At 37.9% G+C, this 55047-nt stretch carries 67 protein-coding genes and 2 tRNA genes (1 of these 69 only partly in view); 51 read left to right on the top strand and 18 right to left on the bottom strand.

All coding sequences use genetic code 11. From position 1 onward, the window contains the following. Nucleotides 1–539, top strand: partial view of a tyrosine-type recombinase/integrase gene (locus ACVRWY_RS03490; protein WP_024381007.1) — the end only. Its footprint begins 661 nt before the window's first position; 539 of the gene's 1200 nt are visible here — the last part of the coding sequence; the start codon falls outside the window, past its left edge; the stop codon is at nt 537–539. A gap of 200 nt (nt 540–739) precedes the next feature. Here the strand turns inward: ACVRWY_RS03490 and ACVRWY_RS03485 are convergent, their stop codons facing one another. Beyond that, complete coding sequence (locus ACVRWY_RS03485; RefSeq protein ID WP_354368880.1) at nt 740–1435, bottom strand: hypothetical protein; 696 nt, start codon at nt 1433–1435, stop codon at nt 740–742. 303 nt (nt 1436–1738) lie between these two features. Between ACVRWY_RS03485 and ACVRWY_RS03480 the strand changes: the two genes are divergently transcribed. The 6 genes from ACVRWY_RS03480 (at nt 1739) to ACVRWY_RS03455 (ending at nt 6664) form a co-directional block, all read left to right on the top strand. After that, complete coding sequence (locus tag ACVRWY_RS03480; protein WP_354368878.1) at nt 1739–2104, top strand: hypothetical protein; 366 nt, start codon at nt 1739–1741, stop codon at nt 2102–2104. A gap of 18 nt (nt 2105–2122) precedes the next feature. Then, nucleotides 2123–2674, top strand: a complete 552-nt coding sequence (locus tag ACVRWY_RS03475; protein WP_354368876.1) for a hypothetical protein — start codon at nt 2123–2125, stop codon at nt 2672–2674. A 2-nt stretch (nt 2675–2676) separates the two neighbouring features. Then, nucleotides 2677–3399, top strand: coding sequence for a hypothetical protein (locus ACVRWY_RS03470; RefSeq protein ID WP_354368874.1), 723 nt, complete (start codon nt 2677–2679; stop codon nt 3397–3399). Between the two features lie 393 nt (nt 3400–3792). After that, the gene (locus tag ACVRWY_RS03465) at nt 3793–5184 is read left to right on the top strand and encodes a Rep family protein (RefSeq protein WP_354368872.1); all 1392 of its coding nucleotides are present in this window, start codon (nt 3793–3795) and stop codon (nt 5182–5184) included. A 37-nt stretch (nt 5185–5221) separates the two neighbouring features. Further along, the gene (locus ACVRWY_RS03460) at nt 5222–5449 is read left to right on the top strand and encodes a DUF3173 family protein (RefSeq protein WP_435533037.1); all 228 of its coding nucleotides are present in this window, start codon (nt 5222–5224) and stop codon (nt 5447–5449) included. A 15-nt stretch (nt 5450–5464) separates the two neighbouring features. Beyond that, nucleotides 5465–6664, top strand: a complete 1200-nt coding sequence (locus tag ACVRWY_RS03455) for a tyrosine-type recombinase/integrase (protein WP_354368868.1) — start codon at nt 5465–5467, stop codon at nt 6662–6664. 142 nt (nt 6665–6806) lie between these two features. On the opposite strand, the gene ACVRWY_RS03450 is transcribed toward ACVRWY_RS03455, so the two are convergent. The 4 genes from ACVRWY_RS03450 to ACVRWY_RS03435 all read right to left on the bottom strand — a co-directional run bounded on the left by ACVRWY_RS03450 (nt 6807) and on the right by ACVRWY_RS03435 (nt 10092). Further along, nucleotides 6807–7958: a tyrosine-type recombinase/integrase gene (locus tag ACVRWY_RS03450; protein ID WP_354368866.1), complete on the bottom strand. Its 1152-nt coding sequence runs from the start codon at nt 7956–7958 to the stop codon at nt 6807–6809. A gap of 121 nt (nt 7959–8079) precedes the next feature. Continuing rightward, nucleotides 8080–8856: a DUF1828 domain-containing protein gene (locus ACVRWY_RS03445; RefSeq protein WP_354368864.1), complete on the bottom strand. Its 777-nt coding sequence runs from the start codon at nt 8854–8856 to the stop codon at nt 8080–8082. 455 nt (nt 8857–9311) lie between these two features. Continuing rightward, nucleotides 9312–9701 carry an ImmA/IrrE family metallo-endopeptidase gene (locus ACVRWY_RS03440; RefSeq protein WP_354368862.1) on the bottom strand — a complete coding sequence of 130 codons (390 nt, stop codon included), beginning with the start codon at nt 9699–9701 and terminating at the stop codon, nt 9312–9314. Between the two features lie 10 nt (nt 9702–9711). Further along, nucleotides 9712–10092 (bottom strand): helix-turn-helix domain-containing protein, encoded by a 381-nt coding sequence (locus ACVRWY_RS03435; protein WP_354368860.1) that lies wholly within the window; start codon nt 10090–10092, stop codon nt 9712–9714. A 160-nt stretch (nt 10093–10252) separates the two neighbouring features. Between ACVRWY_RS03435 and ACVRWY_RS03430 the strand changes: the two genes are divergently transcribed. Together ACVRWY_RS03430 and ACVRWY_RS03425 are read left to right on the top strand one after the other, a co-directional pair. Beyond that, complete coding sequence (locus ACVRWY_RS03430; RefSeq protein WP_354368858.1) at nt 10253–10480, top strand: helix-turn-helix transcriptional regulator; 228 nt, start codon at nt 10253–10255, stop codon at nt 10478–10480. Nucleotides 10481–10496: 16 nt separating this feature from the next. Next, nucleotides 10497–10649, top strand: a complete 153-nt coding sequence (locus ACVRWY_RS03425) for a hypothetical protein (protein WP_354368856.1) — start codon at nt 10497–10499, stop codon at nt 10647–10649. 11 nt (nt 10650–10660) lie between these two features. Here the strand turns inward: ACVRWY_RS03425 and ACVRWY_RS03420 are convergent, their stop codons facing one another. After that, a complete protein-coding gene (locus ACVRWY_RS03420) occupies nt 10661–11347 on the bottom strand; it encodes a hypothetical protein (protein WP_354368854.1) in 687 nt (228 codons plus the stop codon). A 53-nt stretch (nt 11348–11400) separates the two neighbouring features. Here ACVRWY_RS03420 and ACVRWY_RS03415 point away from each other — a divergent pair, with 53 nt between their 5' ends. Further along, on the top strand, nt 11401–12111 hold the full coding sequence (locus ACVRWY_RS03415) for an antA/AntB antirepressor family protein (RefSeq protein WP_354368852.1): 711 nt from the start codon (nt 11401–11403) through the stop codon (nt 12109–12111). A gap of 121 nt (nt 12112–12232) precedes the next feature. On the opposite strand, the gene ACVRWY_RS03410 is transcribed toward ACVRWY_RS03415, so the two are convergent. Further along, nucleotides 12233–12451 (bottom strand): hypothetical protein, encoded by a 219-nt coding sequence (locus ACVRWY_RS03410; protein ID WP_354368850.1) that lies wholly within the window; start codon nt 12449–12451, stop codon nt 12233–12235. A gap of 164 nt (nt 12452–12615) precedes the next feature. Here ACVRWY_RS03410 and ACVRWY_RS03405 point away from each other — a divergent pair, with 164 nt between their 5' ends. The 4 genes from ACVRWY_RS03405 to ACVRWY_RS03390 all read left to right on the top strand — a co-directional run bounded on the left by ACVRWY_RS03405 (nt 12616) and on the right by ACVRWY_RS03390 (nt 14162). After that, on the top strand, nt 12616–12792 hold the full coding sequence (locus tag ACVRWY_RS03405) for a helix-turn-helix domain-containing protein (protein WP_354368848.1): 177 nt from the start codon (nt 12616–12618) through the stop codon (nt 12790–12792). After that, the gene (locus tag ACVRWY_RS03400) at nt 12789–13085 is read left to right on the top strand and encodes a DUF1642 domain-containing protein (RefSeq protein ID WP_354368893.1); all 297 of its coding nucleotides are present in this window, start codon (nt 12789–12791) and stop codon (nt 13083–13085) included. The genes ACVRWY_RS03405 and ACVRWY_RS03400 overlap by 4 nt, the downstream gene beginning before the upstream one ends. A gap of 198 nt (nt 13086–13283) precedes the next feature. Further along, on the top strand, nt 13284–13619 hold the full coding sequence (locus ACVRWY_RS03395) for a hypothetical protein (RefSeq protein ID WP_354368846.1): 336 nt from the start codon (nt 13284–13286) through the stop codon (nt 13617–13619). A gap of 138 nt (nt 13620–13757) precedes the next feature. After that, nucleotides 13758–14162 (top strand): YopX family phage-derived protein, encoded by a 405-nt coding sequence (locus tag ACVRWY_RS03390; protein WP_354368844.1) that lies wholly within the window; start codon nt 13758–13760, stop codon nt 14160–14162. A 21-nt stretch (nt 14163–14183) separates the two neighbouring features. On the opposite strand, the gene ACVRWY_RS03385 is transcribed toward ACVRWY_RS03390, so the two are convergent. Both ACVRWY_RS03385 and mazE read right to left on the bottom strand, forming a co-directional pair. Beyond that, complete coding sequence (locus ACVRWY_RS03385; RefSeq protein WP_222367733.1) at nt 14184–14528, bottom strand: type II toxin-antitoxin system PemK/MazF family toxin; 345 nt, start codon at nt 14526–14528, stop codon at nt 14184–14186. Then, nucleotides 14518–14733 (bottom strand): type II toxin-antitoxin system PemI/MazE family antitoxin, encoded by a 216-nt coding sequence (gene mazE / locus ACVRWY_RS03380; RefSeq protein WP_354368841.1) that lies wholly within the window; start codon nt 14731–14733, stop codon nt 14518–14520. Before mazE ends, ACVRWY_RS03385 begins: the two co-directional genes overlap by 11 nt. A gap of 457 nt (nt 14734–15190) precedes the next feature. Between mazE and ACVRWY_RS03375 the strand changes: the two genes are divergently transcribed. The 11 genes from ACVRWY_RS03375 to ACVRWY_RS03325 all read left to right on the top strand — a co-directional run bounded on the left by ACVRWY_RS03375 (nt 15191) and on the right by ACVRWY_RS03325 (nt 22441). Next, entirely contained in the window at nt 15191–15337 is a 147-nt protein-coding gene (locus tag ACVRWY_RS03375; RefSeq protein WP_354368839.1) for a hypothetical protein, read from the top strand. Next, nucleotides 15318–15848 carry a hypothetical protein gene (locus ACVRWY_RS03370; protein WP_354368837.1) on the top strand — a complete coding sequence of 177 codons (531 nt, stop codon included), beginning with the start codon at nt 15318–15320 and terminating at the stop codon, nt 15846–15848. The genes ACVRWY_RS03375 and ACVRWY_RS03370 overlap by 20 nt, the downstream gene beginning before the upstream one ends. Nucleotides 15849–16172: 324 nt before the next feature. Beyond that, entirely contained in the window at nt 16173–16586 is a 414-nt protein-coding gene (locus tag ACVRWY_RS03365) for a DUF1492 domain-containing protein (protein ID WP_354368835.1), read from the top strand. Between the two features lie 97 nt (nt 16587–16683). After that, nucleotides 16684–16771: transfer RNA gene (locus tag ACVRWY_RS03360), tRNA-Ser, on the top strand. Nucleotides 16772–17494: 723 nt separating this feature from the next. Continuing rightward, nucleotides 17495–17605, top strand: a tRNA-Ile gene (locus ACVRWY_RS03355). Nucleotides 17606–17701: 96 nt separating this feature from the next. Continuing rightward, nucleotides 17702–18184 carry a terminase small subunit gene (locus ACVRWY_RS03350; protein WP_354368833.1) on the top strand — a complete coding sequence of 161 codons (483 nt, stop codon included), beginning with the start codon at nt 17702–17704 and terminating at the stop codon, nt 18182–18184. Further along, nucleotides 18171–19394 (top strand): PBSX family phage terminase large subunit, encoded by a 1224-nt coding sequence (locus ACVRWY_RS03345; protein ID WP_354368831.1) that lies wholly within the window; start codon nt 18171–18173, stop codon nt 19392–19394. Before ACVRWY_RS03350 ends, ACVRWY_RS03345 begins: the two co-directional genes overlap by 14 nt. Next, nucleotides 19394–20797, top strand: coding sequence for a phage portal protein (locus ACVRWY_RS03340; RefSeq protein ID WP_354368829.1), 1404 nt, complete (start codon nt 19394–19396; stop codon nt 20795–20797). The genes ACVRWY_RS03345 and ACVRWY_RS03340 overlap by 1 nt, the downstream gene beginning before the upstream one ends. Further along, entirely contained in the window at nt 20787–22100 is a 1314-nt protein-coding gene (locus tag ACVRWY_RS03335) for a minor capsid protein (protein ID WP_354368827.1), read from the top strand. Before ACVRWY_RS03340 ends, ACVRWY_RS03335 begins: the two co-directional genes overlap by 11 nt. Continuing rightward, nucleotides 22100–22258 (top strand): hypothetical protein, encoded by a 159-nt coding sequence (locus tag ACVRWY_RS03330; RefSeq protein WP_354368825.1) that lies wholly within the window; start codon nt 22100–22102, stop codon nt 22256–22258. The genes ACVRWY_RS03335 and ACVRWY_RS03330 overlap by 1 nt, the downstream gene beginning before the upstream one ends. Nucleotides 22259–22309: 51 nt before the next feature. Next, nucleotides 22310–22441 (top strand): hypothetical protein, encoded by a 132-nt coding sequence (locus ACVRWY_RS03325; RefSeq protein ID WP_354368823.1) that lies wholly within the window; start codon nt 22310–22312, stop codon nt 22439–22441. A gap of 120 nt (nt 22442–22561) precedes the next feature. Here ACVRWY_RS03325 and ACVRWY_RS03320 read toward each other — a convergent pair whose 3' ends face one another. Further along, complete coding sequence (locus ACVRWY_RS03320) at nt 22562–23515, bottom strand: DDE-type integrase/transposase/recombinase (protein WP_447455781.1); 954 nt, start codon at nt 23513–23515, stop codon at nt 22562–22564. Between the two features lie 199 nt (nt 23516–23714). On the opposite strand from ACVRWY_RS03320, the gene ACVRWY_RS03315 reads away from it, so the two are divergent. Beyond that, on the top strand, nt 23715–25259 hold the full coding sequence (locus tag ACVRWY_RS03315; protein ID WP_354369916.1) for an ABC-F family ATP-binding cassette domain-containing protein: 1545 nt from the start codon (nt 23715–23717) through the stop codon (nt 25257–25259). A 37-nt stretch (nt 25260–25296) separates the two neighbouring features. Here ACVRWY_RS03315 and trhA read toward each other — a convergent pair whose 3' ends face one another. Together trhA and ACVRWY_RS03305 are read right to left on the bottom strand one after the other, a co-directional pair. Beyond that, nucleotides 25297–25947 carry a PAQR family membrane homeostasis protein TrhA gene (gene trhA, locus ACVRWY_RS03310; protein WP_354369256.1) on the bottom strand — a complete coding sequence of 217 codons (651 nt, stop codon included), beginning with the start codon at nt 25945–25947 and terminating at the stop codon, nt 25297–25299. Continuing rightward, complete coding sequence (locus ACVRWY_RS03305) at nt 25944–26384, bottom strand: DUF1836 domain-containing protein (RefSeq protein ID WP_435533039.1); 441 nt, start codon at nt 26382–26384, stop codon at nt 25944–25946. The genes trhA and ACVRWY_RS03305 overlap by 4 nt, the downstream gene beginning before the upstream one ends. A 164-nt stretch (nt 26385–26548) precedes the next feature. Between ACVRWY_RS03305 and ACVRWY_RS03300 the strand changes: the two genes are divergently transcribed. The 6 genes from ACVRWY_RS03300 (at nt 26549) to ACVRWY_RS03275 (ending at nt 31671) form a co-directional block, all read left to right on the top strand. Then, nucleotides 26549–27667: an AI-2E family transporter gene (locus tag ACVRWY_RS03300; protein WP_354369254.1), complete on the top strand. Its 1119-nt coding sequence runs from the start codon at nt 26549–26551 to the stop codon at nt 27665–27667. A 70-nt stretch (nt 27668–27737) separates the two neighbouring features. Beyond that, a complete protein-coding gene (locus ACVRWY_RS03295) occupies nt 27738–28211 on the top strand; it encodes a GNAT family N-acetyltransferase (protein ID WP_354369252.1) in 474 nt (157 codons plus the stop codon). After that, on the top strand, nt 28208–28939 hold the full coding sequence (locus tag ACVRWY_RS03290; protein ID WP_354369250.1) for a pseudouridine synthase: 732 nt from the start codon (nt 28208–28210) through the stop codon (nt 28937–28939). Before ACVRWY_RS03295 ends, ACVRWY_RS03290 begins: the two co-directional genes overlap by 4 nt. Before the next feature lie 29 nt (nt 28940–28968). Then, nucleotides 28969–30174, top strand: coding sequence for a chloride channel protein (locus ACVRWY_RS03285; RefSeq protein WP_354369248.1), 1206 nt, complete (start codon nt 28969–28971; stop codon nt 30172–30174). A gap of 66 nt (nt 30175–30240) precedes the next feature. Further along, on the top strand, nt 30241–30609 hold the full coding sequence (nmlR, locus tag ACVRWY_RS03280) for a stress response transcriptional regulator NmlR (RefSeq protein ID WP_354369246.1): 369 nt from the start codon (nt 30241–30243) through the stop codon (nt 30607–30609). Between the two features lie 15 nt (nt 30610–30624). Further along, entirely contained in the window at nt 30625–31671 is a 1047-nt protein-coding gene (locus tag ACVRWY_RS03275; protein ID WP_354369244.1) for a zinc-binding dehydrogenase, read from the top strand. 20 nt (nt 31672–31691) lie between these two features. On the opposite strand, the gene ACVRWY_RS03270 is transcribed toward ACVRWY_RS03275, so the two are convergent. From ACVRWY_RS03270 to ACVRWY_RS03250, 5 genes are all read right to left on the bottom strand, one after another. Further along, the gene (locus tag ACVRWY_RS03270) at nt 31692–33206 is read right to left on the bottom strand and encodes a hypothetical protein (RefSeq protein WP_354369242.1); all 1515 of its coding nucleotides are present in this window, start codon (nt 33204–33206) and stop codon (nt 31692–31694) included. 75 nt (nt 33207–33281) lie between these two features. Further along, complete coding sequence (locus ACVRWY_RS03265; protein ID WP_354369240.1) at nt 33282–34766, bottom strand: DUF1846 domain-containing protein; 1485 nt, start codon at nt 34764–34766, stop codon at nt 33282–33284. Nucleotides 34767–34873: 107 nt separating this feature from the next. Beyond that, nucleotides 34874–35602 (bottom strand): hypothetical protein, encoded by a 729-nt coding sequence (locus tag ACVRWY_RS03260; RefSeq protein ID WP_354369239.1) that lies wholly within the window; start codon nt 35600–35602, stop codon nt 34874–34876. A 346-nt stretch (nt 35603–35948) separates the two neighbouring features. Beyond that, entirely contained in the window at nt 35949–36644 is a 696-nt protein-coding gene (locus ACVRWY_RS03255) for an LrgB family protein (protein WP_354369237.1), read from the bottom strand. Continuing rightward, nucleotides 36637–37005: a CidA/LrgA family protein gene (locus tag ACVRWY_RS03250; RefSeq protein ID WP_354369235.1), complete on the bottom strand. Its 369-nt coding sequence runs from the start codon at nt 37003–37005 to the stop codon at nt 36637–36639. Before ACVRWY_RS03250 ends, ACVRWY_RS03255 begins: the two co-directional genes overlap by 8 nt. A gap of 145 nt (nt 37006–37150) precedes the next feature. Here ACVRWY_RS03250 and ACVRWY_RS03245 point away from each other — a divergent pair, with 145 nt between their 5' ends. The 11 genes from ACVRWY_RS03245 to ACVRWY_RS03195 all read left to right on the top strand — a co-directional run bounded on the left by ACVRWY_RS03245 (nt 37151) and on the right by ACVRWY_RS03195 (nt 45321). After that, nucleotides 37151–37594 (top strand): MerR family transcriptional regulator, encoded by a 444-nt coding sequence (locus ACVRWY_RS03245; protein WP_354369233.1) that lies wholly within the window; start codon nt 37151–37153, stop codon nt 37592–37594. Further along, the gene (locus ACVRWY_RS03240) at nt 37591–38505 is read left to right on the top strand and encodes an amidohydrolase family protein (RefSeq protein WP_354369231.1); all 915 of its coding nucleotides are present in this window, start codon (nt 37591–37593) and stop codon (nt 38503–38505) included. The genes ACVRWY_RS03245 and ACVRWY_RS03240 overlap by 4 nt, the downstream gene beginning before the upstream one ends. Next, nucleotides 38506–39165: a putative quinol monooxygenase gene (locus ACVRWY_RS03235; protein ID WP_354369229.1), complete on the top strand. Its 660-nt coding sequence runs from the start codon at nt 38506–38508 to the stop codon at nt 39163–39165. It begins immediately after the preceding gene. A 65-nt stretch (nt 39166–39230) separates the two neighbouring features. Continuing rightward, nucleotides 39231–40358, top strand: a complete 1128-nt coding sequence (locus ACVRWY_RS03230) for a low temperature requirement protein A (protein ID WP_354369227.1) — start codon at nt 39231–39233, stop codon at nt 40356–40358. Between the two features lie 57 nt (nt 40359–40415). Continuing rightward, on the top strand, nt 40416–40616 hold the full coding sequence (locus tag ACVRWY_RS03225) for an alpha/beta fold hydrolase (RefSeq protein WP_354369260.1): 201 nt from the start codon (nt 40416–40418) through the stop codon (nt 40614–40616). Between the two features lie 209 nt (nt 40617–40825). Continuing rightward, nucleotides 40826–41650, top strand: a complete 825-nt coding sequence (locus ACVRWY_RS03220) for an alpha/beta hydrolase (protein ID WP_354369225.1) — start codon at nt 40826–40828, stop codon at nt 41648–41650. A 27-nt stretch (nt 41651–41677) separates the two neighbouring features. Then, the gene (locus tag ACVRWY_RS03215) at nt 41678–42424 is read left to right on the top strand and encodes an esterase family protein (RefSeq protein ID WP_354369223.1); all 747 of its coding nucleotides are present in this window, start codon (nt 41678–41680) and stop codon (nt 42422–42424) included. Nucleotides 42425–42441: 17 nt separating this feature from the next. After that, complete coding sequence (locus tag ACVRWY_RS03210; protein ID WP_354369221.1) at nt 42442–43608, top strand: ATP-grasp domain-containing protein; 1167 nt, start codon at nt 42442–42444, stop codon at nt 43606–43608. A 411-nt stretch (nt 43609–44019) separates the two neighbouring features. Beyond that, nucleotides 44020–44883 (top strand): aldo/keto reductase, encoded by an 864-nt coding sequence (locus ACVRWY_RS03205; RefSeq protein WP_354369258.1) that lies wholly within the window; start codon nt 44020–44022, stop codon nt 44881–44883. A 74-nt stretch (nt 44884–44957) separates the two neighbouring features. Beyond that, complete coding sequence (locus tag ACVRWY_RS03200; RefSeq protein ID WP_354369219.1) at nt 44958–45185, top strand: NAD(P)H-dependent oxidoreductase; 228 nt, start codon at nt 44958–44960, stop codon at nt 45183–45185. Beyond that, nucleotides 45175–45321, top strand: a complete 147-nt coding sequence (locus tag ACVRWY_RS03195) for a hypothetical protein (protein WP_354369217.1) — start codon at nt 45175–45177, stop codon at nt 45319–45321. Before ACVRWY_RS03200 ends, ACVRWY_RS03195 begins: the two co-directional genes overlap by 11 nt. A gap of 21 nt (nt 45322–45342) precedes the next feature. Here ACVRWY_RS03195 and ACVRWY_RS03190 read toward each other — a convergent pair whose 3' ends face one another. Beyond that, nucleotides 45343–46176 carry a LysR family transcriptional regulator gene (locus ACVRWY_RS03190; RefSeq protein ID WP_354369215.1) on the bottom strand — a complete coding sequence of 278 codons (834 nt, stop codon included), beginning with the start codon at nt 46174–46176 and terminating at the stop codon, nt 45343–45345. A gap of 129 nt (nt 46177–46305) precedes the next feature. Between ACVRWY_RS03190 and ACVRWY_RS03185 the strand changes: the two genes are divergently transcribed. From ACVRWY_RS03185 to topA, 8 genes are all read left to right on the top strand, one after another. Further along, nucleotides 46306–46443, top strand: a complete 138-nt coding sequence (locus ACVRWY_RS03185; protein WP_354369213.1) for a hypothetical protein — start codon at nt 46306–46308, stop codon at nt 46441–46443. A 564-nt stretch (nt 46444–47007) separates the two neighbouring features. Beyond that, the gene (gene ylqF / locus ACVRWY_RS03180; RefSeq protein WP_354369211.1) at nt 47008–47859 is read left to right on the top strand and encodes a ribosome biogenesis GTPase YlqF; all 852 of its coding nucleotides are present in this window, start codon (nt 47008–47010) and stop codon (nt 47857–47859) included. Beyond that, nucleotides 47846–48616: a ribonuclease HII gene (gene rnhB, locus ACVRWY_RS03175; RefSeq protein WP_354369209.1), complete on the top strand. Its 771-nt coding sequence runs from the start codon at nt 47846–47848 to the stop codon at nt 48614–48616. The genes ylqF and rnhB overlap by 14 nt, the downstream gene beginning before the upstream one ends. 170 nt (nt 48617–48786) lie before the next feature. Further along, nucleotides 48787–50097, top strand: a complete 1311-nt coding sequence (locus ACVRWY_RS03170; RefSeq protein WP_354369207.1) for a nucleobase:cation symporter-2 family protein — start codon at nt 48787–48789, stop codon at nt 50095–50097. Between the two features lie 208 nt (nt 50098–50305). After that, a complete protein-coding gene (locus ACVRWY_RS03165) occupies nt 50306–50902 on the top strand; it encodes a sugar O-acetyltransferase (protein ID WP_354369205.1) in 597 nt (198 codons plus the stop codon). Then, complete coding sequence (locus ACVRWY_RS03160; RefSeq protein WP_354369203.1) at nt 50880–51815, top strand: ROK family protein; 936 nt, start codon at nt 50880–50882, stop codon at nt 51813–51815. The genes ACVRWY_RS03165 and ACVRWY_RS03160 overlap by 23 nt, the downstream gene beginning before the upstream one ends. A gap of 41 nt (nt 51816–51856) precedes the next feature. Beyond that, nucleotides 51857–52699: a DNA-processing protein DprA gene (gene dprA / locus ACVRWY_RS03155; protein ID WP_354369201.1), complete on the top strand. Its 843-nt coding sequence runs from the start codon at nt 51857–51859 to the stop codon at nt 52697–52699. A gap of 95 nt (nt 52700–52794) precedes the next feature. After that, the gene (gene topA, locus ACVRWY_RS03150; protein ID WP_354369199.1) at nt 52795–54939 is read left to right on the top strand and encodes a type I DNA topoisomerase; all 2145 of its coding nucleotides are present in this window, start codon (nt 52795–52797) and stop codon (nt 54937–54939) included. Nucleotides 54940–55047: the final 108 nt, after the last annotated feature.

Genomic DNA, 55047 nt, shown 5'->3' with positions numbered 1-55047 from the left:
GCGAAGGTTTATCTTTATGTTGGGAGGATATTGATTTTGATAAAAAATTTCTAAAGGTACATACAACCTTAGAGAAAGATGAAAATGGTAATTGGTATCGTAAAGACCAAACAAAGACTCCAGCAGGTGAACGACTTATTGAATTGGATGATATTACTATTGAAGTACTTCAAGTTTGGCGAAAAAATCAGTTTGCAAATCAAGATACAGATTTTATCATTTCAAGATTTGGAGATCCTTTTTGCAAATCAACCATTTGTCGCATCATCAAACGGAAAGCTCAACAGGTAGGAGTTCCAGTAATTACAGGAAAAGGTCTCAGACATAGCCATGCATCCTATCTAATCAATGTCTTGAAAAAAGATATTTTATATGTAGCCAGACGTATGGGACATGCCGATAAATCAACAACTTTGAATACTTACAGTCACTGGTTTAATGCTTTAGATAAAACAGTTTCTGAAGAAATCACACAAAATATCAAAAGTGCAGGATTGGATTCAATTTTATGCCAAAATTCCTGCCAAACTTCAAATTAAGAACTCAAACCCCTTGATATTGCACATTTAACATGTTGTGCAATTGTTACTCTTAAATAATCGTTTACTGATTGTTTGAAACTGAAAGCCTAGTATTATAGCCTTTTCGCTCTTGAAAAAGGTGATATAAAAGGGTGTATTTCGTTTGAAACACCCCCACAGACACCCCCACAAATTTTTGTGGGGGTGTCTTTTTTATTTTATGAAAAGTAATAAAATTTTATCAAGTCATAGTAATCTGATAATTCAGCTTGTAGTTGTGTATGTTCATTTTCAATACTAGCTATATCAACTTTTTTCTTTTTTAGTGCTTTCTGTAAAAAAACAAATGAAAGATGTTCAACTGTGACATCTAGTTTAGATATATTTAGAAATTTCATTAGAGACTCAAAGTTATTTATGTTTGTTATATAAAATAGAGAATTGTTCTTGCTACTTTTATCATCTAGAAATAGTTTATGGATAGAATTTTTAGAAGGAATGTGCCATAAAATTTTTTCGGCTCTTTTTTTTAGTTTATCTGTTCTTAGACTTTCTTTAATATCATATGTACCTTTATTTTTCTCTTGTAATAAGATAATCTTTTCATGACTTTTGACTAGTCTATCTCGTAAGCCTTTTGAGGAGAAATAATTTTCAAATAGTCCTATTGCCGTTTTGATGTGATTCTTATTAGATTTAGTTATACCCAAAAATTTTTCGAGGGAGATGCTTTTTCCTTCGGTTACTTTATTGTAGTTTTTATAAAATTCATGGAGTTTTAAAAGAATAATTTTTTCTTCAAATGAAAATGTATCACTTGATTTTTTCGCAATATAGCTTTTAATTTTACGGAGTTCCTTGTTTTCTAAATACAATAAATAGTAATGGTTAGCAATTTTCAAGTTTTTTTTCATAAAAATATTTAACTCCTTATAGAAAAAGTGTCAAGGTTTTTCCCTTGCACCTAATATTATATCATGGTGTTCTGATAAATACTCCCTTAGAGGTGACAGTTAAACTGTGACAATGTAAAGTAAGGTTAGATGTAGTACTATATTATTAAGCAAGTTGCAATCTTGCTAGACGCAAATCGTACGATTAAACTTGTCAGTATTCTAGAAAGTCTGACTATGCTGAAAAATCCTACATAGCCCGTTTCTATCACTATTGTCGGTTAATGACTAGACGGGGATTCATTGGCCTAGAAAGGAGGCTTTATGCCTTTTACCAATAATAATACTCCACAAGAGTTTTTAGAGAAACTAAATAAAAAAATAGATTCAGACCGTCCTCAAGAAGGTCTAGTACAATCCTACTCAACAGGCGTTATCGAAGCGACAGATGATAAGCCAGCAATCTCTTATGCTAGCTTCAACTGTTGTGACCCTGATGAGTTTGAGCTGTTTTCCAGAATCAATAGAGAAGAACTGACACCTTCTTTTCGAGTAAAAATTAAAGGATATAGTGGTCAGTCATTAGATAACTTTGTCGGGCAAACGATTGATCTTTCATCAGCGGAACTCGTTTTCAAACTAAATCGTTTCAAACAGCCTGTGGGCTTAGATTTAGTTATCTCTCTTTAACCTTAGGGGGTATTTATTATGAAAATAATAAAAAATTTTTTTAATCAGTTTCTTTCTCTCAAATGGTATCATCAGGTTTTATCTGTTCTACTAGTTTTAATTTTACTTGTTTTATTCATCAGATTCTTAATTTGGATTGTCCCAATTTTCGGAGCAATCTTAGCATTACTAATTATTTTTACTGAGGGAGAAATCTTCTCTACTACGTGGGAAAGCTACAAGCAAAGAAAACAAGCTCCTACAAATCCTTTATTTATAACTGTTTACCATAGATTAACTGAACAAGGAGTGACAGAATTGCCTGTTTCCACTTTGCAGTTTACTCAAGGGGTGGAGTTTCCAGATTTCAATCAGGGAGTATATTTCATTCATCTTGAAAAAGATATCTCTGATGAATCACTTGCCGATTTTGAAACTAAGGTTAGACAAGAAATTAAATTCCTGTCTAATAGTTTAACGGATTGTGTGGTCAGTCGCTCTAAGCGTGAACCTTTCCTGGCAATCAAAGTTCGTTTGGTGTCAAGCGATGAAATGCTACTTCAAAATCATACTGAAGAGGAAGATTTTTAAGTATGATAAAAAATGTATTTGAAACCAATAACAGGGGGCACCCTGCCCCTATTAATATTGATATTAACCGATATTTTGCTTGGATAATTTCAGGACCGTCAGGCTCAGGAAAATCAACCTTTTTACGCAGATTATTGGGTTTAGTATCATTTTATGATGTTACTGCTGAAGCCTATTTTATGGATTTTAAAGCTGATGATGAGATGTTTTCAATGACTGGTAATCATATCGCTAGAGGTTTTGAATGTCTTGGACTTTTTGAAACAGTTTATAAAAGATTTGAAGCAAGGCTAAACAAGTCAGAAACGAATAGTCATAATGTCTACTTAATCTTTGATGAGTGGCAAGCCTTTCTAGCTTACCTTGAGCAGATAGACAAGAAAAAACACAAAGATGTCTTATCAAAAATGTTGATGATAAACAGCATGGGAAGAAGCTTAGGTTTGAGAATTATACTATCCAGTCAACGTTTCCTGATGTCTGATTTGCCTGGTCGCTACAATTTCAACTGTATTATCTCATTATCAACAAGTTTTCTGCTAGCGACTAATAACCGACAACTTTTATTTCCTGACATGGAGAAAGATGAAGTTATTGTCAAACCTAGAGGTTATGGTTATTTTCAGCTTGAGGGCGAGCCAGTAAAATTGTTTCGCACAATTCCTGTAAAAGATGAAGAACGATTGAGTCAGCGCATTCAAGAGTTATTTTCTCGCTATGAGTGAGTGGGAGCGGTTTTTCTGCTACACTAGTTTTGACGACAGTAACCTATCTAGGTGTTTTTTCATCGGTGTAGTGTCGGCATGATTCGATTAGCAGGAAAATGGAGACTTGCAAGGGCTTGAGGGGTGGAGATTTTTCGTAGTGAAGCGGAGCCGTTAAGGCGGGAGAGAAACGAAGAAAAATACTACCCCGTCCCTTGTCCAGTGGACAAGCGTATTTTGGATATTTTAGGTTTCATCGGGCAGGAGAGGCTGGGGTTTGGGGCGAAGCCCCAAGAAAACATTTATTAAATCTAATTCTAACTATTCCTAACGCGTGGTTAAACTGGGCTTGTCAACGGTTTAACCACAGAATAGTTAAAAGAATAATTAAAACAAAGGAGTTTAACTATTCCAATGAGCAAGAAAAAAGAAACTGTCTTAGGTTCTATTCTAGTAACTCAACAGTTCGATATTGACTACTGGAAAAATGGTTGGGATAAAGAAACCATAGAATCAGAAGATATTAAAAAAATACTAGCTGAAATCATTGAACGAGCTAATCAAGTTGCGACAGTATCAGAAGCCTATGCGATAAAGCATGATAAGGACTTTACAGAGCTTTTCGATATTGAAACTCAATCAACACTGACTAAACCAGTTGAGCCACATATTCACACCTTGTTAAAATTCTCTAAAGGGGCAACTCTACCAGAATTAGGAGCTCATATCGGTATTGAACCTCAATACCTTGAGAAAGCTAAATCAGGTCGTTACGGTTATGATAATTTACTGGCTTATCTCATTCATGCTAAAGATAGTGATAAACATCAGTACAATCCTGATGAAGTTATCACACTTCTTGGGAAAGATTATCAAGAGGTTTATCAGGAACGGCAAAAATCTTGGTTACAAGGACGAGCTAAAAAGGAAGTTCAAAAAACACAAGAGGATATTGATTTACTGCTTGACGATATTCTGAATGAGCGTATCACAAAGCAAGAACTCTTATTAAATCCCTCTTATCACTTGCTTTATGTCGTTCATAAGACAAGGATAAATGAAGCCTTTAGAGCCAGTGGCGAAATCAAGGGAACACGGACTAAACAAGATTTAGAAAATGGCTTATTCAAAAAAACTATTCTCTTTGTTTATGGTAAATCAGGGCTTGGCAAAACTAGACTAGCCAAGGAATTAGTCTCTCTGCTTGAACAACTAGCGAGCGTTAACGGTCAAAAATGGCAATCAGTTTTAACGGCTGGAACGAATATTTTTGATGAAGTCAATGGAGAAGAAATCTTACTCCTTGATGATGTCAGGGGAGATAGTCTGACAGCTTCTGACTGGCTGAAAATTCTTGACCCATATAGTATTAGTCCAATTTCTGCACGCTATCAGAACAGAATAGGGTCAGCTAAGGTTATCATCATCACTAGCACCAAGCACCCTTTAGAATTTTTCTATCATACCAAGGGGAATGATAGAGAAGATTTATCCCAGTATATAAGACGGTTTGACTTTCTTATTAGTTTGGAGAGTGAGAGGGAAAATCTAGTATATTTTGAATCAAGCCCTACAAAAGTCTATCAGCGTAGGAGAAAAATTCCTAAAACTGATATAGATGTTTACCTATCTTATGACTTTTCCGCAAATGCTAGATTGGCTAACAAGTCTTATCTTTTTGAGTTATTACTAGCCAAAATAGGACTAAACAACCAATGGGAAAATTGGGACTATAAACTAAAAACCCCGTCAGACACTTTGGCGAGCGACGCTGACGAGGCTGAACATAGTACAGAAGAAAAGTAACTTCTGTACCTCTATTATATCATGGAAAGAGGTTTTGATGGAAACTATCAATCATAAAAAATTGACTGATCTTGGATTTTCAAAAACAGCATCAAAGCAGATTATTAAGGAAGCAAAGCTGATTGCAGTTACACGATTTGAAGAAGCTAGCAATTCTTCAAGTAATATAGTAAAATTAAGTAAATCACCTTTTGATAATAGGCGATTAGACTTAGCTCCTACTAGTATTGTAGAGGAGTTACTGGGTTTTCAAATTTCACACTAGGAGGATTTGAAAACAATGTCTAAAAAATATAAAGGTGTATTTAGGGATAGTAAGGGACGGATTTACTGTCAAACGGAGTTTAAGGCTTCTGCTACTGGAAAAAGGCAACGCTTCAAAAGATACCGCAATATGTGGGGGAAACCTTTTAAAAGTGAAAAAGAAGCCTATGACGAGCTTTGTCGAGCTAGGGTTGAATTTTATGATAAGTTCGATTACTCGGATTATAATTTGACTTTTGCCCAGTATATGGAAGATATTTTTCTTCCATACTATAAGCAGACGGTTCAGGATTCTACATATCGAACAGCCATTACTCATTTTCAGCTTTTCATTGAAATTTTTGGAAAGATGAAACTGCGTGATATTAGACCTCGAGATTGTGAAAGATTTCGATTGAAATTGATTGCTGATTATTCTCCAAACTATGCAAAGTGCGTTTGGATAAGACTTAAGCAATGTTTAGGCTATGCCGAGCGTATGGAATATATCAAGAATTTTCCTTGCAAGGCTTTGGATAATCCAAAAGGTAAGCGACCTGATACAAAATTTTGGACTTTTGACGAGTTCAAAATAGTCCTATCTACTTTTGATTTGACTGATTACGAGGACTTGCACCGTTACACCACAACTTGGTTATATTATATGACTGGTGTGCGTGTCAGCGAGGGTTTTGCTTTGATATGGTCAGATTTTGATAAGGATAATAAACGGCTTTTTGTCCATTCAACCTTAGAAGCACTCAAAGGTGGCATTTATAAGCGTAAGGAACAGACCAAAACGGAAGCTGGTGTACGGTTCGTTGATTTAGATGATGAAACAATCAAAGTTCTTGAGCGCTGGCGAGCAGTCCAAGTCTCAAATGCTGATGATGATTATATTCTGTCAAAATTTGGAGAACCTATGGTAAAATCCACCCTGACAAGAATGTTAAAGCGACACGCCAAATTGGCTGGAGTTCCTGAAATTACAGGTAAGGGATTAAGGCACAGTCATGATTCGTTTATGATAAATGTCCTTAAAAAAGATGTTCTATCAGTTTCACAACGCTCTGGACGAGTTGATAAGGCGACCACTCTAAATACCTATTCACATTTCTATAATGCCAATCAGCAAACGGTAGGCAATGAAATTACCGACTTATTGCAAAAGGAAGGGGTAAATTTGACACCCCTACAAACACCCCCACGGGTAGAAACAGGAAAGAAAAACGCATAATAGCAAGGTTTGTGAGCACTATGCTCATATTACTCTTAAATAATAGAGTTACTACTCAAGTAGCCTAAAAACATGATTAAACCGCTATTCTTCGGAGTAGCGGTTTTTCTTTTTGTCTGAAAAGGGGCAAAAAAGGGGCAAACTATTGATAAAGATTATCTAGGACAGTTACAACTTGTGACTTAATGTTTTTAGTCACGTGGGTGTATATCTCCATGGTTGTTTTTCCGTTATCCTTGTGCCCTACACGTTGGGTAATTGCTTTTAAGGGGATATTATGCTCAGCTAGTGTGCTAATGAGTGTGTGACGTAAAATATGAGGGTGGAGTGGTTTTTGAATCGGTTTTTTTAAGGTCTCATTAGCATTTTTCATCAGCTTGCCAATTGAAGACTTTCCTATGGGGATGCCGTTGTCTGATACGAATATAAATCCCATATCTTTGTAATTGGGGTTGGTGTTTTTTCGGAGTTCGTGTAACTGGATGAACTCTTCGATGATTTCAATTTCTTTGTTTGTTAAATCTACAGTTCTGATAGATGCGGCTGTCTTTGGTGTGGTTTTTACACCTTCTGATCCTTTTTTAGTTGGATCGAGTGTGCCGTTGATGGTGATGGTACGGTTGTTTTTGTCGTAGTTTTCAAATCTGATAGCACCAGCTTCACCGACACGACAACCATTTAGAGCCATAAACTCTGCCATTCTTGCAACATGATAGCCACGATTGTATTGTTTCATGGCTTCTAGCAGTCTTGGGAGTTCATCTTGTTCTAGGTATTTATTTGAAATATTTTCCATTTCTTCATAAGTGATTATTTTTTTAGGTAAACGTACCCGCTCCATGGGATTTGATGTGATGAGTTCCATGTCCAGGGCGTAGTTAAACACCATGCTCAGGACTGACTTGTGTTTTCTTAGTTTGATGTGGTTAGCAGTAGATGTGGTAAAGTATTGCTGCGCATATTTTGGGGTGATGTTTTTGATTTTGATACCAGGGGCAAAGTCATTTTTAACCTCGTTGACAGCATAGACCATTGTCTTTTCAGTAGAGGCTTTGATGGATTTTTTGTGCAATGCCCACCAATCATCCAATACAGATGTAAAGAGCATGTCTGAACTGGTTAGGGATTGTAGTTTGTCAGCTATTTTTTCCTCTAAGAGTTTTTGAGCTTCTTTGCTAGCACGATTTGAGCCGCTTTCAAGAGTGACTGATACTCTGCGCCATTTCTCTGTGTAGGGGTCTTTGTAGCGTTCGAAATATTTGAATTTACCGTCTGGTAATTTTTCTTTCCACATTGTTTTTACCTCATTTCTGTGTTAAAATGGGTATAAAGAAAAGGGCTTTTTAATGCCTGTTCTTTATTCACCAATCACCCCACATTCAAGCTTGCCGGCGGAGAGTGTGGGGATTTTTTTGTTATGCACCTAACTTTAATTCAAGTTGCTTCTTATCAGCAAAATTAAGGACGTTTATATTATATTCCTGTAATGCTGCCAAATGTTCATCTTTGATATTTTTAAAACCTTCATCACTAACGATAATGTATAATTGTTCTTTATCGCCATATTCACGTTTTCTAAACTCAGATGTATCTAACCAGCTGGCTAAAATCGTGTCAACTTGTTGCTTTGTAATATTGTTATGTACTCTAGCAATTTTGGAAATACCGTGACTCATAAAGACAAAATTAAAACGGTGTTCTAATCGTGATCTACCCGATATAGAAAAGGAAGGAAAAACGGTATATTTGTTATTTTCCATAAAGTAATGTTTAACATCATCTAAAAATTGAGATTTTATGTTATTGGGGTGGAGTTGAATAAAGTCATAGACGTTTATTAACAGTTGTGTCATATCATGAATAGATTGACCTAATTGACTTTTAGTAGTTACTTTTTGGATAGAGTTTTCAACTAATTCAAAACCGTTATAATTCAGAAGTGATTGTAATAAATCTTTTCGTCTCCCTTTTTTTGTAACATCGATTCCATTTACAGAGAGGTTCCAAATAGTGTAACCATCATCTGTTATTGTTAATAACTTTCCATCTGATTTAACACTAAAACCAATAGCTTCGCCGAGCGGATCCACAAAAGGAGTTATCACTTCTGTGTGGTTATCAGTGATGTTATTAAATACTGCATTTTCTTTAACAAAAGATAAATATTCGTTTTTAACATCGATTGCATTCATGACAAACCCCTTTCTATATCAAGATTATAACAAATCTTCCTGAATGTTGATACTTATTTTTCCGTTTTGCTGTGTATTTGTATACTCAAGAAGGTTTGTCAGCATCTGAAAAAAATCATCTGTATTTGAAATTGTTTCATAAGGTAGTGGCCAAGCTTTATAATGGGTGTATTCATCTGCAATGGAAAACTTTGTTATTAGCACTATAAAAATAATTTAAGATAAATCTTTGTTTCTCTTTCCCAACAATATGAATCTCTCCAGAGCTTTTGTTTGTCAATTGGTGACTATGCTGTTTTTCTACGTCTTTCAATAACTTTAAGATACCGTGCTTCTTCATCTGTTAAGAGTAATTCTTTCATAAATGTTCTCGTCTTACTTAAATAAGCTTTATTTCAGCTTTTAACGTGGATCAGCATTTGCACGTAATTTTAATTTTCCTCATGCCATCTATCTTACCACCCACTTACTAAACCATTATATTCTTCAATGACCATAACTTCAGCAGTAGTGGTGGTAAGTTCGTAGTATTCCATGAAGTTTAGGTAGTTAAAGTCTTTGACATCGTCTAGTTTTGCGATGGCATCTTTGACGAGGTGGTGGATCATATTTCTATCTGCTTCATTTTCGCAGCGAATACGAGCGTTTTGATATTCTGATGTAGAATGTTCTTGATGACCGAGTTCGTGTAGTAGCACCTTGATTCTTTCTTTCTTGGCTAGCTGGTCTGACAGAAAGGCTACTTTAGTAACAGGGTCATAAAAACCGAGTTCATCAGGCATTAGGTTACCGTCGAACTCATGAATCTTAATACCAAATTGGCTAATAATATCTTTTTCTGTCAATTTGCCACCTCTAATCTCCAGCCTCTTTAAGATATCCCTCAATGATGGACTGGATGATTTTTTTCTTTTCATCGGTTAATTCCCTACCACCAAACATCATGACGTTATTTGCCATCTCTTCAACCTTGAAGACTTGGTTGTCGATGGTGTACTCTTTATTTTTTATCGGATTAGATAAATCTGAACCCATCAAGTCGGACAATGATACACCGAAAATTTTAGCGATATCATTTAACACTCCTGCTTTAGGAGTATATTTCCCCCTTTCCCATTCACTTATGGACGATGAGCTTTTTCTACCTAATCTAATCGCCAAATCAATTTGTTCCATCTTATTTTTCTGTCTAAGGAATTTTAGATTGGAAGCGAAATAGTTTCTGTCTGTTTCCATTTAGCGAAATACCTTTCATATTTTCTTTACTATATAATATCACTTTATCCGAAACAAAACAATCTAAAACGGAAAAAAATTTCTAAAAAAATGAAATAAAATACTTGACTTCGGAAAACCGAAGTGTGTAATGGAATTACAATCAAGAAAGGAGCAATAAATGGCGAATAGTTTAAAAACTTTAAGGCGCTTTCGCGGGTTAACCCAAGAACAGTTGTCGAAAGAAACGAGCGTTACGACAAGAACAATCCAAAACTACGAGAATGATATTGCTAGCCTCAGACGAGCAAGTTATGAAACCATAAAAAAGCTAGCGTTAGCATTGGATGTTTCTGTTGACGATATTTTTTTAGATGATATTTCGGAATTTCTGAAACTACCATCATAAGAAAGGAGGAGGGGAAATGAAGTTGGGAAAAGTGAAAGTTCTTAATGTTGAATTCGTAGGAGTCGAAAAACTTCGTGAAGCAGACACTGTAAAGAAAAAAGCCGACGAACTGGAACAGGCGATTCAACGGCTCAATGAAATAGAGGTGGAATTAAAAACCAAGAAATAGAGGAGGAACTATCATGACTTGGATTGGGATAACTTGCGTACTTTTGATTTTATTGACTTATATAGAGATGTTAACTTTTGCAATATCATTACTAATTTTTGATGAAGGAGCTCCAGTAGTGTTACTTGTATTGAATGTAGTTGCGATTGCTCTTCTTCCTGTATGGTGGCCAATCGTTGCGCAGCTATATTGATACAGGTGTTGAACGATGAGTAAATCGGACTGACAATTATTGTTCGTTTGGTTAGTTGCGTTACGCCTATGAGCGTTTTGTTTAACTCTTTAAAATAATCAGGATGCATAAATGTCTTCTTTTCCCTAGGATCTTCAATACCTAATGCTTTTTTGACATTTATTCTGAACACATCGAAATCAGAACGCTCTGATTCAGATAAAAATACTAAGCACTTTAGTGAAGATGCTTCGAAATCTTGAATTTCTTTATCTGACAATTTTTGAGAAGAGTCCAATTTAGCAATGATAATACCGCTTTTTTCAATATAGTCTTGGAATATATAATATTCTCTATTATATCGTTTACTGTAACTTTCTTTATATATATCTAACATTTTAGATTTCAATTCTGTACGTCTTTGAACATAAGCTACAATCATTGGTGAAATTAAGGAAACGCCTAATATAATGACGGTGACAAAAGCGATTAAATCAGAAGTTTCCCATTTTGAAAAATCAGGCATATTATTCCTCCAATCAATATTTAAAACTATTATACCAAACAGAAAGGAACAACATGAACGGAATTATAAAAATTAACTTGAATGATAATCATGAGCCTGTGGTGTCAGGAAGACAACTACATGAGGCTTTGGGGGTTCAGTCACGATATACAACTTGGTTTGAAAGAATGACCGAGTATGGATTTGTCGAAGGTCAGGACTTTCTCCCAAATTTGGGAAAAAGTACGGGAGGTCGCCAAGCTGTTGACCACATTATCAAACTAGACATGGCTAAAGAAATTGCTATGATCCAGCGTACTGATAAAGGTAAACAAGTCCGTCAGTACTTCATCCAAGTTGAAAAGGACTTCAACAGTCCTGAGAAGATTATGGCTCGCGCTTTGCTTTTGGCAGATAAGAAGGTGCATAAGCTAGAAGCTCAAATTGAGGCGGATAAGCCAAAGGTGCTGTTTGCCAATGCTGTGAGTGCTAGTCAGACGTCTATCTTGGTTGGTGATCTTGCTAAACTGATTAGTCAGAATGGCTACAAGATTGGTGCTAATCGTCTGTTTGCTTGGTTGCGTGATAATGGCTATCTTATCAAGCGTAAGGGTAATTCATGGAATATGCCAACGCAACGTGCTATGGAGATGAAACTGTTTGAAATTAAGGAAACGACAATCACACACGCAGATGGACATATCTCAATCAGTAAGACAGTCAAGGTTACTGGCAAAGGTCAGCAGTATTTTATCAATAAATTTATCGGAGAGGTAAGCGCATGAGACCAAAACATTATCCGTATAGCGGACAAAAGAAAAAGCAACCTCATGAAGAGATTGCTGAGTTGGAAAGCAAAATCAAGTTGTTAGAAAGCTTGATATGGCAACATCGAGCGGAATATAATTATCGAATTTCCAAAATCGAGCCAGACTCAGTAACAGAGTAACCAGCAGATTTTAGCTCTGATAACAGCTCATCGTATGGAATTGCATAGTTTTCTGGATAAATAATAGCTACGTTGTTATCACGAATACTTGAGAATGTGCCTTGAAGATAGATATCTAAGTCTTTCCAAGTATAGTTTGCGCTACGCTTTTCAGGTCTTGGACTTAATTTATCCATAATATTCTCCTTTCTAACTTATTTGACTAACGATTTTCATAAGGAGTTAAGAGGTCTTATTCAATCGATTTGTCATGTATATATTATATCAGAAAGGGTAACTAAACACAATATATTGTGCATGCTCAAATAACAAACACAATATATTGATTTTTCAATACGATATGAAAAAAATATTAAGTAAACTTCTTATTGACAAAGGGATGACCAAAAAAGAACTAGCTGAAAAAACAGGAATTAGCTATAACACAATTATGAACATTGGAAAGAAAGATATTTCTTTCAACAAAATGAAAAAAATCGCTGATGCACTCGACATCAGCCTAGACGAATTTAGATAATCACCTCCCAAGCTAGTAGCCACGGCTCTAGCAGGCAATTAGCTGAAACCTATCTTTATGGCTACGAGGTCGAGAAGGAGCAGTTGTATGTGGTGGAGATACCGAATCCGAAAATTTGTAGTCTTTCTGTTTTGGAAAAATTTGATGACAGTACGGTTTTTATCAACCAAATGGATGTCTTTCCTGTTGATTGGAAAAAACATAACGAGTACCAACTCACCGAATCCGAAATCAAACAGGATTTTGAGTGGGCGTGGGATGCAGGGTTTGCTAAGCCTGTGGAGGTGGAGTAGTATGGTAGAAGTGCATATATGTCTTTCTTGCAAAGATTTCGTTCGTGTTACTCGATTGTTTAAACAATGTAAGATTTGTGGTAGCCGAACTACAAGTGACTTTTTATATCCTCACGAAGTTAATTCTGGTTTCAAAAATTACTGTTTGAATTTAGCGGAATACTGGAAGAGGATAGCTGAGGCTGTGGAGGTGGAGTGATGGAGAACTACTTAATGTATGGAATTGTCATTTTAGGAATCGTCGGTGCTGTGCTAAACCTAGCCCTCATCTTAGTTTATGCTATAGCTATAAAAAATCTTGATGATCAACAACGAAAATATAAAAATGAGATGAGACGGATATTCGGTTGGGATGAATATGATTGGAGCGAGAGTTTTAATAGAGTTAAAAGAAGGTCAGAAAAGTTACGAGAAGAGGTTGATGAACTTAATAGCTTGCCTTTAATCATTCAAGCGAAGAAAGAGGAAACACTTAGACGTCTAATTCAGGAACAAAGCCAAACGCAGAGAGAAATAGAGAGGTTGAGTAAATGAGTATTCTCAGTACGACCGAATGTAATAATTGTCGTTTTAAATACGACACATATGATTTGATGTTGGGGTATTCCGAATGTCCACAGTGTTTTAGTAAGAATTTGAAAGTTATAAAACAAAGGTTTAGGAGGTTGGGAAATGATACCGAAGTTTAGAGTCGCTTATAAAAATAAGATTTTGGGCGAGGTTGGGTCAATTGATTTTATTGACGAGACTATAACGGTGCCTGTTTATGATAACGAAACTGGAGAATATTTAGCTGGTTACGAATTAGGTTTAAATCAAGCTATCCTCATGCAATCCACAGGGCTGTTCGATGTCAACGGCAAGGAGATTTTTGAGGGGGATGTGGTTAAGTTGGTTGATGAGTATGGCTCAGGAATTAGCATGGTCATATTACAAGAAGGTGCATTAGGTATGATAATTGAGGAAGTGTTTGTGCCTTTTGTTGCCATGTCTATATTAAGTTGTGTCGATTACACGCTAGAAGTCATCGGCAACATATATGAAAATCCAGAATTGTTGGAGGCAACCAATAACTAACGAAAAAAGAGCCGTTTGGCTCTAGTCGAAAATGTAATTGTAGAGTTGGACGACTTTTTGAAAGGTCCAAGTGTCTAGTTGGGTAATTTTGCTGGCGTTTCGTGCCCTGAAATCAAAGGTGTAGAGTTGCATCGGGTTGACTGCTCCATCTACCTTGTCAGAAAGGATAGGGACAGATAAGCCACGGCTTTCCAAAGCTTTTGCTCCGTGAGTGATAGGGCAGACAGCGACAAATCCTGTCATCTGGCTGTACTTGTGACTGGAGACGACAAGGGCTGGTCTGCGTTTCTGGATTTCCTTTCCAAGCGAGGGGTCAAAGTCAATCCAGATGATGTCTTGTTTCTGAGGTATATACTTATCCTTCATTGTCAAGCAAGATCACCCCTTCAAAGTCGTTGTCCATGATGAACGGTTCCATGTTATCAAATGGATTTGGGATTTTTGGTGCTAACACGATGACATCATCAATGCCCTTGTAGACAATGAACTCCTTGCCCTCAGCGACGTTCAATTCTTTTGGAATGGTGATGGCAAGCGAGTTACCAACCTTACGTGTTTTAACTGTATTCATGATATGTCCTCCTGTTTGTATATACCAAGTATATACGAAATAAAAGAGGAAATCAAATAGAAAGAGGTAACTAATAACAAAAGAAAAACTTGGCGTGCTACTGGTCGATGTGCCAGAGCCGAGGTTGTTTAAGTATGTTTGTGTAGAAAGGGTTTGGAGTAAAGGTGATTACTATTTTGATATTTCGAAGACAAATAGCACAGAAGTTGTTAAAACTTTGGTATCCCTCTGCACCCAAGAAGAAGCTAAAAAATACCCGCAATTTAGATGGGTAGCGTTGGAGGATTTATGATTGGGAAAACCTACAAAGATAAAAACGACAATCACGTTAAAGTTGTCGCTAAGGCAATGCTGGTCTATACGAATGAATATTTGATTGTGTACGATAATCTAGAAAATCTGCATACGTGGACTATGACAGAAAAAGATTTTAATAACATATTCGAGGAGGTAAAAAATGCATCGAGCGATTAAAACACTGTTTGGTTTTCATCATCATGAGTTTGAGCCTTATCGTGATGAAAAGGGAGACGTCATCTGTTTAGAGTGTGTGAGGTGTAGAAAGAGAGAAGATAAGGTGAATTATGAAGACACGCTACTATGAAACGGTGCTGTATCTGACTATCCTTGTCCTGTCTCTCGTATCGCTGAGTTTAGCGTTAAAGGTCAAGGAATTAGAAGCACGACCGATTGAGATTGTCTATCAAGTTGATAGCGCTGGTGCTGTTGGTACTGGTGTGGTGACGTCCAAATCAGAGCATGACGGACGGTACACCTTAGTATTTGAAAGGACGTGGGAGCTGATGACAAAGGAAACGTGTATTAAATGTGGCAAGGACAGAACGTGGTTTCTCTCAAAATATTGTTTTTCTTGCATGAATGAAGAGAACGAGAAAAAACTTACGAATGATATCCTTTCTGGTGAAGTAGTGGAAACAGAATGCGAGGATGATATCGTTTGCCCTTGGTGTGGCACTCGATACGAACCATTTGATGTAGATGAAAGTTATTCGTTCATGGATGAAGAAAAACATACAACTCATTGCTATGAATGTGACAACGATTTCATTTATCAAGCAGAGGTATCTATTACGTTTTCGACAAGGAGGTCATGATGCCAGAGTATTTGAAAGGGAGAGGAGAGTGAGATGGTTGGTCTTAAAATAGTTATTGCGGTTTTAAAATTTTTATTCACCTAAGATGGTCCGCGCAGACGTTCGATTCGTCTGTTAGGTCTAGTCTGGCCAGACTAATTATAAAAAATAAAGTGGAAGACGCACCCACTAACGAAAGGATATCAGTCTCCTGCGCTGTGAGATTGGTGGCGACCGCTCAGGAAGGCGTTAAAATTTTGATCTTAATAAAAAGCACACAAAAAAAGAGCGTCTCCGCTCCCTTATGTTCGTATTCCGTATCTATTATAACATAAAGGAGACAAGATGAGGAGAGCGGAAGATGTTTTAGATGAACTAAGAACACTACTACCATATATCGAGAGTTTGGCAGAAGAGCGTGCGCAATTAAAGTCTTCTTTGCTCTCAAGCCCTAAGATGAGCGATATGAAAACTAGCGGTGGTATAAAGAAACAAGTTGACGATACCTACTCTGAAATTATGGATTTGGATAAAGAGTTGGCAACTGAAAGTCGTCGTGCGACTGAACGCAAAACAGAAATATCTTTGCTGATCAATCAACTTCCTAACCACGAACACCGTATCTTACTAAGGATGATTTATATTAATCGCTTTGATGAATGGACAATCAGAGATCGTTTAAAAATCGGACGAAATAGATACTTTAAATTAAGAAGGGACGCCTTAAAAGAATTTGAGGTACTAATTAACACTGATTAACACAAAAAGGCACTAATTAACACGAAAAGTCACTAAGGGATAGTGTAGTATAGTATTATCGAAAATTAAGGGTAAAGCAGTAAGCCTTGCCTGTTAAGGAGAGTTACTCAAGAGGCTGAAGAGGGCAGGTTGCTACCTTGCTAGGTCGAATATTCGACGCATGGGTTCGAATCCCATACTCTCCTTTAGGGCTTAGCCTAGATAATCTGTGGTGACGCAGGAAAACTAAGATCACGGCATATCAATCTTAGTGCCAGCAATGGTCAATCTAAGCAATCGAGTTCTTGTGTCATCTGATAGGTGACGACGTGTGAAGTTAAAGAGTCTTTCCAAGAGCCAATCGGTGATGGGCTATGTCAATAGTGCTTGAGACGAACACGGAGAACGAAGAAGGTGTATCAGTTTGAGGGTCGCGCCAAGGGCGGACACCATGTTATTTGTTTGTGGGGTGAAAACCCATGAATAAATAATGAGCCGGAAGGTTGCTAACTGGAAGGTAATAATAGGCGTTGCGCATTTTGTTCCTCAAAAGGGAACGAAACGCATGGCGATGCACGTCTATGATACACCAACAATACATAGAGCTATTATGTTTGGAATGAAAATCTATTGTTTTAAAGCGAAAGACATCACCCGTCACAAATGAAAGTGTACTTCGGTAGCTAGGCTACCCACTCAAATCTCGCAAGGATGAGAGTGAAGTTGAAGAGTAAAGCAGCTTAGACCTTTAGCGGGGTTTTCGTTAATTGAAAAACAGCTTAGTAATTTGTGACGTAAGGAGTGGTTGGTCTAACCAACCGTGCATGGCTATTACTGAAAGGAATTTCAGTGGATAAGCAACTAAATCATAAGGTTGCAAAAGATAGCTGATTAAACGTGTAATCTCAGCGTTTGAATTGGAATAGTTTGACAAGGTAGTTCAAAGCGGGGGCATTTGGTGGACGCATCAAAAAGAAGCGCATGTGCAGAACGCTTGGCTGATACCCAAGAGGATGGAGGTTCGAATCCTTCTCTTGTCGTTCATTTGAATTGGTAGTTCAAGTTGGAAATTTAGTCACACAATCGTGTGGCTTTTTATTTTGGATTGGAGGTGATGGAAAATTGCTAAGTTAACTTTGAAACAACAAAAATTTATTGATGAGTACATCATCTCAGGGAATGCGACTGATGCAGCAGTAAAAGCTGGGTACAGCGAAAAAACTGCAGGGATGGTCGGTTTCGAAAACCTTAAAAAACCTTATATAAAATCGGCGATAGATGACCGTTTAGCTGTTTTAGAAAATCAAAAAATCGCCAAACAAGATGAAGTGTTGCAAGTATTTACATCAATCCTTAGGCAAGAACTGACAGAGGAAATCACCGAAATCAATCCAGCCACAGGCGAATTGGTGACTTATGAAAAGAAGCCATCTATTGCGGAGGTCATCAAGGCTGGAAGTGAATTGATGAAACGTTATCCGACAGCACTGGAATTGCAGAAACTTAAACTTGAAATTGAGAAGCTTAAGGCACAGGTTGGTGGTGAAGAAGGTCAAGATGATAAGATTGCCAACTTCCTGAATATGGTCAAGGAGGCGGTGTCTGATGGATCTGACTAAACTCTACACGCCAAAACAGATACAAGTCTTGAAGTACATCTGGAATCATGATTGGTTTATCTGTGGGCTTCATGGTGCTAAGCGTGCTGGTAAAACAGTTGTCAATAACGATACATTTGTTACCGAGCTTGATCGTGCTAGGCATATAGCTGATAGATTGGGTATTGATGAACCCATCTATATCCTTGCTGGCACATCGTCAACATCTATCCAAAATAACGTTTTACAAGAGCTATATAACAAGTATGGGTTTGAGCCTAAATACGACAAGCACGGATCTTTCATCTTTCGTGGTGTTAAAGTCGTCCAAGTCTATACTGGCTCTATCTCAGGATTGAAGAGGGCGCGTGGTTTTACAGCTTTTGGCGCTTATGTCAACGAGGCATCACTGGCCAATGAGACAGTGTTCAAAGAAATCATCTCACGTTGCTCTGGAGAGGGTGCGCGGATCGTTTGGGATAGTAACCCTGACAATCCAAATCACTGGCTGAAAACGGATTATATCGACTCTGACGATGATATGATTATAGATTTTAGCTTTCAGTTAGACGATAACACGTTTCTGTCTGAACGCTATATCACGTCGATTAAAGCAGCAACACCCAACGGCAAATTTTATGATAGAGATATTTTAGGGAAATGGACTGTTGCTGAAGGTGCTATCTATTCAGATTATGATAAGAATATCCATGAAGTTGATGAGTTACCGTCTATGGTCAGATACTTTGCTGGTGTTGACTGGGGGTATGACCACTATGGTTCTATCGTTATTATCGGAGAGGATAGAAACGAAAATCTCTATCTTGTCGACGGTGTAGCTGAGCAATACAAAGAGATTGATTGGTGGGTTGATAGGGCTAAAGAGTTTCAATTGAAGTATGGCAATATCACATTTTTTGCGGATAGCGCAAGACCTGAGCATGTCGCAAGATTTAACAATGAAGGTATTAAAACTATCAACGCTGATAAGTCTGTTATTGCAGGTATTGAGCTTGTCGCTAAGAAATTCAAAGAAGAAAAGTTATTTATCAAACGAGGCGTTATCCCTCGTTTTTTTGATGAAATCTATCAGTACAAATGGAAACCAAACAGCACAAAAGATGAACCATTGAAAGAATTTGATGATGTGTTAGATGCGTTGAGATACGCTATCTACTCATATTTTGTCGGTGTTGGTTCTAAGATTAAGACGTTTAAAGGAGGATTCTGATGCGGACAGTATCGCTTAATAAGCGAAAGCTATTATCAACAGCTGAAACTGAAATCAATGAGCGTGTTGTGTCAGATGCTATTGCTATTCATCATGAGAAGTTGCTGACAGATTATATTGAGAATGAAGATATGTATCTTTCGCAACACGAGGTCTTGAGACAGGCTAGTAAAGATGCTTGGAAGCCTGATAATCGTTTGGTTATCAATTACGCTAAATACATTGTTGATACATTTAATGGCTATCATATCGGTATTCCAATCAAGGTTAGCCATGATAACGAGCAAGTTAATGAGTTCATTACTGACTATCGTAAATTAAATGATATGGAAGATACAGAATTCGAACTAGCAAAGATTGCGAGCATCTTTGGGCATTCGTTTTTGTACATCTATCAAGATGAAGATGGATTAACCAAAACAACATACAATTCACCTATTAACATGCTGATCGTGCATGACAATACCATTTCTGAAAAGCCATTGTTCGCTGTTAGGTACAGCTTTGAGGAAGGTGAGTCAACTGGATATGGTCAAGTGATTACAGCTAGTGAAATCATTGATATCAGCGTGGAAATTGGTGGCGATGTAACATTTAGAGAGCGCGATAATCACATCTACGGTCGTTTACCTGTTGTTGAATTGATTGAGAACGATGAGCGTCAAGGTTTGTTTGATGGCGTTAAGACCTTGATTAATGCTTTGAATAAAGCTGTTAGTGAAAAAGCTAATGACGTTGACTATTTCGCAGATGCTTATTTGAAAATCGTTGGTGTTGAGCTTGATGATGAGATGGCGTCACGGATTAGAGAAAACCGCATCTTCAACCTATGGAAGAATGGTAACGATGGTGCGTTACCAGATGTTGCCTTTCTTGAGAAACCAAACGCAGATACAACACAAGAGAATCTGATTGCCTTGCTTAAAAAATCAATCTTTGAAGTGGCTATGGTTGCTAACATCTCTGAGCAAGACTTTGGTAATGCTTCAGGAACAGCACTAGCCTTTAAATTACAAGCTATGGATAACTTAGCTAAGATCAAAGATAGAAAGATGCAATCTGCTTTAAATCGTCTGTATGAAGTTGTCTTTAACGTACCGATGGCGAGCGTTCCAAGCGATGCGTGGACGGATATAGAGTATCAGTTTACTAGAAATGTTCCAAGAAATATCTTAGAAGAAGCGCAAGTGGTAGCGCAATTATCTGGACAGGTATCAGACGAAACTAAATTATCTGTCTTGTCTATCGTTGATAATCCAAAACAAGAGCTTGAGAAGATGGACAAAGAAGCTGAACACTCTAGCTTGCTTGAGAAAGAGATGGAAATCAACCAGCGCTTTGCTGATATTTATAACCAACCAGCAGAGGACGAAAGCAAGGAAGTGATGGCAGATGTCGATTGATTATTGGCGTGACCGCTACAAGCTTGAGGAAGCTGTTAGAGCTAGCTCAGATGCTGAATTTGAAGCGCAATTAAAAGCAGTCTATCAGCAACATATCAGAGACATTCAGAACGAAATCGATGGTTTCTGGCAACGCTATGCAGATAGGAACGGCATCACTAAGTTAGAAGCTCAAAAACAAGCTGATAAGATTGATGTGACGTTGGTAGGATTCAAAGCTAAACAGTTGGTAGAACGCGCTGAGCGTTTACGTGCTAGCGGTAAGATAGTTGATGCGTCTTACTTTACTAAGGCTGAGAATGACTTGATGAGGCTTTATAACCTCAAGATGAAAACAAGCCGTTTGGAAGTCTTACAAGCTAATCTTAAGCTGCTACAATACGAGTTGGCTATGAGTGAGCATGAGAATACGCAAAGGCATCTACTTGAAGCTGTTAGACGTGAGCATCTTTATTCGTCTGGGATATTGAAAGACACGCTAGCGAGCTACAAGACACCTAATATAAACGCTGAGGCTATCATCTATGCTAATTTTCACGGCGCAAGATGGGATAAAACCATCTGGAAAAGGCAAGATGCCCTACGGTCTGTTGTGAAAAAAGCTGTTTCTGACACGGTCTTACGTGGTCATGGCACAGCGCCATTGATAAAACAGCTTGAGAGGGAATTTAAGGTATCATACAGCTACGCTAGACGGTTGGCAGTAACTGAGACTGCCAGAGTCTATTCGGAGGCTCAGAGGTTAAACTATGAGGCTAACGGCTTTGATGAGTATGAGATTATCGCTGAAAGTGGCGCTTGTGGTGTCTGCGCTCCTTTGAACGGTACTCATTATAAAGTGTCAGCGATGGCGCCTGGTTACAATGCACCGCCTTTTCACCCTAATTGTCGCTGTACGACAGGGGCTTATTATTCAGTTGACCGTGAAGGTCTGAACGATAACCGTAAATTACTTGATATTGAACCAAGAAGTGATACAATTAAGATGAAAGATATCCAACTCCCACATTCACTAAGTGCTATGGCTAGAGATATCTATGTTAAATCTGATTATCCTGTTAGAGGTGATTATTTAATTAAGCGAGGTAGTACAATCACAAATGTTGAAGTTATTGCCGGGAAAGATGTCAGAAGACAAATAGATGATATCCGCCGATTAGTGAGAGTGCATGGCGGTAAAGCAAAAGATTGGCAAAAAGTAAAAGGTCATGCAATCTTGTCTGATGGTAGAAAAATAGAAGCCCATTGGTATCAAGCGAAGAATGTAGGTAAAGTTGAATTTAAAATCAAGAGGTGGTTATAATGAAAGCTAGGTACATTGGAAAAACCGAATCTCATACTTTGGATAATGGAAAAATTTATGAAATTATTTCAATTGAGCAAGGATGGTACCGAGTAATCGATAAATCTGGTGAAGATTATTTATACCCATCTGAAGAATTTGAAATTGTAGAAGAATAGCACCTAGAGCAATCTAAGTGCTTTTTTATTACCCAAAAACAGGAGGAATAAATGTTAGAGATGTTATGGCAGTTTATCTGCTTTTTATTTTTGTCAGCGTTGGCTGCATTGATCTTGACGATTTGGGTAGTCTTTATCGTAGGATTAATAAAGGCAGTATCGAAAACATGGAAAGGAAAATAATGATGAACAAACGAATGCGGAAGAAATACTAAGTCATTTGATGATAAGTCTATTTTGTACCTTTGTCAATGATGTGAGACCAAAAATGTTATTTTGAAGTTATCCATTTGTTAAGCTTTACTAGGAGCTAGCTCCTAGTAAAGCTTTTCTGATATCGATAGGAGATTTCCAGCCTAAAGTCTGCATAGGGAGTCGATTAGAACGATAAAGATAGGTTTTCATCTGCTTGATCAGATCGTCATAGGAGTAGAAGGTCAAGTGCTGGTAGAAACGTCGATTGTCATTTCGATGACTGCGTTCAACCTTGCCATTATGTCTGGGTGTTCGAGGACGAATCAGCTTGTGCTCAATGCCAAGTTCCTGACACAGCAAGTCTAGTGGGTGAACTTGTTTGGTCTCTTTGAAATGAGTGAACTCGAAGCCATTATCCGTTTGGATGATTTTTGGTTTGTATCCAAAGTGTTTGATAGCCATTTTGAGAAATTGAACCGTTGAGTAGGACGACTGCTCTTTGAAAGGGAATATAAAGCGTTCTCGGCTGGCCTCATCAATGACGGTATACTGGTAGAACTTGTCGGGTAGTTTTCCTGTGTAGCAGTGAGTTGGGACGTATTTGACATCCATCTGCCACTTGATACCAAGTTTAGTCGGCGTGTCATATGGTTTTGGGACATAAGGTTTTTTCTTTGTTTTAGGGGATTTGAAGAAGTCCAGCTTTCTCAAGATTCGAAAGAGTGAGCAAGGGTGTCTATCATATCCCTTATTCGTTTTGAGTTTGTAAAAAATTTCGATGAGGGTTGCGTTTGGATTTCTTTTGATGCAGTTTTTAATCCAGGTTAGCTCTTGCTGGGTATGAGCCTTTGGATGAGGTGTTAGAGGTCGATGGGATCGATTTTTCAATGATTCTTTAGTTCCATCAAAACGCTTGTTCCAGCGCATGAGAGAGGCTTTTGAAACTTTGTAACGTCGACAGATGAAGGCGACAGAGGCACCATTTTGGTAGGTTTTAACAGCGTGATAACGTGTTTCTAGAGTATGTGGTAAATAGCGAAGATTTTGTGATATACTAGTCATGAGAAGATTCCTTTTTGGTGAGTGGTGGTACTCTTATCATATCAGGGAATCTTCTTTTTGACTTCTAGAAGTCTCACATCTATTGTAACGCTACATAAGTCATTTGATGATAAGTCTATTTTTAATCTACTATCTCTCTTTTTTATGCTATAATAGTGAAGTTATTGACTTTTAGTAAAATTGATATGATGGAGTGCGTATGAGTATTTTAGAAGTAAAAAATCTTAGTCATGGTTTTGGGGACCGTGCTATTTTTGAGGATGTCTCTTTTCGTTTGTTGAAAGGAGAGCATATTGGCTTAGTCGGTGCAAATGGAGAAGGGAAATCTACCTTTATGAGCATTGTGACAGGGCAATTGCAACCAGACGAAGGAAAGGTGGAGTGGTCTAAGTATGTCACAGCAGGTTATTTGGACCAACATGCTGTATTAAATGAGGGACAAACGGTTAGAGATGTTCTTCGTACAGCCTTTGATGAATTGTTTAAAACAGAAGCTCGCATCAATGACATCTATATGTCAATGGCAGAAGAGGAAGCTGATGTGGATGCTCTTATGGAAGAGGTTGGTGAGTTACAAGACCGCTTAGAAAGCCGTGATTTTTATACCCTAGATGCCAAGATCGATGAGGTCGCACGCGCTTTAGGTGTTATGGATTATGGGATGGATAAGGACGTCACAGCTTTAAGTGGAGGACAGCGGACTAAGGTTCTACTGGCTAAACTTCTCTTAGAAAAGCCAGATATTTTGTTATTAGATGAGCCAACCAACTATCTAGATGCCGAACATATTGACTGGTTAAAACGCTACCTTCAAAATTATGAAAATGCCTTTGTCCTAATCTCTCATGATATTCCATTTTTAAACGATGTGATTAATATTGTATATCATGTTGAAAATCAATTATTGACACGTTATACTGGAGATTATTATCAATTTCAAGAAGTACATGCTATGAAAAAAGCACAACTTGAAGCAGCTTATGAGCGCCAACAAAAAGAAATTGCAGACCTTCAAGATTTTGTTAATCGTAACAAAGCACGTGTGGCAACACGTAATATGGCCATGTCACGTCAGAAGAAGTTGGACAAAATGGAAATTATTGAGCTACAAGCTGAAAAGCCTAAGCCATCTTTTGATTTTAAGATGGCACGCACACCAAGCCGTTTTATTTTCCAAGCAACCGATTTAGAAATTGGCTATGACCGTGTGTTGACCAGAAAGCCTCTCAATCTCACATTTGAGCGTAACCAAAAGATTGCGATTGTTGGTGCCAACGGTATCGGAAAATCAACACTTCTAAAGAGTTTATTAGGCCTCATCCCACCCTTATCTGGTTCAGTTGAGCGAGGTGAGTATTTAGAGTTGGGATATTTTGAGCAAGAAGTAGCTGGTGGTAACCGTCAAACACCACTTGAAGCCGTTTGGGATGCTTTCCCTGCTTTAAATCAAGCTGAAGTTCGTGCAGCCCTAGCAAGATGTGGTTTAACATCAAAACACATTGAAAGTCAGATTCAGGTTTTATCAGGTGGGGAACAGGCAAAAGTTCGTTTCTGTTTACTAATGAATCGCGAAAATAATGTTTTGGTATTAGACGAGCCAACCAATCATTTGGATGTTGATGCAAAAGATGAATTAAAGCGTGCTTTAAAAGCCTATAAAGGCTCTATCCTTATGGTCTGCCATGAGCCAGATTTTTATCAAGGCTGGGTAGATGATGTTTGGGATTTTAATGAATTAACCTAAAACAACAACCGCAAGAATTTATTTTGCGGTTGTTGTTTTATAACATAAAATAGACAATGGCTATATATTGCAAAGTCGATGCTAAGAGAATGAAGAGATGCCAAATCATATGAAAATAGGGTTTCTTTTTAGCATAGAAAACAGCACCTATTGTGTAAGATAAACCACCAGCTAGCATGAGAAGTCCAAATGTCATGCTAGTCTTTTGCAAAATGGCTGGAATGATAAAAATGACTAACCACCCCATAAAAAGATAAAGAAATAGGCTGAATTTTTCATTGATATGTTTGGCAAAAATCTTATAAAGAATACCAAAAATTGTGATTCCCCATTGTAGCGTGATAATCACATAACCTAACCATCCTCCAACTAAAGAAAGAGCAACAGGTGTATAACTCCCTGCAATTGCAATATAAATCATACTATGATCGATAATACGTAAGACATATTTATGAGTTGAATCATAAGGCATGGAGTGGTAGATGGTTGAAGATAGAAACATCAGAAATAGGCTGATGACAAAAATAGACATCCCTACAACTGCAGTCTTATTATAATCATGATAAGCATGGATAGCAGTAATAGGTAATAAGCTTAACATGATAGCTGACCCAATAGCGTGTGTCACACTATTGGCGACTTCTTCTCCAAAAGAGAGTGGGGCACTGAGTTTTAGACTGTGATTCATGAGCGTTCTCCTTCTAAATCTAAGGTTAATTGATGGGTTTTATAATAAAGTTTGAGGGATTGACAGGCGCACCTAATAATTTCTGGTGTCTCATTATTTTCCTGATTTCTCATACAATCAACAAAGTGGTTATAAAGTGTTTTTGAATCTTGTTTTTCAGATAATAGATTTAAAGTATGGCTAATCTCTTGGATAGAAAAAACATGCTTTAGGCTATTTAGAGCAATCAGACGAGCAAGTTGATGTTTTTGATATTTTTTTTTGATGGGCTTATCAATGTGTTTGTGTTTAACGTAATTGTTAATCATCGAGGCTGTCAGACCTTTATCCTTGGGATCTAGGCTATATTGTGTATATTGATTGACATACAGTAAGATCTGATCAAGGTATAAATCCAAATCTGGCAGCTCATCCCAGTAGGGAATGGTATTCATCATGTCACAACCTCTCTTTTATCTAGTATTGATAACTAGATTATATGTTTTTTATAAAATAATGTCAAGGAATTAACTACTTAATATAACAGTGGCTAGAAAAGGTGACAAAAAGTATTTTTATCTGTATAATAAATAGAAAATGATGATTGGAAACGAGGACAACCATGCAATTTGATAAACGACTGATTAGCTCAGTGGTTCTTATTTTTGTGACATGTTTATTTATTCAAAGTAATTGGTCAAGCGGCGCTACCTTACTTCAAACGATTTACAAAGCAGCTCATCCCTTTATTGTTGGCGCAGGAGTGGCTTTTGTTGTCAATATTGTGATGAGTGCTTATGAAAAACTTTTTGTTAAACTTATCAAGGTTGATTACATTTTAAAATTTAAAAGAAGCTTTTCTTTATTATTAGCTTATGCGACTTTTACAGCTGTCGTTTATATGATTTTCACTATTGTATTACCAGATTTGATTACCAGTTTACAGTCTCTTTTATCGATTAATCCTCAAGATATTGCGAAGTTATTAAATCATATCCAAAAAAGTGAGATCGTCTCAAACCTTATCAATGCACTTGGAGGAGAAGCAGAAGTAACGAATACCTTGATCAATTTTAGCAAACAGATTCTTAGCCAGTTGTTAAGTAGTCTAACCAGTATCTTAATCTCGGTTACCTCCATAGCTTCAACCTTACTAAATGTGGTCGTGAGCTTAATTTTCTCGGCTTATGTTTTGGTCAATAAGGAAACTCTAGGGCGTCAGTTTCGACTTTTAATCGATACCTTTTTCAAACCATACGCCAAAGGGATTTATTATGTCCTAGACGTTTTAAATCAACGTTTCCACGGTTTTTTTGTTAGTCAGACTTTAGAAGCTATGATTTTAGGATCCTTGACAGCTATTGGGATGAGCTTACTTGGTTTACCCTATGCTGCAACGATTGGTGTCCTGATTTCTTTTACTGCCTTAATTCCTGTGATTGGTGCCTATATTGGAACGAGTGTGGGAGTGATCTTAATTTTAACTCAAGATTTTAAACAGGCCCTTATCTTTTTGATTTTTATCGTGTTACTACAACAATTTGAAGGAAACTTGATTTATCCACGTGTTGTCGGAGGCTCAATCGGACTACCTGGGATGTGGGTTCTACTTGCCATTACTCTTGGTGGCGCATTAGGTGGTGTATTGGGGATGCTGGTGGCAGTTCCAGTCTCAGCAAGTGCCTATCAAATCCTAAAAGATTACACTTACAAAAAGCAATCTCAGATCTCTAATAGCTAACAATTGACGCTCTTTGAGCGTTTTTTCTTTTGTAAAAGCTGTGCTATAATGATTAAAAGAGAGGGGAAGTATGATTCGATTATTTCAAGAAAAGGATGCAGAACCATTAGCCCAAATGATTGCTAAAAGCTTACGCCAAATCAATCAAAAAGATTATGAGACAGCTTATATTGAGCAGGTTGTAGAAAGTTTATCTGCAGATGCTTTGATCAAACGTGCCTCATGGACACATTTTTATGTGGTTGAAAAAGATGCTACTCTGGTAGCTTGTGGCGCAATAGGTCCCTATTGGGATAAAGAAGATGAGGCGAGTTTGTTTACGATTTTTGTTTCGGCAGACCATCAAAAACAAGGATTGGGCTCTTTGATAATGAAAACGTTGGAACAAGATAGCTATTTTATAAAAAGTAAGCGAATTGAAATTCCATCTTCTATAACGGCTGTCGGCTTTTATCAAAAATTTGGTTATAGCATCAAAAAAGGAGAGCAGTATCCTGACAAGGAAGGTTTATTTCGCTTAGAAAAACATAGAGAGGTTATATGAGATTAGATAAATTTTTAGTAGATTGTGGTGTGGGGTCACGAACTGAGGTCAAAAAGATTTTAAAAAATAAAACCGTTAAGGTTAATGAAGTAGTCGAGACTTCTCCTAAAAGGCAAGTTGACCCTAAACAGGATCAGATCAGTGTGTCTGGACAAGTGCTGAATCATGAACGTTTTGTGTATTATATGTTAAACAAACCCAAAGGCGTGATTTCCGCAACCGAAGATAGTAAGCATAAAACTGTGCTAGATCTTCTAGATGAACGGGCGCACTATAAAGATGTCTTTCCTGTTGGGAGACTTGATATTGATACTCATGGTCTTTTGCTTTTGACAAATAATGGGGGACTAGCTCATGCTATGCTATCACCTAAAAAACATGTCAGTAAGCGTTATGAAGCTAAGGTTGCAGGTATTATGACAAGTGAAGATATAACAGCTTTTGAAAGAGGTATTGCCCTCAAAGATTTTACTTGCCTACCTGCTCAGCTTGATATTTTAGAACGTAATGAAGAGGAAAAAACTAGTTTAGTGCATATTACTTTAAAAGAAGGAAAGTTCCATCAGGTGAAAAGAATGGTCGCAGCTTGTGGAAAAGAGGTTATTGATTTAAAGCGCTTAACAATGGGACCTCTAAGCTTAGATACCAACTTAGCATTGGGAGAATATAGAGCCTTAACCAATCAAGAACGAGAGAGTTTACAAGTATTTGGTGTTGACTTGGATTAGGGAACTTTTCTAGAAAGGTGTAAAATACAATGCGCTCATTTTTGAGTAAAAACAATATAAGTTTACTGTTACTATCCGTTACTCTAGCTATTATGGTTGGAGTGGGTGCCATTATACTACACTGTGTTTTTGATTTTTTCTGGTCAGATATTTTGCAAACCTCTACTTCTGGTCAGCGTAGCCAACTCGTTATTGTATCGGGTCTTATTAGTTCAGTAGGCTGGTATTTTCTTCAAAGACAGAGCAATGGAATAATTTCTTTAAAGAAGCAGATTTTTCCTAAAACCTCTAGTGAACAATTACCCAATTTTGGTAGACAGATGGGACATATTCTCTTACAAATTGTGACAGTAGGCTTAGGGTCGCCTATAGGAAAAGAGGTTGCTCCAAGAGAATTCGGGAGTTTGTTATCGACTTACTTAGCAAAAAAAGTATCGATAACAGCAGAAGAACGGTCAGTATTGGTAGCAGCTTCTACGGTTGCTGGTTTGGCTGCGATTTATCAAATTCCATTCGCAAGTATATTATTTGCTTTTGAGATATACCGTATTCCATTAACGATTTTGAATTTCCTGATAATAGCTATCACATCATATGGTGCTACATTTATTGCAAATATTGAAATTAGTAATGCCCCCATGTACCATGTTGCCAGTCAACCAGTAAATTGGTCAATACTTGTTATCAGTAGTTTTATGACGTTGATAACGATACCTACCGCTAAAGTGTTTACTAGCCTCAGTAAGAGTGCTAGTAAACATCGAACTAAAGATAGGCGAATTTTATGGCAATTACCAGTAGTTTTTGTTTTACTAGCACTACTAAGTTATTATTTCCCAAGTTTACTTGGAAATGGCTCTCTTTTGATTCAGTCAAGTTTGGATGGAATGCGACTCAGTGATGCAGTGGCGCTATTTGTATTAAAATTTATTATTGTCTTACTCTGCTTACGATTTGGCTCTTATGGTGGGACGATGACGCCTTCTATTTCAATTGGTGCCGTCTTTGGGGAGGTTATTGTTTTGTTGGGGGGAGTATTGGGTTGGGTAAAGTATTCTCCGATTTTTATAATAATTTCTGCCTGTAGTTTTTTAGGAGTGACAATGAGTGCTCCTTTTACAGCTGGGATGATCGTTTACTCATTTATCGGATTTCAAGAATCTTATATGATACCTATTTTGATTTCTGTCGGGATCTTGTTTAGTTTTGAATTTATCGTCAAAAAATTAAAATAATCTTTTTCCTTGACTTAGAGTTAACTCTAGGGTATATAATAGGGCTATCAAGGATGGAGGTGGGGAATGAATATAAAAGTTGCTGCTGACCTGGTGGGCTTATCTGCCGACACCATTCGTTATTATGAAAAAATTGGTTTAGTTCCACCGATTACACGGAATAAATCAGGTATTCGTGATTTTCAGCAGAAGGATTTAGAGGCTTTAGAGTTCGTGAAATGTTTTCGCTCAGCGGGTTTGTCTGTTGACTCTTTGACGACCTATATGACCTTATATGGTCAAGGAGACAAGACGCGTCTTGAGCGTTTGGAGTTGTTACAAACCGAGCGTGACAAGCTGAAAGCACGTCTTAAGGAACAGGAGGCTGCTCTTAAGCGTTTAGATCATAAAATTGCCATTTACCAAAAGGGGCTGTCAAATGATGCGCCACTATAGAAAGGATAGAAACTAATGAAAACTGCTATTTTTGAAAAAGCTGGGTTAATGATTATTGAGGAAGTTGACAAGCCAAAGATTCAAGCCAGTGATGATGTGATTTTACGCATTGTGAGAGCTTGTGTGTGTGGCTCAGATTTATGGTCCTATTCGCATGGAGATGCACGGGAAAGTCATACTAATAACTCAGGGCATGAGGCATTGGCCATTGTTGAGGAGGTCGGTCCAGACATCACTACCTTAGTACCAGGAGATTTTGTGATTGCGCCTTTCACACATGGTTGTGGAGAGTGTGCGGCCTGTCGTGCAGGTTTTGATGGGACTTGTGACAACCACCCAGCACCAACGAACTGGGGCGGTGGTTTCCAAGCAGAGTATTTGCGTTTCCACTATGGAAACTGGGCCTTGATCAAGATCCCAGGGCAACCATCAGATTATTCTGAAGGGATGTTAAAATCCCTCTTAACCCTAGCTGATGTGATGCCAACAGGTTACCATGCGGCACGAGTCGCTCAAGTTGAAAAAGGGGATAAGGTTGTGGTCATTGGTGACGGTGCTGTTGGTCAATGTGCTGTCATTGCAGCTAAGATGCGAGGAGCTTCACAAATCATCATGATGAGCCGTCATGAAGATCGTCAAAAATTAGCCTTAGAGCTTGGTGCTACAGCTGTTGTCGCTGAACGTGGTGAAGAAGGTATTGCCAAAGTTCGTGAGATTTTAGGTGGTGGTGCAGATGCTGCCCTAGAATGTGTGGGAACTGAGGCTGCTATCGAGCAAGCTATCGGTGTTCTTCATAATGGTGGTCGCATTGGTTATGTTGGGGTCCCACACTATAATAACCGTCCACTTGGCTCAACTTTTGCGCAAAACCTTACCATTGGAGGCGGATCTGCTTCAGTAACGACTTATGTTAAAACCGTTCTTCTTCAAGCAGTATTAAATGGCGATATCAATCCAGGTAAAGTCTTTACAGACACCTATCAGCTAGATGATGTCAACCAGGCTTACCAAGATATGGCTGACCGAAAAGCCATTAAATCCATGCTTCTGGTATCAGAATAAAGAGAAAACTTCAAGACATTTTAGTTCTTGAAGTTTTTCTTTTTATTTTGTTTGAAGAAATGATAGGCCTCTTGCCAACCTTTTACGACAAAAGGAATTAAGAGATACACGTAGGGGATTGCATATTGGCTCTTAGTTTCCCAAAGTAAGTGGAATATAATGCCACCTGCGAGGTAGATGAAAGGATAGAGGTTGATAAGATTCATATTTTTAGAAAAGATAAGATAGAGAAATGCCCCTAAGTAGATAAGAATCAGCATAGCATGTGTCACTTGGTAAATGATACGATACCCCCATCTGCCATTAAAGATAGAGGCTGCATAAATATTATCAAGGGGTTGCTTTTGAGGTTTACTAGGTCCTGACCAGATTGATTGGAAGGTTGATTCTGTCCAAGTGGTCAAAAATTTAGTAGAAAAGAATGTCCAAGCATAAGCTGGTTTTTCAAAAAATTTTTGCATCTCATGGGTAACCATTTTATCAGCATCTTCTTTGATTTGATCGTAGTCTCCAGATTTTTCAAAATAAATATTTCTGACATAAGAAGTGTACCATCCAGGTTGACGGTGATTATCTTTTAAATCCTGAAGCCCCATAGCTAGCCAAGCAACTTTAGGCGTACCTTTTAATTCATGGCCAGCTAAATGTTGATAGTAGCTGAGAGTTGCTTTGTTAAAGCTAATCGCTAGCCCAAAAAGAACAATGGGGTAGCAAATCAAACGTTTATTCTTTTGACAAATAGCTTCAAGTAGGATAATAACAGAAAGAGTTATGAGGAGAATGATGTTATTATTTCTTATCCAGTAGGCAGTTGCAAGAGTCAACAGGCTAACTAGAGCATCTTTGCGTTGATGATTTGATAGGTATCGGATAAAGAAATAAATGCCAACGCTCGCTATGACTAAACTATAAACAATACCATAAACAAATAGGATATTGAAAAACTGAGGAAGAAAGGCAAAGCTGAGAAAAATGGTCCACTTGCTGACACGGTCATTATCAAAGAGGAGTTCAGCTATTTTCCAAGTCATAGCATTCGTGAGAATAATGGCAAGGATATTAAGCAGGAAGAAAACAACCATACTAGGAATCGGAATGATTGTCAGGATAATACGCTCAAATGTAACCAACCCTAATTGGTGAGGGTAGCGAAAGAGGTAGGCACCTTCATTAAGTGAGGAAAGGTTACCTTGATTGATACTGACAGCTGAACGAAAGACTGTCGCTGCATCATCTCGTGTAATATCAGTCGTCAAGGCAATAAGAAGTAGCCCACCTAGGCTGAAGAGTGTTGCTAGCAAAATGAAGAGTTGCTTTTTTGTGAGGTGGTCAAGAAGCTTATTAATGATGATACTTAAGGGGAAAAAAGCTAGTAAGCAGAGATAGACCCAGGGTCTAGGACTAATCATATCTGCCCATTCATATCGAACGACATAAATAATCGTTTGGACAAGAAAGGCAGAAAGGGTTAGCAATGCCATCATAAGTGTCACCCCAACTGTAATAGATGTTTTTAAAAACTGGACGATTTTCATAAAAACCTCGTTGCTAGTAGTTTTAGAACAAAAGAGCTAGAGAGAATTAATTCCCCCAGCTCTTTTGTGATGTGTTTACTTTTTATAGAGTGTCTCGCTTTGTCTATTGGGATCAACGGTAACATTGATACCAAGTTTACGGAAAACATTTTTGTCTTCTTCAGGTAAGCTAACACTGGAATGAACTTCAGATCCTTTCAGATTTCCAAGTTCTTCCATGGCTTTTTTGGCATTTTTATCAGTCATAGCAGTGATGGCTAGAGCGATAAGCAGTTCACTTGAGTGAAGACGTGGGTTGCGATTGCCGAGATGGTCAACTTTTAAATCTTGAATAGGTTTAACATAGTCTGGTTGAATGAGGTGTGTGTCCTTGTCGATACCTGCTAGTGCTTTAATCCCGTTAACGATGACAGCAGCAGATGGACCAAAGAGTTCTGATGTTTTACCTGTAACAATTTGACCATTAGGCAATTCCATAGCCAGTGCAGCTTGTCCAGTTTCCTCAGCCTTTTGACGAGCAACGACGGTCACTTGACGATCAAGTGGAGTGATACCAAGGTTATTCATCAATAGTTCAATCTTGGTGATAGCAGATTTTGCCACCTTATCTTCTTTGTAGTCTGCCACAGTCTGATAATAACGACGAATAATTTCTTGTTTAGAAGCGTCACGAGCAGCCTCATCATCTGTAATCGCAAAGCCAACCATATTAACCCCCATATCTGTTGGGGATTGGTATGGTGATTTCCCTAGAATGCGCTCTAACATGAGCGATACTACAGGGAAAATCTCAATGTCGCGGTTGTAGTTGACAGTTGTTTCCCCGTAAGCTTCTAAGTGGAAAGAATCGATCATGTTGACATCATCAAGGTCTGCTGTTGCTGCTTCATAAGCTAGGTTAACAGGGTGATGGAGTGGCAAATTCCAAACTGGGAAAGTTTCAAATTTTGCATAACCAGAGGTCACGCCATTCACTTGGTCATGGTAGAGCTGGGATAAACAGGTTGCTAATTTACCTGAGCCTGGTCCTGGTGCTGTGACAACAACTAGATTGCGACTTGTTTTGATGTAGTCGTTTTTCCCCATACCTTCTGGTGAAATGATATGGTCGATAGCTGTTGGGTAACCAGCGATTGGGTAGTGAAGGTAAGATGCGATGCCATTTTTTTCAAGCTCTTTACGAAAAGCATCCGCTGCAGGCTGACCAGTATATTGCGTAATGACCACAGAACCAACAAAAATGTTGAGTTCATTGAAAGTGTCAATCAGACGAAATACTTCCTGGTCATAAGAAATCCCCAAGTCACCGCGAGTTTTAGAATGTTCAATATTACTAGCATTGATGGCAATGACAATTTCAACTTGATCACGTAATTCGTGAAGGAGTTTGATTTTATTATTTGGCTCATATCCAGGTAAGACGCGTGCGGCATGGAAGTCTTCCAACATCTTCCCACCAAATTCAAGGTAGAGTTTTCCACCGAATTGCTCAATGCGCTCAAGGATATGGTCACGTTGTAAATCTAAATAGTTTTCGGAACTAAAAGCTTGTTTTTTCATTTTTTCACCTCTAATGTTAAATTATAATAAATTTTGAGTAAAAATAGAAGTTATTTACGATGAAAACAAGAAAAACTCTCTCAAATATAGAATTTGAGAGAGTTTGGTTAGTCTTTTTCATATGTGATAGTAAGGCTAAGACGTTTAAAGGAGCTTTTATTTCGCCAAAATAGACGTATCTGTAAGAAACTTGCCAAAGATAATAAGAGAAGGAAGCAATTGTTCCACCAAGCAAGAAGATTGGCAACGAGATCATATTGTTTAAAGAAGGAGTTATACATGTTTAGTAAGATACTGTTATCGTGAATGTAGCGTTTCAGGCTTTCTAAGATGGCTTGAATATCTTTTAAAGTGTTGAGTGGCATGGTTGAGATTTCTTGGTTTAATCCTTTTATCACCTGGTCTAAGTCCAAGCTACGAAAAGCAGTGTAGTCTTGATAAAGGGTTAGACTCGTTTGGAAACTAGAGATTACACCGACTAGCAACAGAAAAATTGGGACAAGATTTAAAAACAAATAACTCCACCGCAAACTTTGGCTACCTCGTTGAGTTGTCGCTTTTAATTTTTTAAAGAAAAAGTCATTCAGATAGAAGTAAAGGATAATCTCAAGTAAGAAGAAAATAGCGCTAATGATGAGCCAGCTTTTTCCCTTGGATAACAAGTTGTCTATGATATTGCCATCAAGTAATGCTGGAATGCTGTCAATCCCAAGATAAAAATGTTTCATGCTCCAATTGTGAAAAATAGAAGTTTGGAACAAAACAATCAACCAAAGAAGAACGAGATAAAGACTACTTCCTAACAATATAGGGGATGCTGGTCTGTTTTTTGACATAAAAAAAGTCATTCCTTTCTGAAAATGATCTGATTTATTGTATCAAAAATAGCAAACAAGTCGTAAGAGAAGTGATTACTAAATGTAAGAAAAAGGATATGGTATAATGGAATCTAACAGGGGGTGTAAATTGGTACAATTAGGATTAAAAGCTAGCACATATAAAAAACAAATCGAGAGTCGTCTGAGGTATCAGCCCTCGGTATTTGAATTTTATACTATTGTATCATTTTGGTGATGAGGCCTGAATTTACTGTTTATTATTAATGCTACTAAAAACACTAAGTTTCTTTTGAAACTTAGTGTTTTTTGATAGATAATTTTTTTAGACAACATTTAAAACTTGCTAGGATAAGATGAGTTGAGCAAGGATGGGGCTGACGATAACATAAAGAATACCCGTAATTCCGATAGATAAGCCAGCAATTGCTCCCTCGACTTGTCCATATTTTAAAGCGGCCCCTGTTCCGATGGCATGACCTGTTCCTCCTAAAGCAACGCCAATAGCAATAGGGTCTTTGATGTTTAACCATTTGAGCAAAACAGGACCGAGCACGCTGGTTAGAATGCCTGTGATGACAACAACTAATAATGTCACCGTGGTAATTCCTTGCATCTTATCAATCATTCCAACTGCCATGGCGGTTGTCACTGATTTTGGGATAAGGGAGATGGCTAAAAAGTATTTCATTCCAAAATATTTTGCTACTAAAAGAGTATAGAGGGTATTGATAATAGTGGCAAGGGTAATACTGAAAAAGATACTCCTAAAATGATGTCGCATCAAATGGAAATTACGATACAAGGGAATAGCCAAAGCCACGGTCGAAGGAACAATCAACATATTGAGATAGGCTCCTCCAACATAGTAGTTTTTATACGGAATATGAAACAGCTTTAATCCAATAATAACAAGAGCTGTAGCAACTAAAAGAGGGGTTGTTATAGGATGTGGGAAACGCCTAAATAGTAATAAACCAATATAATAAGCCAAAATAGACAGGAAAATCCCAAACATAGGATTCAGAGTGAGTTCAGTCATGATTTGGAAAGTCTCCTTCAAATTTATTTTTTATAAAACCTACAATAAAAGCAATCACAACAATATTTAAAACCAAGGCCCCGAAAAGAATTAAGCTAATCGGAAATAAATAAGGTACAATTTCCTGATAGCGCTCCATAATCCCAACAGCAGCAGGTAAAAATAAAATCGTCATATTGGCTAGTAAAAATTGCCCCACTAAGTGAATATGCCTCAACCGAATCAGTTTTGTTTTTAGAGCGATAAAAAGCAGTAACAAGCCAATAATGCTACCTGGTATGGGAAGATGCCCAAGCGTTGAGATGCCTTCTCCTACAAAGGCGAAGAAAAGAATAATCATAAATTGAACATAAATTTTCATAAAGCCTCCTTTGATTAACATCTTATAGTTTACTCCAATATTTATTTTTTTCAAGACCATATAAAAGATTTTGTGATTTGATTGACTTATAGTGAACTATAAGTAGTATAATGAAAGGTGTAAAATGATGGAAGGAGTTCTTGTAATGAGTACGGAACGTTATACAATTACAGAAGTCAGCAAAAGATACCAAATTAGCAGTAATACCTTACGCTATTATGAACGTATTGGTCTTTTGCCTGATATCCCAAGGCAGAGCAACGGCAATCGCTACTTCACTAAAAGTCATTTAAATTGGCTGGAGATGATTATCTGTCTAAGGCATTCTGGTGTACCGATAGAGAAACTAATAGAATATGCCAATTTATTGAAACAAGGTAGTAGTACCGCAGACCAACGTGAAAACTTGTTGCGGGGGCAACTGGCAACGCTTTACCAAAAGCAAGCTAATCTCCAACGCTCCATTGACCGCTTGGAGAAAAAAATAGCTCTGTACGAATCAGGTGAGATTGAACAAGACCTTTCCTACTTTGAAGACTATGCGATTTTATCCGATGAAAAGGATAGCTGGAAGGAGATTGATGTATGAAAATAGATGTATTTGCCCATGTATTGTTGCCCCAGTTTTACCAAAAAATGTTGGCCCTTGATCCAGCCTTGCCTCAAAAAATGCCCTTTCTCCAGAATCCTGTCCTACAAGATATGGAAAAAAGGCAGGCTCTGCAAGATTCAACTGTCAAACAGATTATTTCATTTGTCAATGTTAATCCAGAAGATTATCTTGAAGCAGAGCTAGCCTTGACTTTGGTAAAAGAGGCCAATCAAGAACTCTTGGAAACTGTTCAATCCTATCCAAATCAATTTTTTGCTGGTGTGGCCATGCTGGCCCTGAACAACATTGAAGGAAGTTTGGAAATTTTGGAAGACTTTGTAGTGAAACATTCTGAAATTGCTGGAATCCAGCTGTTTTCAAGACACCTTGGCCTGTCCGTTGCGGACCAGAGTTTCAGACCAATCTTCGCCAAATGTGCAGAGTTGGATATTCCTATCTGGTTGCACCCTGTATTTGACACTCGAAAACCAGATAACAACATTGTCTTTTCATGGGAGTACGAGCAAAGTCAGGCCATGCTGCAATTGGTGGAGGCTGGTATATTCCAAGACTATCCTAATCTGAAAATCATTGTCCATCATGCAGGAGCCTTGGCACCATTTTTTAGCGGACGGATTCAGTACATTTTACCAGAAAAACAGGTGGAGGACTTCCGCAAGTTCTATGTAGATACCGCTATCTTAGGCAATTCAAAGGCTCTAGAATTGACCATCGACTATTTTGGCTTAGACCGTGTTCTCTTTGGAACCGATGCGCCTTTGGGGATTGCGCCTGCAGGGGCTACGCAGGTCATCTCAGAAGCAATTGACTCCCTGCCCTTATCTCGAGAGGACAAGCAAGCCATTTACTCTGAAAATATCAAACTATTACTAAAGGAGGAAAAATAGATGAGTAAGCCAGTTGTTCATTTATTTCATCTAGGAGTTAATGAGAAAAATCGTGATACCTTTTACCAAATTGGTGTGGAAAATTTCCAGACCTCTTATAAAGAGGAAGCAGGTACTCTTGCCATGTACGCCAGTTCTTTAAAGGAAAATCCTTTGGAATACAAGGTTTTTGAGGTCTATGCAGATAAAGCGGCCTATCAAACTCATGTAAATTCTCCACACTTTAAAGCCTATGTAGATCAAGTGGGCTCCAAACTCACCAAGCGGGAAGTCTTCGAGGTAGAAGCCTTGTTTTTGGAAGAAAAATTGCCGTCTGGAGTGTGGCTAGGACCAGAAGACCATTTCCTAAAATTTGCTCAGGTTCAAGTGAGAGAGGGAAGCCAGGAAACCTTTGAAAATAGTGTCCTAATAAACATGCAATCCTCTATGAAAGAAGAATCGGGTGTTTTAGCCATGTATGCCTTAAAGGACTGTCAGCAATCCAATTGCTATTATTTCTACGAAGTGTATGCAAACGCGAAAGCCTATGAAGACCACCGCTTAAGACCACATTTTAAACGCTATATTTCAGAAACACAGGATATGGTGGAAGAGAAAATCTTACAGGACTTGGAAAACAGTATCGCCATCTCGAAAGGGAAACTAGCTTTTTCTGGCTAATTTGTATCACCTATCCTTCTATGCTATACTGATAAAATCAAGAAATTTAACAGATAGGAGATTCTATGCCCTTTATCAAGCATAAAAAGGTCGAGTTGACCGAATTATTTTATGACCTAGTCTATGTTTATACCATCAGTCAGCTGACGTCGATTATCCACCATGCCCATCACGGAGTCGTTAGTCTTCAGTCCTTTTTTAACTTCTCAGTTGGCCTGATTATTTTTGTTAATTCCTGGATGGTGCAGACTGTCTTTACAAACCGTTTTGGAAGTAACAGCTTGAGAAATATCATTTTTATGTTTTTGCAGATGATTTGTCTTTTGGTGGCATCAAGTGCAGTTGCAGGAGATTGGCAGACTAGCTTTGTGTGGATTTTTTTACCCATGGCCATGATTTCCTTGCTGCTTTTGGTCCAGTACATCTTAGAATATTTCCAGACTTCAAACGATGCGGATCGGAGTTTGATGAAGCAGTTTTTCTATATTTTAGGCTTGCGGTCCTTTATTCTATTCCTTTCTCTATTGTTCCCTTATAAAATAGGTATGTGGATTGCCTTGGTCGGTATTCTCTCGACCTGGTTGTTGCCTGGTTTGCTGAGCGATCCCAACCGTGGTTTTGTTTCAGCAGACTTGAGTCCAGTCAACTTTCCTCATTTGATGGAGCGCTTGTCGCTCTTAGTGATTATTACCTTTGGTGAGTCTTTGATTGGTATTTCAGAGCATTTCAGTCCAGAGAATTTTTCTTGGGAATCCGTTGCGATTTTTATGACCCTAACCAATCTTTTTATGGTCTATATTGTAGAAGTCGATCACCTGCTTGATGTAAAACGGGAAGAAACGGGTATTCGTGCTATTTATAGTCATTATCCCATTCTCTTTGGGCTAAGCTTGATTACGATTTCTCTAACATTTCTCAGAAACAGTGAGATAGATATTTTCTATACAACGATTTACTTTTTCAGTGGTTTAGTTTTGTTTATGCTAGGGTTATTGCAACATAACAAGTATAACAAGATAGGTCTTATGCTTCCTGCAAAGATCATTTCTAGTATTCTTATCTTAATTGCTGTTGGTTTTAGCATTAGTATAGTTAATACAGGTTTATCTTGGGAGCTTTTGACAGTCATAATCACGGGCTTAACGACACTTATTATGGTGTTATTTGTAGGTTTTAATATAAAAAACAGCTAGTCTCTTAAAATATAAGGACCAAATTCATGAAAAAAGTAAGTTGACGGTGATAATGAGATTAAAAAAGTCACCTCACCAGTTTTGATCATACAAGGAACAGAGGATGATGTAGTGCCTTACCAATATGCAGTCGATACCAATCAGCTATTTCCAGATTCTGAATTAGTAACAGTTGAAGGTGGAGGGCATTGGATAGATAGCAACTTTAACCAGGTTGCCCTTACAGCAATCAAAGCATTTTTAAAAAATAGCTCCTAGTTCTCATATTATTTACATTCTATAATAGTTTTTCTTTGATAAATCATTAACCTTCGGATTTCCCGAAGGTTATTTAGTTTTAAAAATAACATTATTCTCCAAATTAATCACAATTTTATTCAAAAAAGAAAGGAAATAACTAAATTTTCTGAATATTTGTTGAAAAACTATGGTATAATACTAGAAACGCTGTTTAGAAAGAGATAGATATGAATAAATCTTATTTTTATTTGGATATGAAAACCCACGAATTAGAGGTTCCCTTCACTGGTAGAAAACGTCGTGTGCGTGTCTTATTACCAAAAGGATATGAAGAAGACACCGCTGATTCCTATCCTGTCGTCTATTTTCATGATGGTCAAAATGTTTTATACAGTAAAGAAGCCTTTTCGGGTCATTCTTGGAAGATTATTCCAACGATTAAGCGAAATCCAGATATTGCAAAGATGATAATTGTTGCCATTGACAATGATGGTGCTGAACGGATGCATGAATACGCTGCTTGGAAGTTTAGCGAAATGGGGATTCCAGGGGTTCAGTTTGGTGGCAAAGGAACCTTGTATGCCGAATTTGTGATGGAAGTGGTCAAACCATTTATTGACCAAAACTATCGTACCAAAGCAGATAAAGCTCACACAGTTATGATTGGCTCATCTCTTGGAGGTAATATTACACAATTTATGGGATTAGCCTATCAAGATAAAATTGGTGGTTTAGGAGTCTTTTCATCAGCCAATTGGCTTCACCAAGAAGCCTTTGATCGTTATATTGAACGCCAACCATTAGATAAAGAACAGCGTGTCTATATCTACGTTGGAACAGAAGAAGCAGATGACACCGATAAGACTCTCATGGCAGGCAACATCAAGCAAGCCTATATCAATTCATCCTTAACTTACTATCGTCAATTGGTAGCAGGAGGAGTGGATCTAGATAATATTGCTTTAGAAGTTGTTTCAGGTGCTGTTCATAATGAAGAGGCTTGGGCAGCTTATTTACCAGATTGCTTACGTTTTTTAAGTGAAAAGTGGTAATCGTTAGAAATAGTTAGGAGAAAAAATATGCATGTAGAATTTTTAAGTCATTGGTCAGGAAATCTTGGTCAAGAAATGAATGTCAATCGTTATGGTCACGCAGGTATTCCTGTGGTTGTTTTTGCCTCATCAGGTGGCTCATACAATGAGTATGCGGATTTTGGAATGATAGAAGCTTGTCGTGGTTCAATTGAAGCTGGAAAAGTCCAGTTTTTCACCCTCACTAGTTATGATAAGGAAAGTTGGTTAGCTGATTGGAAGTCTATTCACGATAAGGCTGAAGCTCACCGCGCCTATGAACGCTATGTCATTGAAGAAGCGATTCCATTCATTAAATACAAGACAGGGTGGAATGACGGTATGATGACGACAGGTTGTTCTATGGGAGCTTATCACGCGCTAAACTTTTTCCTTCAACATCCTGATGTCTTTACAAAAGTCATTGCCCTTTCAGGTATTTATGATGCTCGATTCTTTAACAATAACCAAGATTACAGTCATGATGATGCCGTTTATCAAAATTCACCAGCAGACTACATCTGGAATCAAAATGATGGCTGGTTTATTGACAAATACCGTCAGGCTGATATTATCGTTTGCACAGGTTTGGGTGATTGGGAGCAAGACGGTCTGGACTCATTCTATAACCTAAAACGTGCCTTTGAAGAGAAGAATATTCCAGCTTGGTTTGACACCTGGGGAACTGATGTTGCTCATGACTGGGTTTGGTGGAGAAAACAAATGCCATTCTTCTTACATTCTATCGGACTTTAATCTAGAAAGGACTACCTATGAATTATCTCGTTATTTCCCCTTTTTATCCAGAAAATTTCCAACCATTCACCATTGAATTGGCTAAAAAAGAAGGCGTTACGGTTCTAGGTATTGGGCAAGAACCCTATGATCAATTGCCTGAAGAACTACGTTATGCTCTTACAGAATATTTCCGTGTCAATGACTTGGAGAATATTGATGAGGTTAAGCGAGCAACAGCTTTCTTGATGTATAAACATGGCCCGATTGATCGAGTGGAATCCCACAATGAGCACTGGTTGGAAAATGACGCTTCCTTACGTGAACAATTTAACATTTTCGGTGCTAAACCAAGACACCTTAAAAAGACGAAATACAAGTCTGAGATGAAAAAACATTTCACTAAAGCAGGTGTACCAGTCGTACCGGGCATGGTGGTTAAAACAGAAAAAGACATTGAAAAAGCTGTAAAAACAATTGGATTTCCTATGATTGCTAAGCCTGACAATGGCGTTGGTGCTTCAGGAACTTTCAAATTAACTGAAAAAGCTGATTTGGAAACTTTTAAACAAGCTTGGGATGGACAAACTGCTTACTTCTTTGAAAAATTTGTCAATTCTAGCATCATCACAACCTATGATGGTTTGGTTGATCGTCATGGAAATGTGGTTTTTGAAACAGGCCTAACTTATGTTCACACCCCATTTGAATTGATGCAAAGTAAAAAAGATAACGCTTATTATATTGAAAAAGAGTTGGATCCCCAATTAGTCAAATATGGTCGTGCCATTATTAAAGAATTTGGAATGAAAGAGCGCTTCTTCCACATTGAGTTTTTCAAAGATGGAAAAGATTATATTGCTATTGAGTACAATAACCGTATGGCAGGGGGCTTTACTGTCGAAGCTTATAACTATGCGCATTCAATTGACCTTTTCCGAGACTATGCTAATATCGTGACCGGTGGAAATGTGGAGGAGCGTGTGTTTGAGCCGCAATATTGCCTTGTGGCTACACGCCGTGACACCACCAACTACCTTTACCCAGCTACTGAGATTTATGAACGCTATGCAGACAATCTCAAGACCGTTAAACGTATGCCTGATGCTTTTGCGGAGCTACAAGGAAATGATGCTTATCTACTTGTGACTAAGAGTAAAAAAGAGTTAGATGAGATGATTGACTTTATCGGAAAAACACAATAGCACATCATATTTCATAAAAACAAAAACTCGTCAATGACGGGTTTTTTAGTATTTATTTATCAGCACAGTAAAGTTAATTCTCCCCCTAGAAACCAATTACAATGGTAGTTAAAACCACAGCTTTGAAAATTTTACTCAGTGATTCAAATTGTTGAATTCAATTTAGCATTCCATTTTTGAATACTAGTATGTAAAAAAACTATTGTACAGATGAGGGTTAGAGCTGTATTCTATATGTGAGAATTGTCAAGGAGGAAGCCAACATGCAGGTTGTTCAATCCCTTTTATAAGGTAAAAATAAAAGCATAGCCCTAGTATTCATAAAATGCATACTAGAATTACAAATCGGTATTGTACCATTCAAGAAATAAAGTCTATACTGGATTCATACATAAGAAAGAGGTAAAAATGATGATACAAACAATGACACTTAACGACGGAAACAAAATCCCTGCCATTGGTTTTGGAGTATTTCAAATCCCAGCAGATGGATCAACCTACACAGCCGTGAAAGAAGCCTTGGAAGTCGGCTACCGTCATATTGATACCGCGCAAGCCTATTTCAATGAAAAGGAAGTCGGACAAGCAATCAAGGATTCAGGAATTCCACGGGAAGAAATCTTTGTCACTAGCAAACTCTGGATCCAAGACTTTTCCTATGAAACAGCTAAAGCTACTATTGATGCGACCCTTGAAAAAATGGGTCTTGATTATCTGGACCTTTATCTACTGCACCAACCTTATGGAGAAGTAGAAGAGGCTTGGAAAGCTCTTGAAGAAGCCAAAGCAGCTGGTAAAATCAAATCCATCGGTGTTTCAAACTTCACACCGAACTTTTGGAAACAATTTGTTCCAAATTTTGCGACTATCCCAGCTGTCAACCAAGTTGAGTTCAACCCATACTTCCAACAAAAAGAATTACGTGACTTGCTTGCAAAAGATCAAGTGACCATTGAAGCATGGGCACCACTCGGTCAAGGCAACAAAGATCTCTTTGAAGAGCCTGTTATTACAGAGCTAGCAAGCAAGTATGGTAAAGATGTGGGTCAAATTATCCTCCGTTTTGAAAACCAAGAGGGAATCGTTGTCTTGCCAAAATCAACCAAGAAAAGCCGTATGGCATCAAACAAAGACATTTTTGATTTTGAGTTGACCGCTGAAGAAATGGCCGCCCTTCGTGCTCTTGATAAGGGCAAAGGCTCACACGATCCAGATGCACCAGGTGTGGGAGAGTATCTTTTGACTGCCTACGATATTCATGCTAATGAAAAATAAATTATTATTTCTACTCTGCGATTGTTCACTTGTTGAATAGTGCAGAGTATTTTTTATTAAAGGTGAATAAGATTATGACAACTTTATTTATCAATGGCAGTCCAAATAAAAATGGAAATACGGTTGCTCTAGCTCAAAGATTGCTCAGAAATCAAGGATATGAAACCCTGCATTTAGCAGACTACAAAATTTATGGTTACGGTCAAGATTTTTTAGACGATCAGTTCAAGGAGGCCATTCAAAAGGTCTTTGCTGTAGACAATCTGGTCATTGGATTGCCAGTACGGTCTGGTGACAGATGAGTTAGTTGGCAAAAACCTTTATTTTATCTTTCAAGGTTCTGCTCCAACACAAAAAGTGTTAGACATGGGGGACTATACCATGAGCCGCTATGTTGGACTTTATGAAATGGATTATCAGGGAATGGTGAATAGCTAACAAAAAACTAGACGCTTCCGCCTAGTTTTTTGTTAATTGGTCAAAAATAGCCTTGTTTTTCTTTAAGGCAGAAATATAGAATGTTTTAGTAGCTTCCCTATCAGAAATAGGAACATGAACCCTCTGACTATCATTTTCTGACGATAGTTGGGTGATGTTTGTAGAAAAACTTGGCAGAGCAGAAGCTGAAACCAATTCTTCAAAGGCTTCCCAATCTTTTTGAACAATGAATTTTGTCTCTGTCAGACTGTCAACGAGTGGTTGCCATATTCCCAAATCAGACCGTAATAACATGGTCAAACCAGCTAAGTCGTCAAGAGTAATGCTCTCTTGTAGAGCAAATGGATGGGTAGCAGGTACAGAGAGATAAAGTTGCTCCATGAAAAAGCCATTTGATAGGATGCCATCTTCATTTAGTAGGAAATCCGTTACGATGAATTGATAGTGTTCGTCCAACAGGCCAGAAATTAAAGCTTCATTTTCTTGTAAATCCAAACGAATTTCTTGATTGATTTCTTGTTCAGCAAGTCTGGAGCGTAGTTCCCATTCAACCCCGGGAGCACAGATACCGCCAAACAAGGTAGTTGCCTGCATCGAAAAGCGTTGGACATTTTCTAGAAAAGTTTGACCTTGCTTCAACAATTTTCTTGCCTGTTTGACAGTGTATTCCCCAGTTTCTGTCAAGACAAGCTTGTTTTTGCTTCGTTGAAAGAGTTGAACCCCTAATTCATCTTCCAAGCTCTGCATATTGCGCGTTAGCGAGGGCTGAGAAATCAATAAAACTTCTGCTGCCTTGGACAAGGTCCCCTGATCCGCAAAGGCGATGAGTTGTTCTAATTGTTGAAGTTGTAGCATCGGATCTCCTTTCACTATTCGATATTTGAATACTAATTTCCTTGATTGCTATTGTACTATTCTTCGTAAGCTTTGTAAAATAAAAGCAAGAAGAACGAAGTGAGAAGATGAAAACAATGCGATTAAACAATGGCATTGAAATGTTACAGAGCTTGGCGATCTATGGAAGAACTTTATGAATACGGAAATATTCATGTGATGGATATTTCAAATTTTTCAGAGGATTCGGATTTTTTGATTTTAAATACAGAGATTGTTTTGCGTTAGCAGACTCAGAATAGGTATATTGCTATTCCTAGGTCCAAGTAGCTTAATCAGCTCAAAAAAAATCTAGAAATTTGGGACTTTCCCTTAGACCAAGAGGATATGGAGCAAATCAAACAACTCAATATGAGATGAGGTACAGTGGAACTATTGACCATCATAATTTAGCGGTGGTGAAAGGCTTGAATTTATGTTCAGATAGCAAAAAGAGGGTCATTTAGGAGGTGAATGTTTTAAGATTACGAAAGATATAACCATTTGAGAGATGCTAACCAATCCATTATTTTAGGATTATGGACACCTTTATAAACATGAAAAGATATCCATATACTTTGAATAGATGCTTACATGAGGGATAATAAACAGTTTAAAGATGATAGGATTAACCTAGCTCATAAATGACTCTTTATCATATTAGAAGGATTTGAAGAGTTTCTAGATGGAAACAAAGGTCGGTAAAATAAAGAAAATCGTGGTATAATGGAAGTGGTGACTTTTTGGTGACCTGATAGAATTTAGACAAGTTTACCTCCATAAAACCCTTGATACGAAAGGAATTATACACTCATGGCAATTATTCAATGGTTTCCTGGGCATATGTCCAAGGCCCGTCGTCAAGTTCAAGAAAATATTAAACACGTTGACTTTGTAACAATTTTAGTTGATGCTCGACTACCTTTATCTAGTCAAAACCCCATGCTGACCAAAATTGTTGGAGATAAACCAAAACTTATGATTCTCAACAAGGTTGACCTAGCTGATCCTTTTTTAACGAAAGAATGGCAGAGCTATTTTGAAAAACAAGGGATTAAAACTTTATCTATCAACTCAAAAGAACAAGCGACAGTGAAAAAAGTGACTGACGCAGCTAAGGAGCTGATGAAAGATAAAATTATACGTCTCCGCGAAAGAGGAATCCAAAAAGAAACTCTGCGCACTATGATCATTGGTATCCCAAATGCTGGCAAATCAACTCTTATGAACCGTTTGGCAGGAAAGAAAATTGCAGTTGTCGGAAATAAACCAGGTGTCACAAAGGGACAACAATGGTTAAAATCTAATAAGGATTTGGAGATTCTGGATACTCCAGGAATTCTCTGGCCAAAATTTGAAGATCAACTTGTAGGTTTGAAGTTAGCCTTGACAGGGGCCATTAAGGATAATTTATTGCCTATGGACGAGGTGACTATTTTTGGATTAGATTACTTTAAAGCTAACTACCCTGAGAGATTACTAGAGCGTTTTAAGGGAATTGATCTGGATGAAGAAACGCCTGAGATGATTATGAATCTGACAAAAAAACTTGGTTTTCGAGATGACTATGATCGTTTTTATACTTTGTTTGTAAAAGATATCCGCGATGGTCGTCTTGGAACTTATACACTCGATAAGGTAAGTGATCTAGATGGCAACGATTAAAGAGATAAAAGAACGATTGCAGGAAGTTCATCAGCTTGACAGCCCTATTTTCCAAGAATTATCAACAGATCATCGGACAGGCGTTCAAACAGCTATAAAAAAACGCCAAAAAGAATTGGAAAAAGAACTCGCAGAAGATGCTCGCTTAGAGGCTATGTTATCTTATGAAAAATCACTCTACGACAATCATGTGGAGTGGATTGCTGGAATAGATGAAGTCGGAAGAGGGCCTCTAGCAGGTCCCGTTGTAGCTGCGGCGGTTATTCTTCCAAAAGGTTGTAAGATCCGCTACCTCAATGATTCCAAGAAAATTCCTAAATCAAAGCATGGAGTCATTTACCAAGAAATTATGGAACGAGCGGTAGCAGTTGGAGTGGGAATAAAGGATGCTAGCGTCATTGATCAGGTTAATATTTACGAGGCAACAAAGTTAGCTATGTTAGAAGCCTTAGGTGAATTAAACCAAAAACCTGATCACCTACTGATTGATGCGATGCAGTTGGAGACATCTATACCGCAAACAGCTATTATCAAAGGAGATGCTAACAGCTTGTCTATCGCCGCAGCATCTATCGTAGCCAAGGTTACAAGAGACAAAATGATGGCAGATTATGATCAGAAGTTTTCTGGCTATGGTTTTGAAAAAAATGCAGGATATGGCACAGCAGAGCATTTAAAAGCACTCCATCAATTTGGTATCACTCCCATTCATCGAAAAAGTTTTGAGCCGATTAAATCAATGCTAATTTCCAACTAACAACAATAATCAGAGAGATCCTCTTACGAGGGTCTTTTTGATTATTGTCGTTTTATAAAATACGAATAAATAAATCATATATGTAATAAAATGTTCGTTTTTGACCTTGAAAGAAAGAACATCTTATGATAAAATAAATGACATCATTATTTTTACACAAAGGAGACAACATGTCTAAAGAACATTCGGTTAAAGAGCCAGAAAAAATGCTCTACGGGATAGATGACAAACCACCTGTTGGTGTGACAGTTATCTTGGCACTTCAACATATTTTAGCTGCTTTTGCAGGAATTATCGCAGTTCCCCTAGTAGTAGCTTCAGCTCTAGGATTAAGTGTTGAAGATACCTCAACTATGGTTGCTGCCGCAATTTTTGTTGCAGGGATTACAACAATTCTACAATCAAAAGGAGTTGGACCTATCGGAGCACGTGTATCTGGGATGATGGGAACAGACTTTACTTTTGCAAGCCCAGCCATCAGTGTCGGTTCACGTTTTGGGATTGCAGGGATTGTTGGTGCCACTATAGCAGGTTCTTTAGTTGAAATTGTTCTAGGCCGTTTTATCAAACCTTTGATGAAATTCTTCCCACCCCTTATTACAGGGACAGTTGTATCACTCATTGGGATTACGCTTTTACCAGTTAGCATGGACTGGGCAGCGGGGGGCTCAGGTGCCAAAGATTATGCTTCTTTAGAAAATATTAGCATCGCTTTTATCGTTATGGTCTTTACACTTTTACTTAATCATTTCGGAAAAGGCCTTTGGAAAACTGCTTCTGTTTTTATCGGCATGATTTTTGGTTACCTACTCTGTATTGTTCTCGGGAAGGTTGATTTATCAGCAGTAGGAGATGCAGCTTGGATTTCCTTTCCAGCCATCCTTCGCTATGGGGTAAAGTTTGATCTTTCATCCATTTTATCCTTTATCCCTGCTTATATTGTTTCTCTTATTGGAACAGTTGGGATCATGATGGCAATTGGTGAGGCATCAAATACAAAAGTATCAAGTGAACGTGCCGCAAATGGAGTGTTAGCAGATGGTGTTGGCTCTTTAATCGCAGGTTTCTTCGGTGCAGGTCCTAACACAGCTTTCTCTCAAAATGTTGGCTTGATTACCTTAACCAAGGTTGCTAGTACACATGTCATGGTAGTCGCAGGAATCATCTTAACTGCTTTAGGAATTTTCCCTAAAATTTCAGCCCTAATTTCAATCATGCCTCAACCCGTTTTAGGTGGAGTGGGTGTCATCATGTTTGGACTTGTCGCTGCTCAAGGGATTAAAACACTAGCACAAGTAAAAATGGGAGATCGTGAACTTTTGATTATCTCCGTTGCTTTCGCACTCGGAATTGGTGTAACCGTTCGTCCAGAATTATTAAGCTCACTTCCAACACCACTTCAAATGGTCTTATCATCAGGTATCTCAACAGGTACACTAGCTGCTCTTTTATTAAATATTGTTTTAAAAGACAGAGACTAAGATATAACGTCTAGCATTAATTTTAAGAATAAGCCCCTTCGTTTCCAAACTTAACAGGTTCATTGAGCCTCTATGCTTGGAGATGAAGGGAGCTTTTTTTGATGAGGCAATTTTCTTCTTAAGCTTTTTTGTGGTAAAGTTAAAAAAGAAATTGACAATCTTGAATCAAAGTTTTATAGTGAGGATAATATATGAATAGAGGTGGATTATGACAGAAAGAGAAAAAATGTTAGCAGGACAATTATATGATGCTGGGGATGTTGAACTAAAAGGTTTACGCCAAAAGGCTCGAGAAAATATGGCTACATTTAATGAAGAAAAAGATGGTAAAAAAAGGGCTTCAATTTTAAAAAAATGGTTTGGAGCAACCGGTGACTCTATCTACATGGAGCCACGTTTTTCTTGCGATTATGGTACTAACATTTATGTTGGAGAAAATTTTTATGCCAATTTTGATTGTACCATGTTAGATGTCTGTGATATTCGGATTGGAGATAACGCTATGTTAGGACCAAATGTTCAATTATTAACCCCCTTGCATCCTCTAACAGCCAAAGAGAGAATCGCAGGGCTAGAATACGGAGCGCCTATTACCATTGGGGATAATGTTTGGATTGGAGGCGGAGCTATTATCCTTCCTGGTGTTACTTTAGGTGATAATGTTGTAGTGGGGGCAGGTAGCGTTGTCACAAAGTCTTACGGAGATAATGTCCTTATTGCTGGTAATCCAGCGCGCATCATTAAAACTATTGATGAAACAAAAAAGGAGAAACAAGAAACTGATGACTCAGCTCTTATGCATTGATATTGGAGGGACATTTATTAAATCAGCCCTAATAGATGATAATCTTGTGTTATCACATCAACAAAAACACAAGACACCTGATCAGTTAAATCATTTCCTTCTCTATCTAGAGTCACTTATAAAAGACTATCATCATCAGATTAAGGGTGTGGCAATTTCGTTCCCTGGGCAAATCAATGTGGTCAGCGGCTATGTTTATCATGGTGGTCTGATTAGTTACCTAAAAAACTTTCCATTGGGGAAGTATTTAGAAGAAAAGTATCACCTCCCCGTCAGTGTGTTGAATGATGCAGATGCTGCAGGGTTAGCAGAATCGCAATACGGAAGTTTGAAAAGCTGCCACTATGGAGCTGTCCTCGTTCTAGGGACAGGTGTAGGATTAGCCTTGGTTTCTGATCAAGATCTGATGACCTTTAAAGATTTTTCAACCTCAGACATTTGGGAACGAGGATTGCGTGAATTTAAAGGCATTGAAAGTTTGTCGCAATCGTTAGGTTTACAAATCAACGGCATCGGCAACCTTATCGCTAACACTGGCTCTGCAGTTCAATTTATCAAACGAGCGAGTCAAATCTTAGATTTAAAAAAGGAGGACGGACAAGAGGTCTTTAAGCAACTCAAGCTCGGTCAAAAAGAAAACTTACAAGAACTTTTCGAAAAATACTGCCAAGATATTGCCATATTGATTTTAAATTTACGAAATATATTTAAACTAGAAATGGTAGCTGTAGGGGGTGGTATTAGTCAGCAACCCTTACTAATAGAAGAAATTACCAAGCAATACCTTCAACTATTAGGAGAGCAAGTTAGTTTGCCTAATCAATTAAGTCAATTGCCTATCATAGCTTGCTCTTTTCGACAACAAGCCAACCTAGTTGGAGCTTATTGTCAATTTAAAAAAATAAATGATTAACTACAACTCTCCATTATCGAATAGAAAAATGGAGGGAAATTATGAATAATTTTGAATTGTATAAACTAAAAACAGCAGGTATTACCAATCTAGGTCTGAATAAAATTTTAAGCTATATCAAAAAAAATCAGACGTCACCATCACTTAAAGAAATGATCCGTATTTCTAATTGTAAACATCCTAGTCTGGTGTTAGAACGGTATAAAAGCTTGAATAAAAAACTATTGCTGGAAGAATTTAAGCGTTTCCCCTCGTTCTCAATTTTAGATCAGATTTACCCTGAAGAGCTAAAAGCGATTTACAATCCGCCTGTTTTATTATTCTATCAAGGGGCTTTAGAACTATTAGAAAAACCTAAATTAGCAGTTGTCGGTGCTAGGAAATCCAGCCAAGTAGGTTCAGAAACTGTTAAAAAATTACTGGCAGAATTAAATCAGAACTTTGTCATTGTAAGTGGTCTAGCACGAGGAATTGATACTGCAGCTCATATGGCCACATTAAAGCAAGGCGGAAAGACTATAGCTGTAGTAGGTAATGGACTTTCTCAATACTATCCAAAAGAAAACCGTCCCTTGCAAGACTATATCAGTAAAAACCACCTCATTTTATCAGAGTACGGTCCAGATAGTAGCCCAAAACGTCATCATTTTCCTGAGCGAAATAGGATTATTGCAGGGCTTTCTCTTGGGGTTCTTGTTGTAGAGGCAAAAATCCGCTCAGGTAGCTTGATTACTTGTGAGCGTGCACTAGAAGAGGGCCGAGATGTTTTTGCGGTACCAGGTAATATTTTAGACGGAAATTCTGAAGGTTGTCATCACTTGATAAAAGAGGGAGCAAAGTGCGTCACAACAGGGCTTGACATCCTTTCAGAGTATCATTTTTAAAATAAGTTTTCCTATAAGAAAATGTTTTTTTATTGACAAGGTCTAAAAAATGATATATCATTCTTTTTGGTTTATCTAAAAGTATAGAAAAGAGAATGAGTGTGGCAACAAAGACAACAACTAAAAAAACAGCTACAAAAAAGAAAACGACTAAAAAAAACAGTCCTAAGAAAAAATTGGTTATTGTGGAGTCTCCAGCAAAAGCTAAAACCATTGAAAAATATCTGGGGCGAACTTATAAAGTTGTAGCCAGCGTAGGACATATTCGAGATCTCAAGAAATCTAGTATGTCTATTGATTTTGACAATAATTACGAGCCAGAATATATTAACATCCGCGGTAAAGGCCCCTTGATTAACTCTCTGAAAAAAGAAGCGAAGAATGCCAAGCAAGTCTTCTTGGCAAGTGACCCCGATCGTGAAGGAGAGGCGATTTCTTGGCATCTTTCTCATATCTTAGGACTAGATCCTAAGGATAAAAACCGTGTCGTCTTTAATGAAATCACCAAAGACGCTGTCAAAAATGCTTTTGTGGAACCACGGGAAATTGATATGGATTTAGTCGATGCCCAGCAAGCTAGACGTGTTTTAGATCGTATTGTTGGTTACTCTATTTCGCCGATTTTATGGAAAAAAGTTAAAAAAGGGTTGTCTGCGGGACGCGTACAATCTGTTGCTTTAAAATTGATTATCGATCGTGAAAATGATATCAAAGCGTTTAAACCAGAGGAATACTGGACAATTGATACGCTATTTAAAAAGGGAAATAAAAAATTTAGCGCTAGCTTTTACGGCTTAGATGGTAAAAAGTTAAAACTACAGACCAATGAGGATGTCAAAACTGTTTTATCACGTATCACAAGCGATACCTTTAATGTAGATAAGGTAGAAAAAAAGGAACGCCGTCGAAATGCTCCCTTACCTTACACGACCTCATCTCTTCAACAAGATGCTGCCAATAAAATTAACTTTAGAACACGAAAAACCATGATGGTTGCCCAACAGCTCTACGAAGGGATTAGTTTAGGATCAGCAGGACATCAAGGTCTCATTACCTATATGCGTACGGATTCAACCCGTATTAGTCCGATTGCACAAAATGATGCTGCAAACTTTATTACAGAAAAATTCGGAGCAGAATACTCAAAACATGGGAATCGTGTGAAGAACGCCTCAGGGGCACAAGATGCACATGAAGCTATTCGTCCATCAAGTGTTACCAATACACCTGAAGCCATGGCCAAATTCCTAGATAAAGATCAGTTAAAGCTTTATACCTTAATTTGGAATCGATTTGTAGCAAGTCAAATGACTGCAGCTATCTTTGATACAATGAAAGTTAACCTATCACAAAATGGTGTTATCTTTACTGCAAATGGTAGCCAATTAAAATTTCCAGGCTATATGGCAGTTTATAATGATTCAGACAAAAATAAAATGTTACCAGAGATGGAAGAAGGAGACACCGTCCAAAAAGTCTCTACCCATCCTGAACAACACTTTACCCAACCACCTGCACGTTATTCTGAGGCAACCTTGATTAAGACATTGGAAGAAAATGGTGTCGGACGCCCTTCTACATATGCTCCTACGTTAGAAACCATTCAACGAAGATACTATGTAAAATTAGTGTCTAAACGATTTGAACCTACTGAACTAGGTGAAATTGTGAATTCCTTAATTGTAGAGTTTTTCCCTGATATTGTAAACGTTGCGTTTACAGCAGAGATGGAAACCAAACTTGATGCTGTTGAAGTTGGAAAAGAAGAATGGCAAAAGGTTATCGATGAATTTTATCAACCTTTCCAAAAAGAATTGGCCAAGGCTGAGACCGAAATGGAAAAAATTCAAATCAAGGATGAACCAGCAGGTTTTGATTGTGATGTTTGTGGTCATGAGATGGTTATTAAACTGGGGCGTTATGGTAAATTTTATGCCTGCAGTAATTTCCCAGAATGCCACAATACCAAAGCTATCACTAAAGAAATCGGTGTCACTTGTCCTCTTTGTCAACAAGGGCAAGTGATTGAGCGTAAAACAAAGAAAAATAGACTCTTCTATGGTTGCGATCGTTATCCAGACTGTGAATTTACCTCTTGGGATAAACCTGTAGGACGTACATGTCCGAAATCAGGTGATTTCCTTATTGAGAAAAAAGTTCGTGGTGGAGGCAAGCAAGTCATTTGTAGCAACGATGACTGCGACTACCAGGAAGAAAAAGTGGCTCTTTGTCAACTGTAGTGGGTAGATGAAAAGCTAACACCTAGAGAGGACGAAATTCGTTCTCTCTTTCTTTATGTTCAAGGCAATCAAAATCCGTTTTTTAAAGTTTTCAAAGTTCCTGAAACC

The sequence above is a fragment of the Streptococcus porcorum genome, from assembly GCF_053203725.1.
This window is presented reverse-complemented; position numbering and strand designations above follow the sequence as displayed.

Excerpts from the sequence above, each read along its gene's own strand:
- ACVRWY_RS03485 (WP_354368880.1), bottom strand. The coding sequence starts at position 1,435 with ATGAAAAAAAACTTGAAAATTGCTAACCATTACTATTTATTGTATTTA.
- ACVRWY_RS03480 (WP_354368878.1), top strand. The coding sequence starts at position 1,739 with ATGCCTTTTACCAATAATAATACTCCACAAGAGTTTTTAGAGAAACTA.
- ACVRWY_RS03475 (WP_354368876.1), top strand. The coding sequence starts at position 2,123 with ATGAAAATAATAAAAAATTTTTTTAATCAGTTTCTTTCTCTCAAATGG.
- ACVRWY_RS03470 (WP_354368874.1), top strand. The coding sequence starts at position 2,677 with ATGATAAAAAATGTATTTGAAACCAATAACAGGGGGCACCCTGCCCCT.
- ACVRWY_RS03465 (WP_354368872.1), top strand. The coding sequence starts at position 3,793 with ATGAGCAAGAAAAAAGAAACTGTCTTAGGTTCTATTCTAGTAACTCAA.
- ACVRWY_RS03460 (WP_435533037.1), top strand. The coding sequence starts at position 5,222 with ATGGAAACTATCAATCATAAAAAATTGACTGATCTTGGATTTTCAAAA.
- ACVRWY_RS03455 (WP_354368868.1), top strand. The coding sequence starts at position 5,465 with ATGTCTAAAAAATATAAAGGTGTATTTAGGGATAGTAAGGGACGGATT.
- ACVRWY_RS03450 (WP_354368866.1), bottom strand. The coding sequence starts at position 7,958 with ATGTGGAAAGAAAAATTACCAGACGGTAAATTCAAATATTTCGAACGC.
- ACVRWY_RS03445 (WP_354368864.1), bottom strand. The coding sequence starts at position 8,856 with ATGAATGCAATCGATGTTAAAAACGAATATTTATCTTTTGTTAAAGAA.
- ACVRWY_RS03435 (WP_354368860.1), bottom strand. The coding sequence starts at position 10,092 with ATGGAAACAGACAGAAACTATTTCGCTTCCAATCTAAAATTCCTTAGA.
- ACVRWY_RS03430 (WP_354368858.1), top strand. The coding sequence starts at position 10,253 with ATGGCGAATAGTTTAAAAACTTTAAGGCGCTTTCGCGGGTTAACCCAA.
- ACVRWY_RS03425 (WP_354368856.1), top strand. The coding sequence starts at position 10,497 with ATGAAGTTGGGAAAAGTGAAAGTTCTTAATGTTGAATTCGTAGGAGTC.
- ACVRWY_RS03420 (WP_354368854.1), bottom strand. The coding sequence starts at position 11,347 with ATGCCTGATTTTTCAAAATGGGAAACTTCTGATTTAATCGCTTTTGTC.
- ACVRWY_RS03415 (WP_354368852.1), top strand. The coding sequence starts at position 11,401 with ATGAACGGAATTATAAAAATTAACTTGAATGATAATCATGAGCCTGTG.
- ACVRWY_RS03410 (WP_354368850.1), bottom strand. The coding sequence starts at position 12,451 with ATGGATAAATTAAGTCCAAGACCTGAAAAGCGTAGCGCAAACTATACT.
- ACVRWY_RS03405 (WP_354368848.1), top strand. The coding sequence starts at position 12,616 with ATGAAAAAAATATTAAGTAAACTTCTTATTGACAAAGGGATGACCAAA.
- ACVRWY_RS03395 (WP_354368846.1), top strand. The coding sequence starts at position 13,284 with ATGGAGAACTACTTAATGTATGGAATTGTCATTTTAGGAATCGTCGGT.
- ACVRWY_RS03390 (WP_354368844.1), top strand. The coding sequence starts at position 13,758 with ATGATACCGAAGTTTAGAGTCGCTTATAAAAATAAGATTTTGGGCGAG.
- ACVRWY_RS03385 (WP_222367733.1), bottom strand. The coding sequence starts at position 14,528 with ATGAAGGATAAGTATATACCTCAGAAACAAGACATCATCTGGATTGAC.
- mazE (WP_354368841.1), bottom strand. The coding sequence starts at position 14,733 with ATGAATACAGTTAAAACACGTAAGGTTGGTAACTCGCTTGCCATCACC.
- ACVRWY_RS03375 (WP_354368839.1), top strand. The coding sequence starts at position 15,191 with ATGCATCGAGCGATTAAAACACTGTTTGGTTTTCATCATCATGAGTTT.
- ACVRWY_RS03370 (WP_354368837.1), top strand. The coding sequence starts at position 15,318 with ATGAAGACACGCTACTATGAAACGGTGCTGTATCTGACTATCCTTGTC.
- ACVRWY_RS03365 (WP_354368835.1), top strand. The coding sequence starts at position 16,173 with ATGAGGAGAGCGGAAGATGTTTTAGATGAACTAAGAACACTACTACCA.
- ACVRWY_RS03345 (WP_354368831.1), top strand. The coding sequence starts at position 18,171 with ATGGATCTGACTAAACTCTACACGCCAAAACAGATACAAGTCTTGAAG.
- ACVRWY_RS03340 (WP_354368829.1), top strand. The coding sequence starts at position 19,394 with ATGCGGACAGTATCGCTTAATAAGCGAAAGCTATTATCAACAGCTGAA.
- ACVRWY_RS03335 (WP_354368827.1), top strand. The coding sequence starts at position 20,787 with ATGTCGATTGATTATTGGCGTGACCGCTACAAGCTTGAGGAAGCTGTT.
- ACVRWY_RS03330 (WP_354368825.1), top strand. The coding sequence starts at position 22,100 with ATGAAAGCTAGGTACATTGGAAAAACCGAATCTCATACTTTGGATAAT.
- ACVRWY_RS03325 (WP_354368823.1), top strand. The coding sequence starts at position 22,310 with ATGTTAGAGATGTTATGGCAGTTTATCTGCTTTTTATTTTTGTCAGCG.
- ACVRWY_RS03320 (WP_447455781.1), bottom strand. The coding sequence starts at position 23,515 with ATGACTAGTATATCACAAAATCTTCGCTATTTACCACATACTCTAGAA.
- ACVRWY_RS03315 (WP_354369916.1), top strand. The coding sequence starts at position 23,715 with ATGAGTATTTTAGAAGTAAAAAATCTTAGTCATGGTTTTGGGGACCGT.
- trhA (WP_354369256.1), bottom strand. The coding sequence starts at position 25,947 with ATGAATCACAGTCTAAAACTCAGTGCCCCACTCTCTTTTGGAGAAGAA.
- ACVRWY_RS03305 (WP_435533039.1), bottom strand. The coding sequence starts at position 26,384 with ATGATGAATACCATTCCCTACTGGGATGAGCTGCCAGATTTGGATTTA.
- ACVRWY_RS03300 (WP_354369254.1), top strand. The coding sequence starts at position 26,549 with ATGCAATTTGATAAACGACTGATTAGCTCAGTGGTTCTTATTTTTGTG.
- ACVRWY_RS03295 (WP_354369252.1), top strand. The coding sequence starts at position 27,738 with ATGATTCGATTATTTCAAGAAAAGGATGCAGAACCATTAGCCCAAATG.
- ACVRWY_RS03290 (WP_354369250.1), top strand. The coding sequence starts at position 28,208 with ATGAGATTAGATAAATTTTTAGTAGATTGTGGTGTGGGGTCACGAACT.
- ACVRWY_RS03285 (WP_354369248.1), top strand. The coding sequence starts at position 28,969 with ATGCGCTCATTTTTGAGTAAAAACAATATAAGTTTACTGTTACTATCC.
- nmlR (WP_354369246.1), top strand. The coding sequence starts at position 30,241 with ATGAATATAAAAGTTGCTGCTGACCTGGTGGGCTTATCTGCCGACACC.
- ACVRWY_RS03275 (WP_354369244.1), top strand. The coding sequence starts at position 30,625 with ATGAAAACTGCTATTTTTGAAAAAGCTGGGTTAATGATTATTGAGGAA.
- ACVRWY_RS03270 (WP_354369242.1), bottom strand. The coding sequence starts at position 33,206 with ATGAAAATCGTCCAGTTTTTAAAAACATCTATTACAGTTGGGGTGACA.
- ACVRWY_RS03265 (WP_354369240.1), bottom strand. The coding sequence starts at position 34,766 with ATGAAAAAACAAGCTTTTAGTTCCGAAAACTATTTAGATTTACAACGT.
- ACVRWY_RS03260 (WP_354369239.1), bottom strand. The coding sequence starts at position 35,602 with ATGTCAAAAAACAGACCAGCATCCCCTATATTGTTAGGAAGTAGTCTT.
- ACVRWY_RS03255 (WP_354369237.1), bottom strand. The coding sequence starts at position 36,644 with ATGACTGAACTCACTCTGAATCCTATGTTTGGGATTTTCCTGTCTATT.
- ACVRWY_RS03250 (WP_354369235.1), bottom strand. The coding sequence starts at position 37,005 with ATGAAAATTTATGTTCAATTTATGATTATTCTTTTCTTCGCCTTTGTA.
- ACVRWY_RS03245 (WP_354369233.1), top strand. The coding sequence starts at position 37,151 with ATGAGTACGGAACGTTATACAATTACAGAAGTCAGCAAAAGATACCAA.
- ACVRWY_RS03240 (WP_354369231.1), top strand. The coding sequence starts at position 37,591 with ATGAAAATAGATGTATTTGCCCATGTATTGTTGCCCCAGTTTTACCAA.
- ACVRWY_RS03235 (WP_354369229.1), top strand. The coding sequence starts at position 38,506 with ATGAGTAAGCCAGTTGTTCATTTATTTCATCTAGGAGTTAATGAGAAA.
- ACVRWY_RS03230 (WP_354369227.1), top strand. The coding sequence starts at position 39,231 with ATGCCCTTTATCAAGCATAAAAAGGTCGAGTTGACCGAATTATTTTAT.
- ACVRWY_RS03220 (WP_354369225.1), top strand. The coding sequence starts at position 40,826 with ATGAATAAATCTTATTTTTATTTGGATATGAAAACCCACGAATTAGAG.
- ACVRWY_RS03215 (WP_354369223.1), top strand. The coding sequence starts at position 41,678 with ATGCATGTAGAATTTTTAAGTCATTGGTCAGGAAATCTTGGTCAAGAA.
- ACVRWY_RS03210 (WP_354369221.1), top strand. The coding sequence starts at position 42,442 with ATGAATTATCTCGTTATTTCCCCTTTTTATCCAGAAAATTTCCAACCA.
- ACVRWY_RS03205 (WP_354369258.1), top strand. The coding sequence starts at position 44,020 with ATGATACAAACAATGACACTTAACGACGGAAACAAAATCCCTGCCATT.
- ACVRWY_RS03200 (WP_354369219.1), top strand. The coding sequence starts at position 44,958 with ATGACAACTTTATTTATCAATGGCAGTCCAAATAAAAATGGAAATACG.
- ACVRWY_RS03190 (WP_354369215.1), bottom strand. The coding sequence starts at position 46,176 with ATGCTACAACTTCAACAATTAGAACAACTCATCGCCTTTGCGGATCAG.
- ACVRWY_RS03185 (WP_354369213.1), top strand. The coding sequence starts at position 46,306 with ATGGCATTGAAATGTTACAGAGCTTGGCGATCTATGGAAGAACTTTAT.
- ylqF (WP_354369211.1), top strand. The coding sequence starts at position 47,008 with ATGGCAATTATTCAATGGTTTCCTGGGCATATGTCCAAGGCCCGTCGT.
- rnhB (WP_354369209.1), top strand. The coding sequence starts at position 47,846 with ATGGCAACGATTAAAGAGATAAAAGAACGATTGCAGGAAGTTCATCAG.
- ACVRWY_RS03170 (WP_354369207.1), top strand. The coding sequence starts at position 48,787 with ATGTCTAAAGAACATTCGGTTAAAGAGCCAGAAAAAATGCTCTACGGG.
- ACVRWY_RS03165 (WP_354369205.1), top strand. The coding sequence starts at position 50,306 with ATGACAGAAAGAGAAAAAATGTTAGCAGGACAATTATATGATGCTGGG.
- ACVRWY_RS03160 (WP_354369203.1), top strand. The coding sequence starts at position 50,880 with ATGACTCAGCTCTTATGCATTGATATTGGAGGGACATTTATTAAATCA.
- dprA (WP_354369201.1), top strand. The coding sequence starts at position 51,857 with ATGAATAATTTTGAATTGTATAAACTAAAAACAGCAGGTATTACCAAT.
- topA (WP_354369199.1), top strand. The coding sequence starts at position 52,795 with ATGAGTGTGGCAACAAAGACAACAACTAAAAAAACAGCTACAAAAAAG.